This window comes from Micrococcus porci, assembly GCF_020097155.1.
Taxonomy (GTDB): domain Bacteria; phylum Actinomycetota; class Actinomycetes; order Actinomycetales; family Micrococcaceae; genus Micrococcus; species Micrococcus porci.
Window position 1 is genome coordinate 1,571,933 of sequence record NZ_CP083691.1, and the last position, 56,239, is coordinate 1,628,171.

The window sequence follows — 56,239 nt, forward strand, 5'->3', positions numbered from 1 at the left end:
CCTCCAGGAGAGGGTCGGGGGCGTCGTCGTGTGCGGCGGTCCGGGGAGGAGCGGCGCTCAGCCCTCCCCGGCCATGCGCCCGCCGAGGGCGGCCACCAGGTCCTCCGGGTGACGGGTGCTGGCGAGCCAGTAGGGGGTGGCGTCCCGCTCGTCCTCGATCTGGATGCGGACCACAGGCGAGATCCAGCCGCGCACGCACACGTACGCCAGGCCGTGCAGCAGGGGGCCGCGCTGTGCCCGGGCGGCCTCGCCGCGGTGCCCGGTGACGGCGCCGAGGTGACGGCGCTCGATCTGCGCGCGGCCCACCTGGAGGGTGCGCTCGCGCACCACGATCCGCGGCGTGGAGGCCAGGAGGACGACGGCCTCGACGACGAAGAACACCGCGGCCGCCAGGAAGCCGGCCCAGAGGGCCACCGGGGCGAGCACGAAGATGCACAGTCCGGCGAGCAGCAGGGCCACGAGCCACACGCCCACGGACGGGCTCAGCCGCTCCTCGTACTGCACCGGGTCGGCGCTCGCGGCGACGGTGCGGGGGGCGTGGTGGTCGGGGGTCGCGGAGGCGTCCTGCATGTCCTCCAGCTTCCCACATCCGTCCGGGCGGTAGAGTCGGGCCTCGTGAACGGACCCCGCGAGATCGACGTCCCCCTGCGCGCCCTGGACCCGCAGCTGCCGCCGCCGGAGTACGCCCGGCCCGACGACGCCGGGGCGGACCTGCGCGCCGCGGAGGACGTCACGCTGGCCCCCGGCGAGCGCGCCCTGGTGCCCACCGGCGTCGCGCTGGCCATCCCCGCCGGGTTCGCCGGCTTCGTCCACCCCCGCTCCGGGCTGGCCGTGCGCCACGGCCTGAGCGTGGTGAACGCCCCCGGGACCATCGACGCCGGCTACCGCGGCGAGATCAAGGTCCCGCTCATCAACCTCGATCCGACCGAGCCCGTCGTGCTGCGCCGCGGCGATCGGATCGCCCAGCTGGTGGTGCAGCCCGTGGTGCAGGCCCGCTTCATGGCCGTGGACCGGCTCGCGGACTCCGAGCGCGGCGAGGCCGGGTTCGGCTCCACGGGCGGGTTCACCCCGGCCGCCCACGACGACGCCCCCGGGAGGACGGCATGATCTTCGGACGCAACCGCAACGTGCGCCACGAGCAGGTGGCCGTGCCCGAGCAGCTCAAGGACGAGCGTGACCGGCTGGTCGAGGCCCGCCCCGCCCCGGCCGCCGAGGGAGACCGCGGCCCCTTCGACGTCGAGGCGGCCCCGTCCGGTCGGCCCTCCGTCGACCTCGGAGCGCTGCGCGTTCCCGCCGTCCAGGGCATGCAGCTCCGCCTGGACGTCGAGGACGCCACCCAGCGGATCGTCGCGGTCACCGTGACCCTGGAGCGCTCCGCCCTGCAGATCCAGGCGTTCTCCGCGCCCCGCGCCGCGGGTGTCTGGGACGACCTGCGCGCGGAGATCAAGGAGGCGCTGGTGGGCACCCCCGGGGCCCAGGTGCAGGAGCAGTCGGGCGGGTTCGGCCCGGAGGTGCTGACGCGCATCCCCGCCACCCTGCCCGACGGCTCCCCGGGCTGGAACGTCGCCCGCTTCGTGGGGGTCGACGGACCCCGCTGGTTCGTGCGCGGCGTGTTCCACGGCGAGGCCGCGTACCTCCCGGACGCCGCCCGCGCCCTCGAGGACGTCTTCGCCGGCGTCGTCGTGGTCCGGGGTGACGCGCCGCTGCCCCCGCGCGAGCTGCTCCCGCTGCGCCCGCCGGCCGACGCCCAGCCCGTGCGGCGGCGTCCGCGCCCGCATGCGGGCGGCGAGCCCGACGTCCACGCCCGCCGGCCCGACGACGCGCCGGAGACCGGCGCCGAGACCCTCCCCGAGCGCGGCCCGGAGATCACGGAGATCCGGTGAGGCGCGCCCGATGAGCCCCCGCAGGACGCCCGCCCCCGCGGGGGAGCGCCCGGCCGGGGAGCGGGTGGGCGTCGTGGTCGCAGTGACGTTCCCTGGGGCCGACGACGCCACCGTCTTCCGCGCCGCCCTGGCCGATGACCTGCCCGCGCCGGGCCGGCCTGAGCCGCAGGAGGTCCTGCACCTCGTGTGGCACGGTCGCCACCGGGTGGCCGGGGTCATGCCCGGCGCCTGGATGCGGGTCCTCGGGCACCCGGTGGCCGTGGCCGGCGAGCCGACCCTGTTCAACCCCGAGTTCCACCTGATCGACGACGAAGGCGGCCCCGCATGAGCGCCCACCCCCGGCCGGACCACGGCCCCGACGCCGCACCCTCCGCCGCGGAGGGGCTGCAGGCGCTCGGCGCGCGGACCCGCGTGGACGAGGACGGCCGGATCGACGCGCTGGCCACCGTCGGCGGCGTCCGGGGCATCGTCGAGGCGTCCCTGCCCACCCTCGTGTTCCTCGTCGTCTTCCTGCTCGCCGGCCAGGTCTGGACCGCCGGCGCGGCCGCCCTCGGCGTCGCCGCGGTCATGACCGCGGCGCGTCTCGCCCAGCGCCAGTCCGCCGCCCAGGCGCTCGCCGGGCTCCTTGTCGTCGGCGTGTCCGTGGTGCTGGCCCTGACGCGCGGCGAGGCGCGGGACTTCTACCTGTGGGGCTTCGTCACGAACATCGCCTACGGGCTGGCCCTGCCCCTGTCCGCCGCGTTGGGCTGGCCGCTGGCTGGCCTGCTGTTCGGGATGGTGCGCGGCGAGGGTCTGCACTGGCGTGCGGACCCCGCCCGCCGCAGGGCCTACGGGATCGCCACGCTGATCGTGGCCGCCGTGTCATGGCTCCGCCTGGCCGTGCAGGCACCGCTCTACCTGGCGGACGCGGCCACGGCCCTGGGCGTCGCCCGCGTGGTCATGGGACTGCCCCTCTACGCGCTCGGGCTCTGGCTCGCCTGGTCGGTGAGCACGCCCCGTCCCGGCGCCCCGCCGCTCCGGCGGGACCCCGCCGCGGGCTAGCCCACCAGGAGGCGGCGCAGGGCGCCCTCGGCCTCCGCGTCGGCCAGGAAGAACAGCTCGTCGGACTCCTCGAGGACCTCGTCCGGCGTCGACGAGCGCGGAGCGCCGTCGCGGACGATCGCCACCAGGGGGGCCGCCGCGGGCCAGGACACGGTGCCGACGCGGCGTCCGCGCAGCCAGTGGCCGCTCGGGATCCGGAACTCCGTCAGGGCGGCGCCCCCGGCCTCCAGGCGCAGCAGGCGCACGAGGTCGCCCGACTCGACGGCCTCCTCCACGAGCGCCGTCATGATGGACGGCGTGGACACGGCGACGTCCACGCCCCAGGACTCGTCGAACAGCCAGTCGTTCAAGGGGTTGTTCACCCGCGCCACCGTGCGCCCCACGCCGAACTCGCTGCGGGCGAGCAGGGAGGCCACCAGGTTCGCGCGGTCGTCACCCGTGGCGGCCACCAGCACGTCCGCGCCGAGCGCCCCCGCCCGGCCCAGCACGCCGAGGTCCGTGGCGTCCCCGAGGACGGTGCGGGCCCCGGCCAGGTCGGAGCGGGCGGCGGCGTCCGCACGCGACTCCACGACGGACACCTCGTGCCCATGCGCGTGCAGCTCCCTGGCGATCGACGACCCCACCGCTCCGGCTCCCGCGATCACGACCCTCATGCGTCCTCCTCCTGGTCCTCGTCCTCGCCCGCCCGCACGTCGCCGGCCTCGCCCTGCAGGGCCGCCTCCACGCGGTCACGACGGGCGGCGGGGTACGCCACGTGGAGCACGTCGCCCTCCTGGAGCACGCCGTCCGGGGAGGGCAGCACGCCCTCGCCGTAGCGGGTCAGGTAGGCGATCCGCGCGCCGACGGCGGCCTCCACGGCGTGCAGGGGACTGCCCCACCACGAGCGGTGGGGCATGTAGTCCCCCATGGCCAGCCGCCCGGAGGCGTCCCGGCGGGACGGCTCGGCGGTGCCGGCCGGGAGCAGCCGGTGCAGGACCTGGTCCGCGGTCCACTCGACGGAGGCGACCGTGGGGATGCCCAGGCGCTGGAACACCCGGGCCCGCTGGGCGTCGTAGATCCGCGCGACGACGTGCTGCACACCGAAGGTCTCCCGCGCCACGCGGGCGGCGATGACGTTGGTGGTGTCCTCCGTCGTCACGGCGGCCAGACCCTGCGCCTGTTCGATGCCGGCCCGCCGCAGCGCGTCGCGGTCGAAGCCGATGCCGGCGACGACCGTCCCGCCGAAGTCCGGGCCGAGGCCGGCGGTCAGCTCCGGAGAGCGCTCGATCACCGCCACGGAGTGGCCGGCGGTGTCCAGCGCCCCGGCCAAGCGGGTGCCGACGCGCCCGGCGCCGACGATCACGTAGTGCGCCACGGCGCTCCCTTCCACGGCGCGTCGGGTGCGCCGTCGTCCGCCCCATCCTCCCATCCGCGCGCCCCCCGGGCGGTACCGTGGAGCGGTGAGCACGCCCCCCTCGACCCTGCGCCGCCTGCTGCTCGGCCGTCCGGTGGCCTCGGGCGCCCGGCCCGCGCCCCGCCGGGGGCGCTGGCTCGCCCTGCCGGCCACCGCGTCCAACGCCCTGTCCTCGCTGGCCTACGCGCCGGACGAGGTCATCCTGACCCTCGTCGCCTCGGGGACCGGGGCGCTCGCGCTGGGGCCGCTGGTGGGGTGGGCCGTCGTCGCCGTGATGGTGCTGATCGTGCTGGCGTTCCGCGCGGCCGTGGTGGCCGTGCCCCGGGGCGGCATCTACCGCATGGCCCGCACCAAGCTCGGTCCGCGCTCCGGCGTGGTGGCCGCCGCGGCGCTCCTGCTCGACTTCGTCTTCACCGCCGCCGTGTCGGTCGCCGCGTTCGCCCACCACGCGTCGGCCCTCGTGCCCGCCCTGCGCGGCCACGTCGGGATCGTCTCGGCGGTCGCCCTGGTCCTGGTGCTGGTCTCCGCACTGCGCGGCGAGCGCGGCAGCGGGGCGCTCGTCACGGTCCTCGTGGCCGCGTTCGTGGGGCTGCTGGGCACCCTCGTGGCGGTGGGCCTGTGGCAGTCGGGCCAGGGGACGCTCGCTGCCGCGCCGAGCGCGGGGCTGCACGTCGACGGCGCCGGACTCGGCCCCGTGGGGGACGCCGCGACGGCCCTCCTGGCCCTGCGGGCGTTCAGCGCCGGGTCCGTGCTGCTCTCGGGCGTGGAGGTCCCCCTCTCGGCGACGGACCGCATGGCACGGCCCGCGGTCCGCACGGCCCGGTGGGTGCTCACCGTGCTGGCCGTCGTCGTGGGCACGCTCACCGTGGGCGTCATGCATCTGGCCCAGCGCACGGGCGTGGTCGTGGCCCTGCACCCGGACCGGCTGCGCACCGCGGACGGGGCGCCGTTGGCCCCGGACACGGCCCCGGCACCGGTGGTGGCGCAGCTCGCCGAGACGGTCTTCGGCGCGGGCTCGCCGGGCGCGGTCGCCACGGTCGCGGTGACCAGCCTGCTGTTGCTCGTGGCCGCCCGCGGCGCGTTCCGCTCCTTCCCGACGCTGACCGCCCGGCTGGCGGAGGACGGCTGGCTGCCGCGCCAGCTGCGCGTGCGGGGCGACCGCATGGTTCACACCGGCGGCACCTTGGCCCTGGCGACGGCGACGCTCCTGCTCCTCGTCCTGTTCCGGGGGCGCACCGCGCTCCTGGTGCAGCTCTACGTCATCGGCGTCCTGCTCGCCTTCGCGCTCGCGCTCGTCGGGATGCTCCGGCTGTGGCGGCTCAAGCTCGCCCACACCCCGGGCGCCCGGGCGCGTGCCTCCGTGCGGGTGAAGCTCGTGGTCACCGCGGTGGGCCTCGGGGCGACCGCGCTGGCCGGCGTCGTGGTGCTCGTGACCCGCTTCGCGCAGGGCGCCTGGGTGGCGCTCCTGGCGATCGGGGTGAGCGCCGTGGTCATGGGCCGGATCCGCCGCCACTACCGGGCGGTGGAGGCCGAGCTCGCCCCCGACCCCCAGGACGACGCGCGGGCCCTGCCCTCGCGGGTGCACGCGGTCGTGGTCGTGAGCACCCTGAACCGGCCCGCCCTGCGGGCCCTGGCCTACGCGCGGGCGACGCGGCCGGCCACGCTGGAGGCCGTCGTCGTGGACGCGGACCGGCGGCAGACCGAGCGCGTGGTGGAGGACTTCGCCCGCGCGGGACTGCCCGTGCCGCTCACGGTGATCGCCGCCCCCTACCGGGACACGGTGGTGCCGCTGGTGCGCCACGTGCGGGGCCGGCGGCTGCGGTCGCCGCGTGACCTGACCATGGTCTTCATCCCCGAGCACGTGGTCCGCGGGGGATGGCGGCGGCTGCTGCACAACCGCACGGCCTCGCGCCAGAAGGCCCGCCTCCAGCGTGAGGCCGGCGTGATGGTGGGCTCGGTGCCGTGGCAGATCCGGGAGGGGGACCCGCACCGGCCCGTCGAGGGCGGGATCGTGGCCTGCGCCGCACCCGGGGACGTCCCCGAAGGCGTGGAGTCGTCCTGACGTGGGCCGGATAGACTGGATCCGGCCGACGCCCGGGCGCAATGCCTGAGGCGCGCCGAGATGCGAGAGGGAGTCAGGATGACCGCCATGGACACCAGCACGGAGGTCGTCGCGCCGGGCGGCGTGATCGAGGTCGAGGCCGGCGCGATGGCCCACGGCGGCCACTGCGTGGCGCGCCATGAGGGGCGCGTCGTGTTCGTGCGGCACGCCATCCCCGGCGAGATCGTCCGGGTCGCCCTGACCGAGGCCGAGCCGGGCGCCCGCTTCTGGCGCGGGGACGTCGTCGAGGTGGTCCGCCCCTCCGAGTTCCGCCGGATCCACCAGTGGAAGCTCGCGGACTCCCTCCGCGCGCACGCCTCCGGGCGCCTGCCCGTCGGCGGAGCCGAGTACGGCCACATCGTGGTGCACCACCAGCGCCGTCTCAAGGCCCAGGTCTTCCGGGACACCGTGGCCCGCATCGCCGGTGTCACGATCGAGCCGGAGGCCCTCCATGCGGGCCACGAGGACGAGCCCACCGGCCAGCACTGGCGCACCCGCACGGCGTTCGCGGTGACGCCGCAGGGTCGGATCGCCATGCACGCCCATCGCTCGGCCGTGCTGCTGCCCGTGCGGAACATGCCGCTGGGCGTCCACGCCCTGGACGCGCTGGCCCTGTGGGACTGGGACTTCACGGGCGCGGCCCGCGTGGACGTCGCCACCCCCGCGGACGGCACCCAGCCGCTGGTGCTGGCCACCCCGACCCCGCAGACCCTCGCGGACGAGGCCCGCCTGGGCAAGCTGCGCACCCGCATCCGCCAGGCCGCCAACGCGTGCCCCGTGGACGTCTCCACCGGCTTCGCGGTCCCGGGTCCCAAGAAGTTCTCGCCCACGGGCATCCAGCGCATCACCGGACGCACCTGGGTGCACGAGACCGTGTCCTCCGAGCGCGGCGGCGAGCGGACGTTCCGCGTCACCGGCGACGGCTTCTGGCAGGTCCACCAGCACGCGCCCGCCACTCTGGTGGACGCCGTGCTCGAGGACGTGGACCCGCAGCCGGGGGAGGTCATCGCGGATCTGTACGCGGGAGCCGGCCTCTTCAGTGCCTTCCTCTCCGACGCGGTCGGCGAGGAGGGCCGCGTGTACTCGGTGGAGGCCTCCCGGCAGGCCTCCAAGGACGCCCGCCGCAACCTGCTGTCCCTGCCCCAGGCGGGCGTGCTCAACGGTCCGACGGACAAGGTCCTCGGCTCGTGGATCAAGGAGCCGGAGCGGACCACCCGCGACGGCGGCCTGGACGGCGACCGTCTCGACGCGGTCGTCCTGGACCCGCCGCGCGCCGGCGCCGGCCGCCGCGCGATCGAGCGCATCCTGGCCCTGGCCCCGGGGCGCATCTGCTACGTCTCCTGCGACCCGGCCTCCTTCGCCCGCGACCTCGCCTGGCTCCGCGAGGGCGGCTACGAGGTGGAGCGCGCCCGGGTGTTCGACCTCTACCCGGACACCCACCACCTGGAGTCGGTGACCCTGCTGCGCCCTGCGGGCGAGGTCGAGCAGACGACCCTCTGAGGGAGGGAGCCCCCGGGGCGCGCCGCGGCCGGGCGCGCCACGGAGGACGCAAAGCGGCGTCGCCGTCCGCCTCGGGGGTAGGCTGGGGGAGCGCGGCCCTGTGTGACCGAGCTGACATCCGATCCCCGCGGGACGGATGTGGGCGAGGTGCGGAGGCCGACCCCCGTCGGACCAGCGCCCGGACATCCCGGGCGGGAATGAGGAGTCCCTCAGATGACCACTGTCGACAGCTTCGGCTCCAAGGGCGTCCTGGACGTCAACGGCTCCGAGTACGAGATCTTCCGCCTGAACGCGGTCGAGGGCGCCCAGAAGCTGCCCTACGCCCTGAAGGTGCTGCTGGAGAACCTGCTCCGCACCGAGGACGGCGCGAACGTCACCGCCGAGCAGATCAAGGCCCTCGCCTCGTGGGACCCCACCGCGGAGCCGGACACGGAGATCCAGTTCACGCCGGCGCGCGTGATCATGCAGGACTTCACCGGCGTGCCCTGCATCGTGGACCTCGCCACCATGCGTGAGGCCATCGCGGACCTGGGCGGCGACCCCTCCCGCGTGAACCCGCTGTCCCCGGCCGAGCTGGTCATCGACCACTCCGTGCAGATCGACTCCTTCGGCAACGACGCCGCCGTCGAGCGCAACATGGACATCGAGTACCAGCGCAACGGCGAGCGCTACAAGTTCCTGCGCTGGGGCCAGACCGCCTTCGACGACTTCAAGGTCGTCCCCCCGGGCATGGGCATCGTCCACCAGGTGAACATCGAGAACCTGGCCCGCGCCGTCATGGTCCGCGACGTCGACGGCGTCAAGCGCGCCTACCCGGACTCCTGCGTCGGCACCGACTCCCACACCACCATGGTCAACGGCCTGGGCGTGCTGGGCTGGGGCGTGGGCGGCATCGAGGCCGAGGCCGCGATGCTCGGCCAGCCCGTGTCCATGCTGATCCCGCGCGTCGTGGGCTTCAAGCTGACCGGCCAGATCCCGGCGGGCGCCACCGCCACCGACGTGGTGCTGACCATCACGGAGCAGCTGCGCGAGCACGGCGTCGTCGGCAAGTTCGTGGAGTTCTACGGCGAGGGCGTCGGCGCGGTGCCGCTGGCCAACCGCGCCACCATCGGCAACATGTCCCCGGAGTTCGGCTCCACCGCCGCCATGTTCCCGATCGACGACGTCACCCTGGACTACCTGCGCCTGACCGGCCGCTCCGAGGAGCAGGTCGCCCTCGTGGAGGCCTACACCAAGGAGCAGGGCCTCTGGCATGACCCGTCCGCCGAGGTGCAGTACTCCGAGTACCTCGAGCTGGACCTGTCCACCGTGGTGCCCTCCATCTCCGGTCCGAAGCGTCCCCAGGACCGCATCGTGCTGTCCGACTCGAAGGATCAGTTCCGCAAGGACCTGCACAACTACGCCACCCAGGACGAGGCCGGCGAGGGCCGCCCGTCCAAGCTGGTGGACGTGCACATGGAGGACGGCCGCGAGTTCCAGCTGGACCACGGCGCCGTGTCGATCGCCTCGATCACCTCGTGCACCAACACCTCCAACCCGTCCGTGATGATGGCCGCCGGCGTGCTCGCCCGCAACGCCGTCGCCAAGGGCCTCACCGCCAAGCCGTGGGTGAAGACCTCCGTGGCCCCGGGCTCGCGCGTCGTCACCGACTACTACGAGAAGTCCGGCCTCAACGCCTCGCTGGACGCCCTCGGCTTCAACGTCGTGGGCTACGGCTGCACCACCTGCATCGGCAACTCCGGTCCGCTGGAGTCCGAGATCTCTGAGGCCATCCAGGAGAACGACCTGTCCGTGACCGCGGTGCTCTCCGGCAACCGCAACTTCGAGGGCCGCATCAACCCGGACGTGAAGATGAACTACCTGGCGTCCCCGCCCCTGGTGGTCGCCTACGCCCTGGCCGGAACCATGGACTGCGACTTCGAGAACGAGGCCCTGGGCACGGACCAGGACGGCAACGACGTCTTCCTGAAGGACATCTGGCCGGACCCGGCCGAGGTCCAGCGGATCATCGACGAGTCCATCGACACGGAGATGTTCACCTCCCAGTACGGCACCATCTTCGACGGCGACGAGCGCTGGCAGTCCCTGGAGACCCCCACCGGCAAGACCTTCGAGTGGGACGAGGCCTCCACCTACGTCCGCAAGCCCCCGTACTTCGAGGGCATGCCGGCGCAGCCGGAGCCGGTCCAGGACATCGCGGGCGCCCGCGTGCTCCTGAAGCTGGGCGACTCCGTCACCACGGACCACATCTCCCCGGCGGGCTCCTTCAAGTCCGACACCCCGGCCGGCCAGTACCTGCTGGCCAACGGCGTCGAGCGCAAGGACTTCAACTCCTACGGCTCCCGCCGCGGCAACCACGAGGTGATGATCCGCGGCACGTTCGCCAACATCCGCATCAAGAACCAGCTGCTGGACGGCGTCGAGGGCGGCTTCACCCGCGACTTCACCCAGGACGGCGCCCCCCAGGCGTACGTCTACGACGCGGCCCAGAACTACGCCGCCGCGGGCACCCCGCTGGTCGTGCTGGGCGGCAAGGAGTACGGCACCGGCTCGTCCCGCGACTGGGCCGCCAAGGGCACCGCGCTCCTGGGCGTCAAGGCTGTCATCACCGAGTCCTTCGAGCGCATCCACCGCTCGAACCTCATCGGCATGGGCGTGCTGCCGCTGCAGTTCCCCGCCGGCGAGTCCGCCGACTCCCTGGGCCTGACGGGCACGGAGACCTTCGCGATCTCCGGCATCGCCGAGCTCAACGAGGGCCGCACCCCGAAGACCGTGAAGGTCACCGCCACCGCCGAGGACGGCAAGGTCACCGAGTTCGACGCCGTCGTGCGCATCGACACCCCCGGTGAGGCCGACTACTACCGCAACGGCGGCATCCTGCAGTACGTCCTGCGCCAGATCGCGGCCAAGGCCTGATCCGCGCGCGGACCCGGGCGGGCGCCCCGTGCGTCCGCCCGGCCCCCGACGCCGGCCCGCACCCTCCTCGCGAGGGTGCGGGCCGGCGTCGTCTCCCGGGTCCGCCGTCCCCCCTCCGCGGGCCCCGGGCGAGTACCCTGGGACGACCATGTCTGACACCTCCCGTGCCCCCCTCGGCGCCCCGCTGCTCCCCGGGATCCACTCCCCGGAGGACCTCGCGCTCCTGAGCGACGCCCAGCTGCGCGCCCTCGCCGCGGAGATCCGCGCCTTCCTCATCCAGCACGTCTCCCAGACGGGCGGCCACCTGGGCCCGAACCTCGGGGTCGTGGAGCTGACCCTCGCGATCCACCGGGTGTTCGACTCACCGCGGGACGCGGTGGTGTTCGACACCGGGCACCAGTCCTACGTGCACAAGCTCCTGACCGGCCGCCAGGACTTCTCCCGCCTGCGCCAGCAGGGCGGGCTCTCCGGATACGGGGACCGCGCCGAGTCCGAGCACGACGTCGTGGAGTCGTCCCACGCCTCGTCCTCGCTGTCCTGGGCGGACGGGATCAGCCGGGCCTGGAAGCAGACGGGCCAGGGGGACCGCACCGTCGTCGCGGTGATCGGCGACGGCGCCCTCACCGGCGGCATGGCCTGGGAGGCCGTCAACAACATTGCGGCGGACCGGGATCGCCGTGTGGTGATCGTGGTCAACGACAACGGCCGCTCCTACGCGCCCACCGTCGGCGGCATCGCCGACCACTTGGGGGGCCTGCGCCGCGGGGTGCTGGACAAGGTGCGCATGCACCACCGGTACGAGCAGACCCTGGACTACCTCAAGCGCCGCCTGCAGGAGGCCGGCACCGCGGGGGAGATGGTGTACCGGCCCCTCCACGCCGCCAAGAAGGGCCTCAAGGACCTCTGGGCGCCCCAGGGGCTGTTCGAGGACCTGGGCATGAAGTACATCGGCCCCGTGGACGGCCACGACGAGCACGCCCTCGAGGAGGCCCTCGAGGACGCCAAGGCCTACGGCGGCCCGGTGATCGTGCACGCGATGACGGAGAAGGGCCACGGGTACGGCCCGGCCACGTCCCACGAGGACGACATGTTCCACGCGATCGGGCGGATCGACCCGGAGACGGGCCGGCCGATCTCCTCGCCCACGGCACAGTCCTGGACCTCGGTGTTCGGGGAGGAGATCCTGGACATCGCGCGGGAGCGGCCGGACGTCGTCGCCATCACCGCGGCCATGCAGAACCCGGTGGGCCTGGGGCCGATGGCCGCGGAGTTCCCCGACCGGGTGTTCGACGTCGGCATCGCCGAGCAGCACGCGGTCACCTCCGCCGCGGGCATGGCCTTCGGCGGCCTGCACCCGGTCGTCGCGGTCTATGCGACGTTCCTCAACCGCGCGTTCGACCAGGTGCTCATGGACGTGGGCCTGCACCGGGCCGGGGTCACCTTCGTCCTGGACCGCGCCGGCGTGACCGGTCCCGACGGGCCGAGCCACCACGGCATGTGGGACCTCGCGCTGCTGCAGTCCGTGCCGGGGCTGCGCATCGCCGCCCCGCGCGACGCCGACACCCTCCGGGAGGAGCTGCGCGAGGCCGTCGCCGTCGACGACGCCCCCACCGTGCTCCGCTTCGCCAAGGGCTCCGTGGGGGAGCCCGTGCGCGCCCTGGAGCGGCTGTCCGACGGCACGGATGTGCTGGCCCGCCTCGGGGCGCCCACCGGGGCGGACGGCGCCGAGCGCGACGTGCTGATCGTCGCCGTCGGCTCCTTCGCCGAGCTCGGCCTGGACGTGGCACGGCGCCTCGGCCAGCACGGGATCACCGCGACGGTCGTGGACCCCCGCTGGGTGCTGCCCGTGGCGCGGTCCGTGATCGAGCTGGCCGGTCGCCACCGGATCGTCGTGTGCCTCGAGGACGGCGTGCGTGCCGGCGGCGTCGGCTCCCGGATCCGCCAGGAGATGCGCGCCGCCGGCGTGGACACCGCGCTGAACGAGGTCGGCCTGCCGGTGGAGTTCCTGGCGCACGCCACACGGGACCAGGTGCTCGAGCGCGTGGGCCTGACCGCCCAGCGCATCACCCAGGACACGGTCGCCCAGGTCCTGGGCGCCAAGGTGCCCTACGCCCGCGCCCTGCCCCGGGACGCGGAGCACCCCGAGGCGTCGGCCCACCCGGCCGGCGCCCCCACGACGTCGGCCCAGGCCGCCCGACCAGAGGAGCAGGCATGAGCATCTCCCGGCTGTACCGCGACCGCACCGAGGAGGACGGCCGCCGCTCCTTCGAGTACCGGGAGGCCTGGATCGACCCCTCCGGCGAGCTGTTCACGGTCCACCACGGCCGCGTCGGCCACCCGGGGACGGTCGGCGACCAGCCGCTGACCTCGGAGGCCGAGGGCGCCGAGCTGATGGACGCGTTCCTCGCCCAGGGCGAGGCGGACGGGTTCGCCCCCGCGGACGAGGACGCCTTCGACGTCCTCGAGGTGGCCTACCGTCTGCGCGGGCGGGCGATCACGGAGATCGAGCGCCGCCACGGCCGGACCCTCCGCGAGGAGGTCACCCACCAGCTGGCCTGGCGCGGCCTCGGCGAGGTGACCGACGTCGTCGACGGCGACGGCGAGCTCGTCCTGGTGGTGCGCACCCCGCACGCCCCGAAGGCCGCCGCCGAGGTGCCCGCCGCCGCCAAGCGCGCCCACGGCATCCAGCCGAACAAGGTGGAGGTCCGCCGCGTCGACGCGCCCCGGACCCCGGCCGGGGCCGCCCCGGACGCCGACGGGGAGGGCTGAGCGTGCGCACCGTCCGCCTGGGCCGCTCCGGCCTGACCGTCTCCGTGGTCGGCCTCGGCTGCAACAACCTCGGCCGCCCCGGGACCGCCACCATGGAGCAGGAGGGCACCGACGCCGTCGTGCACGCCGCGCTCGACGCGGGGATCACGCTCTTCGACGTCGCGGACGTCTACGGCGCCCGCCCCGGCCTCTCCGAGGAGCGTCTCGGCCGCGCCCTGGGATCGCGCCGCGACGAGGTCGTCCTCGCCACGAAGTTCGGCATGGACATGGGGGGCGCGGCCGGCGCTGACGGCGGCGCGCGCGGCTCCCGCCGGTACATCGTGCGCGCGGTGGAGGACTCGCTGCGCCGGCTGGGCACGGACTGGATCGACCTGTACCAGTTCCACACCCCCGATCCGGCGACGCCGATCGAGGAGACCCTGCGCGCCCTGGACGACCTCGTCCGCTCCGGCAAGGTCCGCTACATCGGCCATTCGAACCGCACAGGCTGGCAGATCGCCCAGGCCGAGCACGCGGCTCGGGAGATCGGCGTCGAGCGGTTCGTCTCGGCGCAGAACCACTACAACCTGCTGGACCGCCGCGCCGAGCTCGAGGTGCTGCCCGCCTCCGCCGAGTACGGGCTCGGCGTCCTGCCCTACTTCCCGCTGGCCAACGGCCTGCTCACCGGCAAGTACTCCGACGGGACGGCCCCCGCGGGTTCGCGCCTGTCCCACGTGCGGCAGCACATGGTGGAGGAGGCCGACCGGGGCCAGCTGGCCGCGTTCGGCGCGTTCGCCCGGGAGCGGGGGATCACCGAGGTCCAGGCCGCCATCGGGTGGCTCGCCGCCCAGCGACCGGTCGCCTCGGTGATCGCCGGGGCCACCCGGCCCGGGCAGATCGCCGAGAACGCCCGCGCCGCCGACTGGGAGGCCACCCCCGCGGACCTCGCCGAGCTCGACGCGCTCTTCCCCGCCCCGCCCCCCGTGGCCCTGTTCTGACGGCGGAGGCACGTTGATGGAGCCGTGGCTGGGCTGGACCCTGTCCGCCGTCGTCGGGACGATCTGGGTCGCCGGGCTGGTGTCCCTCCTGCGCGGTCCGCTGGACGAGCGCCGTCGTCTGCCGTGGGCGCTGGCCATGGTGGTCCTGCCCGTGATCGGCGCCGGCGCCTGGTTCTGGTGGCGGCACCGCCACTACCCGGCGCGCAAGGCGGCGGAGCCGGGCTGGGACCCGAATCGGCGGGACCCGGTGGTCCTGCCCCCGGCCCGGTCCGGGCGGGCGGCCCCCACCGCCATCGGCCGGCCCGACCCGTGGGCCGGGCACGCCCCGCACCCGGACCGGCTGCCCACCCGGCGCTACGGCGCGCCGGAGGACTGAGGGCGCGGCCGTGGACCCGGCCTCGTGGGCCGCGGGGATCCGCGTCAGAGCTTGACGACGATCCGATCGCCCTCGATGGCGGCCTGGTAGTCGGTCAGGGGCGCCTTGGCGGGGCCGCCGAAGGGCTCGCCCGTGGCGACGTCGAAGTTGGATCCGTGGCACGGGCACGCGTAGGCGGTGCCCTCGGGGCGGTCGACCACCTGGACCAGGCAGCCCTGGTGGGTGCAGACGTTGGAGAACGCGGTGACGGTGGACTCGTCCGCGCGGTGGAGCAGCAGGGTGCGGCCCTGGACCTGCACGGACGTCGTGCCGCCCACGGGGAGCTCGGCCAGGGCCATGGCGTCCGTGGTCTCGGAGCCCACGTGGTGGTCTCCGGCGGCCGCCTCGTCCTTGAGCTGCTGGGTGCAGCCGGACAGGACCACGGAGCCCGCGCCGGCGAGGGCGACGAGCGAGCCGGCGCCGAGGACGGAGCGGCGGGAGGAGCCGGCGGGCTCGGCGGAGCAGCCGGAGCAGCACGGCGAGGCGGAGGTGTGCGGGGCGGGATCCTGCGAGGTCATCCCTCCAGTATGGCACCGCGGCCTGCCCGCCGATGGCAGGATCGGGGGTGACGACCGCCCCGACCGGGGCCGCCCGCCGAGCCGAAGGAGTCCGCCGTGTCCGCCCGCTACGACCTCACCCCGTTCGAGACCTGGGAGGCGGTCGCCCTGGACGGGGTGCACGCCGGATTCCTGCACCGCCGCCTCGCCGACGGGATCCTGACCACGCGCATGGCGTTCCAGCCCACCGGAGCCCAGCGCCGGGAGCGCGCCGACCTGCCGCAGCGCTACCTCGCACAGGCCCGCGTGAGGTTCTCCGCGGACGGATCCACCTGGGAGGTCTGCGACTTCGAGGACTCCCTCACCACGCAGAACGTGCGGATCGCGCGGGAGCGGGCCGGGCTGGGCGCGGAGGTCGTGCCGTCCTGGGCCGAGCACCTGCTGATCACCGCACAGCGCACCCCCGAGCACGACGGCGCCCCCTACCTCCGCCTCGAGGAGTCCTCCCCGCTGCAGGGTCCGGTCCGCATGCCCCCGGCGGTGCTGCGCATCGGCGCCCGCGAGGCTGTGCCGGCGGCGGGGCCCGCCGGCTCGGAGGCGGGGCAGGCGCGGCCCGAGGGGCTGCGGGTGGAGGTGGTCTCCGAGGGGCACGTCCTCGCGGTGCACTGGCTGGGCGAGCCCGCCACGGAGGGGCGCCGCCCGCTGGTCGCCTCCGACTGGGGCGGCGGGACGGTCTCGGTGCCGGTCGCCACGGCGGCGGAGGCCCTGGAGGGGCTGCCGGCGGACCTGCACACCTTCGCCCAGCTGCCCACGGACTGACCCCGGCCGGGCACGACGCCGGCCCCCGCAGAGCGCTCCGCGGGGGCCGGCGTCGTGTGGGGCGCCCGTCCGGGACGGGCGGTCCCGGGCGGGGAGGTCAGGCCTGGTGGAAGCGGGCGCCGCGCACGCGCTCGGAGGCCCCGCAGTCGTCCAGGTACGGGGTGATGCCGCCCAGGTGCAGGGGCCAGCCGGCGCCGAGGATCATGCACAGGTCCACGTCGTCGGGGGCGGCGACGACGCCCTCGTCCAGGAGCAGGCCGATCTCCTCGGCCAGTGCGTCCTCCACGCGGACGCGCAGCTCGTCGGCGGTCTGCGGGGTGTCGCCCTGCTCGATCAGCGCGGCGGTGTCGGCGGGGATGGTCTCGCCGGTGGCGCCGCCGGCCTCCTCGGGGGACTTGACGTCCTTGGCCCAGATCGCGGTCTTCTTCGCCTCGATCAGGCGCTGGAGGTTCTCGGAGACCGGGAACCGCTCGGCCCCGAACGCGGCCTGCAGCGACTCGGAGACATGCTGCGCGACAGGCAGGCCGACCATGGCCGCCAGGGTGAACGGGGTCATCGGGAACGCGAGCGGGTCCAGGGCGTGGTCCGCGGTGTGCGCGTCGGTGCCCTGGTCGAAGGAGTTCTGGATCTCGCCCATCATGCGCAGCAGGACGCGGTTGACCACGAACGCGGCGGCGTCGTTGACCAGGACGGCGGTCTTGCGCAGACGGCGGGCCAGCTCGAACGCGGTGGCCACCGCGGCGTCCGTCGTCTCTGCCACGCGCACGATCTCCACGAGCGGCATCTGGGCCACGGGGTTGAAGAAGTGGAAGCCGACCAGGCGCTCGGGGTGCTCCAGGACCTCCGCCATGCCGGCCACGGACAGGGACGACGTGTTGGTGGCGAGGATCGCGGTGGGGGAGACGACCTGCTCGAGCTGGCGGAACACGGTCCGCTTGACCTCGAGCTCCTCGAACACGGCCTCGATCACGAACTCGGCCTCGGCGTGCGCGGAGACGTCCGTGGCGCCGGTGATCAGGCCCGCGACGGCCTCGGCGTCCTCGGCCTTCATGCGGCCCTTGGTCACGGAGCGCTCCAGCTGGGAGCGGACGTAGGCCAGGCCGCGGTCCACGCGCTCCTGGTCCAGGTCCGTCATGACGACGGGCACGCGGAGGGCGGTGGCGAACAGCAGGGCGAGCTGGCCGGCCATCAGGCCGGCCCCGACCACGCCGACGCGGTGCACGGTGTGCGCCTGCTCGACGCCGGGGTCCCCGGCAGGTCGCTTGGCGCGGCCCTGGACGAGCCCCAGGAACGCGTACACGGTGCGGCGGAACTCGGCGGAGCCGATCAGGTCGGCGAGGGCGTCGGCCTCCGCCTCGGCGGACTCGGCGCGGGTGCGCGTGCGGGCGCCGGCGAAGAGCTCCTCGAGGTGGCGGCGGGCCGGCAGGTCACGGCCGGGGCGGGCGGACTGCGCGGCGCCGAAGGCCTGCAGGGCGCGGTCCCAGGCGGCGTCGGAGACGTCCGCGGTGCGCTGCACGGTCCGGCCGGCGACGGCGTCCGCGGCCGCGGTGAGCCCGGCGGCCAGGAGGTCGCCCTCGGCGAGGGAGTCCATCAGGCCCAGGCGCACAGCGTCGGCGGCGCCGATCATGCGCCCGTTGTCGAGGGGATTGGTGAGCAGCAGGGCGACGGCGGCCTCGGGGCCGACCAGGTGGGGCGCGCGCCAGACGCCGGACCAGCCGGGGATCAGGCCCAGGCGGACCTCCGGGAGGCCGAGGGCCTTCACCTCGGGGGCGATCACGCGGCGGTCGCAGGCCAGGGCCAGCTCGAGCCCGCCGCCGAGGGCGGTGCCGTTGACGAGGGCGACGGTGGGGACGGGGAACGCGTCGATGCGGTCGTAGACGGCGTGGCCCAGGCGGCCCAGCGCTCGGCCCGTCTCGGCGTCGGCCGGCAGGGAGGCCACCAGGGCCAGGTCCGCCCCGGCCGCGAACACGCCCTCGACCCCCGTGATGCCGAGGGCCTGGATCTCGCCGGCGGAGGCGCGAGCGGCCTGCTCGTCCACCGCGCGGGCCAGCTCCAGCAGCGACGCCGAGCCCAGCGTGGCGGGGCGGCGTGGGCCCTGGCCGTTGTCCAGTGTGATGAGGGCGAGGGTGCCGGCGCCGTCAGGCAGCGCGTGGTCGGTGGCTGTCGCGCGCGTGAGGATCTCATCCGGGGCGATGGTGCTCAGGTGCTCGAACTGGTCGAGGGGGGCCGGGGTGTGGCTCATGGTGCTCCTCTGTCGGAGGCGGGTGGTCTGTGATGCTGCTCTCACCATACCGGCGACCGCGCGTACCCGCTACCGGCCGTCCCGGCTTCCGTTCCGTGCCCCGCCGCGGGTCAGCGGTCTCGGGCGGGGTCCGGGTCCAGCAGGGCGACGGTGATGATCGCAGAGGTCTGCTCCACCTGCCAGGGCCGGGCACCGCGCTCGGCGAGGGCGGCGGCCACGGTCTCGGGCGTGATGGTCTCGGGCGGCGTCCAGCAGACCCGGCGCAGGGTGTCCGGGGTGAGCAGGTTCTCCGGGGGCATGCCCAGGGCCTCCGCGGCGCGCGCGATCCGGGGCTTGGCGGTGGTCAGCCGGCGGTCCGCGAGGGGGTCGCGGTCCCGCCACGCGCGGGGCGGCGGCGGGGCGTCGGAGCCCGGGCCGTGCCTGGGCGGGGCCTGCCCGGCGGCGGCGTCCTCGATCCCCGCCCGGATGGCGGTGATCCAGCGCGGTGCCTCGCGGGCGGCGGAGCGGCCGTGGAAGCCGCGGGTGGCGCGCAGCTCGGGCACCGTCCGCGGGAGGGTGGAGGCGGCGGCCACCAACGCCGAGTCGGGCAGGAGCCGGCCCGGGGCCAGGTCCCGGTGCTGGGCGAGGTCCTCGCGCGCCTGCCAGAGACGGCGCAGCACGGCCAGCTGGACGGGGCGCTTCAGGGCCGCCATCCCTGACGTGCGGCGCCACGGGTCCTGTCGCGGCGCCGCGGGCGGGGTGGTGCGCACGTGTTCGAACTCCTGCTCGGCCCAGGCGAGCTTGCCCTGCTCCTCGAGGAGCACGGCCAGGGCGTCGCGCAGCTCCACGAGCAGCTCGACGTCGAGGGCCGCGTAGTTCAGCCAGTCGACGGGCAGCGGACGGGTGGACCAGTCCGCCATCGAGTGCTCCTTGGCCAAGGTCAGGCCGAGCTGGGACTCCAGCACGGCGGCCAGCCCGACGCGCGGCAGTCCCGCCAGGCGCGCGGCGAGCTCCGTGTCGAACAGCAGGTCGGGGCGCATGCCGCAGTCGGCCAGGCACGGCAGGTCCTGGCTGGCCGCGTGGAGCACCCACTCCACGCCGCGCAGGGCTTCGTCCAGCGGGGCCAGGTCCTCGAACGCCTCGGGATCCACCAGCCAGATGCCCGCGCCCGCACGCTTGAGCTGCACCAGGAAAGCCCGCTGGCCGTACCGGATGCCGGAGGCGCGCTCGGCGTCGACCGCCACCGGGCCGGTGCCGGCGGCGAGCGCGGCGGCGCAGGCGGCGAGGCCTGCCGGGGTGTCCGTGACCACGGGCACCCCGCCGGCCGGCTCGGCGACGAGCGTGGGCGCCGCCTGTTCCCCGCCGGGACGGTCCGAGGGGTCCGGGGAGGTCGCGACGGCGGGGGAGGTGGGGGAGGTCATGTGCTTCCTGGGTCGGGGCGGGGTGTCGGGGTCGGAGCGTCAGGGGCGGAGCGGGACGGCGGCGGGGACGTCGTCGTCGGCGAGCGGGGGCAGGCCGGCGAAGGCGCAGATCATGTCCGACCACGCCTCGAGGTGGGCGCCGAGGTCGCGGGGGCCGGGGGTCCACGAGGCGCGCAGCTCGATGTCCGTCCAGCCGGGCTCCAGTGCGAGCGTGCCGAAGTGCTCGGCGAGCTGCCGGGTGGCGGTGCCGCCGGCCTCCGTGTGCGCGGCGTGGCGCCGTTCGAGGGCCTCGGCGAGCCAGTCCCAGGCGACGGCACCGGCCAGATGGTCGGTGGCGACGTCCGGCTCGAGGCTCGCCCGGATGTAGGTGACCACCCGGAAGTCGCCCCGCCACACGGGGGAGCCGGCCGGGTCGTGGAGGAGCACGAACCGCCCCGTCGCCAGGGGGTCGGCCTCCGCGCCGTGGGGGTCCAGGACGTCGGCGGCCAGGGTCACCGCGAACGGGGCGAGGCCGGGAGGGTCGGGGATCGGACGCAGGCGCACCTCAGGCCGGGGGTGGGCCGCGCGCAGGTCCGCGAGCGCGTCCGCGAACGCGCCGGAGGCGCCTCCGGCGGCGGGGGCCGGCGCCCGGGGTCCCGACTCGGTCATGGCGTCCAGCCTAGGACCGGCCGGCCCCTCACCGGGGGCGACGCGCCCGGAGGGCGGCGGCGAGGGCATCCACGAACGACTCGACGTCCGCGTCCGTCGTGTCCCAGGAGGTCATCCAGCGCACCTCGTGGGCGGCCGCGTCCCAGTCGTAGAACGGGTGGCGGAGGCGGACCTCGGCGGCGACATCCGGGTCCAGCCGGGCGAACACCGCGTTGGCCTCCGGGGCGCGGGCGAGCTCGACGTCGTCCAGCCCGGCGACCGCGTCGGCGAGCACGCGGGCCATGCGGTTGGCCTGTGCGGCCAGGGCGATGCCGAGGTCGTCCGTGAGCAGCGCCAGCAGCTGGGCCGCGAGGTAGCGGTGCTTGGATGCCAGCTGCATGTCCTGCTTGCGCAGGTAGCCGAGGGCGGCGCGGGCCCGGTCCCGCGCGTCGGCGGCGTCCCCGCCCGGCACGTCGGCGGGCCCGACCATCCGTGCCGCGACGACGGCCTCCGGATTCAGCACGATCACGGCCTCCGCCCCGAGGCCTCCGTTCTTCGTGCCGCCATAGGAGACGACGTCCACCCCGGCGTCGGTGGTGAACGCGCGCAGCGGCAGGTCGAGCGCTGCGGCGGCGTTGGACAGGCGCGCCCCGTCCATGTAGAGCGCGGCACCGGCGGCGTGCGCGGCGTCGGCCACCTCCCGCACCTGGGCGGCGGAGTACACCGTGCCGAGCTCCGTGGCCTGCGCGATCTCGACGACGGCGGGCTGGCTGGCGTGCACGAAGCCGTCCCGGCGCACGTGGGCCGCCGCGAGCTCTCCGGTGAGCCGACCGTCCGGGGTCGGCACGGGGACGAGCGGGGTCCGACCCAGGCGCTCGGGCGCGCCGCCCTCGTCGTGGATGAGGTGGGAGGAGGCGGCGGTGACCACGGAGCCCCACGGCGGGGTCAGCGCCTGGAGGGCGAGGACGTTCGCGGCCGTCCCGGTGAACACGGGCACGGCGAACGCCCGCTCGCCGAACACCTCCCGCACCTTCTCCTGCAGGGCGGCGCTGGTGGGGTCCTCGCCGTAGGACACGGCGTGATCCGCGTCCGCGTCGGCCATCGCGGCCCACACGTCCGGGTGCACGCCCGCGTAGTTGTCCGAGGCGAACGCCCGCAGCCCCGCGGGGCGGGCTGCGCTCACGCCCGGTCCCCGGCGGGGTCCGCCTCCGTGCCGATCGCCGCGACGTCCGCGGGGGTGAGGCGCAGCGAGATCGAGTTGATGCAGTACCGCAGGTCCGTGGGGGTGTCGTACCCCTCGCCGGCGAACACGTGGCCCATGTGGGACCCGCACGCCGCGCAGCGCACCTCGATGCGCTCCATGCCGAGCGTGGCGTCCTTGACGTAGACCACCCGGTCCTCGGCCAGCGGGGCGAAGAAGGAGGGCCAGCCGCAGTGCGAGTCGAACTTCTCCTCCGAGCGGAACAGCTCGACGCCGCACGCGCGGCACGCGTAGACGCCCTGCACGCGGGAGTCCCAGTACTCGCCGGTGTAGGGGCGCTCCGTGCCGGCCCGGCGCAGCACGTGGAACTCCTCCGGGGTCAGGCGGCGCGCCCACTCCTCGTCGGTGAGGGCGGCGGGGCGGGCGGCGTCGTCGGCGCCGGAAGGAACGGTGGCGTGGTTCTGGCTCATGCCCGTGCCAACCCGGGGCGCCCGCGGGATGTTCCCGGCCGGGTGGTCCACAATGGCCCCATGGCCTGCCCCCGACGTCACAGCCCGCGCCTCCGGGCCCGCCCGGACCTCCGCGACGCGCTCCTCGGCTCACTCCGCGGCTCGGCCGCCGTGGCCCGCCCCGCGGCCCGGCTGGCCCCCGCCGCCGCGTCCGTCGCGGCGTCCGCGGCCTTCGTCCTGGCCGGCGCCTCCGCGGGGCTGGCCGGCGTGTTCGCCCGCACCGTGGTCACCCCGGTACGCTCGCGGCCCGAGCACACGGCCGTCCTCGCGGTCCTGGACACCGGGGACGGGATGGACGTCATCCTCCCGGCCGACGAGCACACCACCGTGCCCGGCACGTACTCGCTGACGTTCCACGGCGGGGAGGGGTGTGCCCGCATCGGCGCGATCCGCTCCTACGACCCCCGCGACGGGACCGTGCAGCGGGTCGTGGAGGAGGTCTACTCCGGGGACCTGCGCTCGGCCGTCCGGGGCCGGTTCACCGCGTTCATCTGGCCCGGTCCCGCCGAGGCCGGCCTCGAGGCCGCGGACGTGGAGGTCCCCGTCCCCGGCGGCGCCGCCCCCGCCTGGCGCATCGACCCCCCGCCGGCCGAGGACGGCGAGGAGCGGGCCGGCGAGGGGATGTGGGCCGTGATGGTGCACGGCCGCGGCGCCGTCCGCAACGAGGGCCTGCGCGCCGTGCCCACCGCCGCCCGCCTCGGCATGACCTCGCTGCTGGTGTCCTACCGCAACGACGGCGACGCCCCCGACGCCGAGGACGCCCGCTACGGGCTGGGCACCACCGAGTGGGAGGACGTGGAGGCCGCCGTCCGCTACGCCCTCGACCACGGCGCCCGCGACGTCGTCCTGTTCGGCTGGTCCATGGGCGGCGCCGTCGTCCTGCAGACCGCCGACCGGTCCGACCTCACCTCCCGCGTGCGGGGGATCGTGCTCACGGGGCCGGTCGTCGACTGGATGGACGTGCTCCGCCATCAGGCCCGCCTCAACCGCATCCCCGAGGGGATCGGCCTGCTCGGCCAGTGGCTGCTCTCCAACCGGGCCGGCCGCCTCGTCACCGGGCTCGCCGCCCCGGTGGACCTCAAGGCCCTGGACTGGGTGACGCGTGCCGACCACGTCCGCGTGCCCACCCTGATCCTGCACTCCGAGGACGACGAGTACGTGCCGGTCGGCCCCTCGCAGGACCTGGCGGAGCGCAACCCCGCGCTCGTGCGGTTCGTGCGCTTCCACCAGGCCCGCCACACACGCGAGCAGAACGTGGACCCCGTGAAGTGGGACCGCAGCGTCCGCGGGTTCCTCCGGGCGGTGCTCACGGCGCCGCGGCCGGGCGCCGTGAGCCCGCCCGGGGCGCCTCAGGCGCCCTCCGGCAGCAGCCCCCGACGCCGCAGCAGCGGCTCCAGCTCCGCGTCCCGTCCCCGGAACGCCCGGTAGGACTCCAGCACGTCCCGCGTGTCGCCCCGGGAGAGCAGCTCCTCCGCGAACCGGCGCCCGTTCTCCCGGGTCAGACCGCCGTGCTCCCGGAACCACTCCACGGCGTCCGCGTCCAGCACCTCCGCCCAGATGTACGAGTAGTACCCGGCCGCGTAGTCGTTGCCGAACACGTGCTTGAAGTAGCCCGTCCCGTAACGCGGCGGCACCAGGTCGACGTCGATCCCCGCCTCCGTCAGCACCCGCCGCTCGAATCCGGCAGGGTCCGCGGTCGCCGCGTCCACGGTGTCCTCCGTGAGGGTGTGCCACGCCCAGTCGAGCAGCGTCGCCCCGAGGTACTCCACGGTCCGGTAGCCCTCGCCCCACAGGTCCGCCGCCTCCAGCCGCTCCAGCGTCCCCGTCGGCAGCTCCGCGCCCGTCTCCACATGCCGGGCGTAGTCCGCCAGCAGGGACGGCTCCCGCAGCCACACCTCGTTCACCTGCGACGGGAACTCCACCGTGTCCCGCGGCACCGCCGTGCCCGTCAGCGACGGGTACTCGCCCTCCGCCAGCAGCCCGTGCAACACGTGCCCGAACTCGTGGAACAGCGTCGTCGCCTCGTCCAGCGTCAGGAGCGCCGGGCGCCCCTCCGCCGGAGCCGGCACGTTCATCGTGCAGAACACCACGGGGCGGGTGCCCAGCGCCGCCGAGGCGTCGACCACGTTGTGCATCCACGCCCCGCCGGACTTCGTCGGACGCGCGAAGAAGTCGCCCACGAACAGACCCACCCCGCGGCCGTCCTCGTCCGTCACCTCCCACACCCGGATCGCCGGCCGGTACAGGTGCCCCGCCAGATCCTCCCGCTCCGCGAACCGCAGCCCGTAGAGCGCCGTCGCCGCCGCGAACACGCCCCGGGTCAGGACCCGGTCCAGCTCGAACCACGGCCGCAGCGCCCCCGCGTCCACGTCGAACGCCTCCCGCGCGTGCGCCGCCGAGAGGAACGGCCAGTCCCACGGCACCACCGGCGCGTCCCCCTCCGCCACCGCCTCGGCGTCCCGGCGCGCGTTGGCCATCGCCGGCCCCGTCAGGGAGCCCAGCAGCCCCTCCACCGCCGCCACCGACGGCGCCGCCCGGTCCCGCAGCGCATGCTCCGCCCACGACGCCGCCCCCAGCAGCCGCGCCTTCTCCAGTCGCAGACGCACGATCCGCATCGCCGTCGTCAGCGTCTCGTGCTCTCCGGAGGACCCCCGGCCCACCGACGCCTCGAACACCTCCCGCCGCAGCCCAGCGTCCTCCAGGTCCGCCAGCCACGGCTGCGACGTGAACAGCGACAGCGTCAGCAGCCACGGCCCCGCACCCTCCGCCGCGTCCGCCCTGCGGTGCCCCGCCTCCGCGGCTGCGCGCTCCGCCGCCGCCGCCAGGTCGTCCGCCCTCAGCCCGGCCAGGCGCTCGCGGTCCGTCACCAGGACCGCGCGGGCGGCGGTGTCGGCCACGAGCCGTCGGGTGTAGGCGGCGGAGAGGGTCGCCAGCTCGCCGTTGAGGCGGGCGAGCTCGGCGCGGCCGGCCTCGTCCAGGCCCGCGCCGGCGATCTCCAGGCGGGTGCGCGTGCGCTCCAGCAGGCGGGCGTCCTCACCTGCGAGGCCGGCGTCGTCGACCGCGGCCACGCGCGCCGACAGGCGCGGGTCCAGGAGGATCGCGTCCTCGTGCGCGGCGAGCTCGGGGGAGAGCTCCTCGGCCAGGGCCTGCCGGGCGTCCGTGCCGTCCGAGCCCACGAGGGTGGAGAACATCGGGGCCACGCGGCGCAGCAGGGCACCCGAGAGCTCGAGTGCCCGCACGGTGTTCTCGAAGGTCGGCGCCTCGGGGGAGGACAGGATCTCCTCCACCTCGGCGCGCTGCTCCGCCATGCCCTGCCGCATCCCCGTGGCGAGGTCGGCGTCGCTCACGGCGGCGAAGTCCGGCAGCCCGTGGGGCAGCGGGGAGGGGGAGAGGAGCGGGTGGCCTGCGGGGAGGCGGTGGGTGATCTGCGTCATGCCGCCCAGCCTAGGTCGGGGACGTCCGGCGCTACACTGGGCGGTCGAGCACGCGCCGCCCCGCGCGCGTCGTTGCAGCATCCCGACGAGCAGAAGGAGACAGCGGATGTCCGGTCACTCCAAATGGGCCACCACCAAGCACAAGAAGGCCGTGATCGACCAGCGTCGCGCCAAGGCGTTCGCCAAGTACATCAAGGGCATCGAGGTGGCCGCCCGCGCCGGCGGCGCCGACCTCTCCGGCAACCCCGCGCTGGACCTGGCCGTCTCCAAGGCCAAGAAGAACTCGGTCCCCAACGACAACATCGACCGCGCCATCAAGCGCGGCGCGGGCCTCACCGGCGAGGTCATCGACTACACCGAGATCATGTACGAGGTCCGCGGCCCCCAGGGCTCCGCGCTGCTCGTCGAGTGCCTCACCGACAACAAGAACCGCGCCGCCGCCGACGTGCGCGCCGCGGTCACCCGCAACGGCGGCACCATGGCCGACTCCGGCTCCGTCTCCTTCCTGTTCCACCGCAAGGGCGTCGTCCGCCTGCCCGCCGCGGGCAACACCGAGGACTCCCTCCTCGAGGCCGTGCTCGAGGGCGGCGCGGACGCCGAGGAGGTCGTGCTCTCCGGCGACGACTTCGAGATCGTCTCCGAGCCCGGCGACCTGCGCGCCGTGGCCGAGGCCCTCGACGCCGCGGGCATCGACTACGAGACCGACGAGATGGAGCACCTGCCCACCATGAAGGTGGAGCTGGACGCCAAGGGCGCCCGCACCTTCCTGAAGCTGGCCGACGCCCTCGAGGACCTCGACGACGTGCAGAACGTGTTCTCCAACGTGGACATCGCCCCCGAGGTGATGGACGAGCTCGAGCAGGACTGAGCGCATCGTGACGGACCGGCCCGCCGGCGTCGTCCGCGTGCTCGGGGTGGACCCCGGGCTGACCCGCTGCGGCATCGCCGTGGTGGACGTGGACGCGCGCAGGCGGGCCGAGCTCGTCCACGTCGAGGTCGCCGGCACGGCGCCGGAGGAGTCCCTCGACGCCCGCCTGCTCTGCATCGACCGGGCCGTGAGCGCTGTGCTCGTGCGCTTCCGGCCGGAGCGGGCGGCCGTCGAGCGGATGTTCGCCAACAACAACACGCCCACGGTCCTGGGCACCGCCCAGGCGGCGGGCGTGGCGATCGCCGCCGCGGCCCGCGCGGGCGTCCCGGTGGGCCTGCACACCCCGTCGGAGGTGAAGGCGGCCGTCACCGGCAACGGCGACGCCGGCAAGGAGCAGGTGACCACCATGGTCACCCGGATCCTCCGCCTGGACGCGCCCCCGCGCCCGGCCGACGCCGCCGACGCCCTCGCGCTGGCCATCGCCCACGCCTGGCGGGGCACGGCCCTCGGGCGGGCCGCCGGGCACACCGGCCTGGACACGTCGGGACTGGCCAGCCGCACCGGAGCCTCGCGGGGCGCGGCCGGCGCGCGCGTGCGCCGCGCCCCGAAGGCCGCCCTGACGCCCGCGCAGCAGGCGTGGCTCGCCGCGGAGCGTTCCGCCGGCGCCCGTCCCGGTCGCCGCAGCGCGGGCTGACCGGGAGGCGGGGCACGGGCGGCCGACGACGGCGCGCGGCGCGCCCTCTCCCGCCGCGCCGTCGCCGGCGGCGTTCGATGATATGTTCGAATCCCGTCCGCCGACCGACCCCCTGGAGGCCCCCGATGATCGCGTCCCTCTCCGGCACCGTGGAGCACGTGGGCCTGGACCACGCGGTGATCGCCGTCGGCGGCGTGGGCCTGAGCTTCTCCGCCACGCCCCAGACCCTGTCGCACCTGCATGAAGGACGCGACGGCGCCGTCCAGACGCACCTCGTGGTCAAGGAGGACTCCCTCACCCTGTTCGGGTTCGCCGACCGCGCGGAGCGCGAGGTGTTCGAGGTCCTGCTGGGCGCCAACGGGGTCGGCCCGCGCCTGGCGCTGGCCATCCTCGCGGTGCACCGCCCCGAGGCCGTGCGGCGGGCCGTCACGGACGAGGACGAGAAGGCCCTCACCCTCGTGCCGGGGATCGGCCCCAAGATGGCGCGCAAGATCATCGTCGACCTCGCGGGCCGGCTGGCCCCCACGGGCGAGGTCGAGCCGGAGGCGGCCGTCGTGGAGCCCGAGGCCGCGGCCGACGCCTGGCACGCGGACGTCGTGCAGGCCATGACCGGTCTGGGCTGGTCGGAGAAGGAGGCCGCCAAGGCGGTCGCCGCCACCGTCGCCACGCACCCGGACGTGGACGCCTCCGGCGACGTCGCCGCGCTGCTGCGCGCCACCCTGCGGGACGTCGGCGCCGCCGCGGCCGTGCGCGGGGGCCGCCGCGCATGAGCGAGCGCCCCGTCACCGCGTTCGAGGCCGACGCGGAGGAGCGCCGCCTCGAGGCCGCGCTGCGCCCGAAGCACCTCGACGAGTTCGTGGGCCAGGCCCGCGTCCGCGAGCAGCTGGACCTCATGCTCGCCTCGGCCCGGCTGCGCGACCGCGCGGCGGACCACGTGCTGCTCTCCGGTCCGCCCGGCCTCGGCAAGACCACCCTCGCCATGATCGTGGCGCAGGAGATGAACGCGCCGCTGCGCCTGTCCTCCGGCCCGGCGATCCAGAACGCCGGCGACCTCGCGGCGATCCTCTCCTCGCTGACGGAGGGGGAGGTGCTCTTCCTCGACGAGATCCACCGCATGTCCCGGCCGGCCGAGGAGATGCTCTACATGGCCATGGAGGACTTCCGCGTGGACATCGTGGTGGGCAAGGGCGCCGGCGCCACATCCATTCCGCTGGAGCTGCCCCCGTTCACCCTCGTCGGGGCGACCACGCGCGCCGGGCTGCTGCCCGGGCCGCTGCGGGACCGGTTCGGCTTCACCGGCCACCTCGAGTTCTACGCGATCGAGGAGCTCGAGCGGGTGCTGCGCCGCTCGTCCGCCCTGCTGGACATGCGCGTCGAGACGGACGGCTACCGGCAGATCGCCTCGCGCTCCCGGGGCACGCCGCGCATCGCCAACCGGCTGCTGCGCCGCGTGCGGGACTGGGCCCTGGTGAAGGGCCTGGACACCGTGGACGCCGAGGCCGCCTCCGCCGCGCTGACCATGTACGAGGTGGACGCCCGCGGCCTGGACCGCCTGGACCGCTCCGTGCTGACCGCCCTGTGCACCACGTTCGGGGGCGGCCCCGTGGGCCTGACCACCCTGGCCACCGCCGTGGGGGAGGAGGCCGAGACCGTGGAGACCGTCGCCGAGCCCTTCCTCATCCGGGAGGGCATGATGGCGCGCACCCCGCGCGGCCGCGTGGCCCTGCCCGGCGCGTGGGACCACCTGGGCATGACCCCGCCGGAGGCTCCGCTCGGCTGAGCGCCCTACACTGGCACGGATCCCCGCAGTCGACTCGACCTGGAGTGTGCCCCGTGCCGCTGACCCCCCTCGCCCCCGTCCTCGCCGACGACGCCGCCGGCGGCGGCAACGTCCTCGTGCTGGCCATGTTCGCGGCCCTGGCCGTGATGCTGTTCCTCTCCTTCCGGCGGGGCAAGAAGGCCCAGGCGGAGGCCGCGGACATGCGGGCACGCCTGACCCCCGGTCAGGAGGTCATGACCGGCGCGGGCATCTTCGGCCGCGTCGTGGCGGTGGACGCCGCCGCCCAGCGCGTGACCTTGGAGACCGCGCCCGGCACCCGCATGGACGTGCACCTGCAGGGCATCGTGAAGATCGAGGAGCCGGATGTCGCGCCCGCGGCGGACACCGCCCCCGCCGTCGGCGGTGCGCACGCTGCGGAGACGGCCCCCGCGGCCGACGACACCGACCGCGCCTGAGCCCCGGACCCGCAGCACCCCTCCCCGGCGGCCGGGCACGCACCCGGACCGCCCGCAGCGAAAGCAGCACGCATGGCGAAGACCTCACCCACCCGCGCCGCCGGGCGCACCCTGGCCTGGCTGGCCGCGCTGATCGTGGCGCTCACTGCGATCCTCGGGCTCGGCGTGGCCTCGGGCCAGGCCTCCTGGGCCCCCAAGCTCGCGCTGGACCTCGAGGGCGGCACCCAGATGGTGCTCGCCCCCACGACGGCCAGCGGAGAGCAGGCCACCCCCGAGCAGCTCCAGCAGGCCGTGGAGATCATCCGCCAGCGCGTGGACGGCTCCGGAGTGGCCGAGGCCGTCGTCGCCACCCAGGGCGACCAGAACGTCGTCGTCTCCATGCCGGGCGTGCCCGACGAGGAGACCCGCCGCCTGATCCAGGCCTCCGCGGACATGCAGTTCCGTCCCGTGCTGCAGGCCGTCCCCGGCGGCCAGCCGACGCCCCAGGACCAGCTGGTCCCGAAGGACCAGTTCCCGACGCCCTCGGCCGAGCCGACGGACGCCTACGACCCGAACTGGATCACCCCGGAGCTGGCCGACGAGTTCCAGCGCACCGACTGCACCCTGCCGCGCGACCCGAACGCCGCCCCGCCGGCCACGGACCGGGCGGTCGTGGTGTGCGAGCCGCAGCAGGAGACCCCCGCGGGCACGATGCCGGCGACGAAGTACATCGTCGGCCCGGTGGTGATCCCCGGCACCATGATCGAGAAGGCGAGCAACGCCACCGCCCAGTCGCAGACCGGCGTGACCACCAACGAGTGGGTCGTGAACATCGACTTCGATGGAGAGGGCACCAAGCGCTTCACCGAGGTCACCCAGAAGCTGACCCCCTTCGCCGAGGGCGACCCGCGCAAGCAGTTCGCCATCATGCTCGACGGGCAGGTGATCGCCGCGCCGCAGTCGAACGTGGTGATCACGGGCGGCCAGGCGCAGATCTCCGGCCCGGGCTTCACGGAGGAGTCCACCGCCCAGCTCGCCGAGCAGCTCAACTACGGCTCCCTGCCGATCTCCTTCACGATCGAGTCGGAGCAGCAGATCTCCGCGACCCTCGGCCGCGACCAGCTGTTCTGGGGCCTCATCGCGGGCCTCATCGGCCTCGCGCTCGTCGCCGTCTACCAGTTCTTCCAGTACCGGGCGCTGGGCCTGCTGACGTTCGCCTCGATCGTCGTGGCCGGCGCCCTCACGTACCTGGCCATCGCGATCCTCGGCTGGACGGACAACTACCGCCTGTCCCTGGCGGGCATCGCCGGCCTGATCGTGGCCATCGGCCTCACGGCGGACTCGTTCATCGTCTACTTCGAGCGCATCAAGGACGAGCTGCGCTCGGGCCACACCCTGGACGCGGCCCTCCATGAGGGCTGGAAGCGCGCCAAGCGGACCATCACGGCCTCCAAGGCCGTGAACCTGCTGGCGGCCGTCGTGCTGTACTTCGTGGCCGTGGGCAATGTGCGCGGCTTCGCGTTCACGCTCGGTCTGACGGCGATCGCGGACCTCCTCGTCGTGTTCATGTTCACGCACCCGCTGATGGTGCTGCTCTCCCGCACGGACTTCGTGGGCGGCGGGCATCCGATGTCCGGCCTGGACCCACGGGTCCTCGGCGTCGAGCCCGCCCTGTACCAGGGCGCCGGCCGCTTCCGGGAGCCGGCCGCCGCCCGTGCCGCGCGGGGAGGCTCCCACGCCGCGGACGACGACGACGCCGGGTCGTCCGCCGCGCGCCGGGGTCGCCGGAGCGAGCAGCCCATGACCATCGCCGAGCGCCGGAGGGCCGAGCGGGCCGGCGCCGCCCAGACCCCCGCCGCCCAGACCCCCGCCGGCTCCGCCCCGGCCGCCGACACCGAGGAGGACGCGCTGTGAACCGCTTCGCCGACTGGGGCAACGCCCTCTACTCCGGCCGCATCTCCTACCCCTTCGTCCGCAAGTGGAAGACGTGGTTCCTGATCGCCGCCGCCCTGCTGGCCGTGGCGTTCGGGCTGACCGCGCTGCGCGGCGGCTTCAACCTGGGCATCGACTTCAGGGGCGGCTCGGAGTTCACCGTCTCCGACGCCGCGTCCTCCGAGCTGGATCCGGGCCGGGCCGCGGTGACCGACGTCGTCGCCGGCGCCGAGCCCACCGTCACCCAGGTGGCCCCGGGCACCATGCGCGTGCAGACCGAGCAGCTGGACGACGCACAGACCCGCCAGGTCGCCCAGAACCTCCAGCAGGCCTACGGCGTGACCGGCGACCACGTGACCTCCACGTTCGTCGGCCCGACCTGGGGGCAGGCGGTGTCGCAACAGGCGGTCATCGGCCTCGTGATCTTCGTGGTGCTCGTGACGCTGTTCATGGCGCTGTACTTCCGCACCTGGAAGATGTCCCTGGCCGCCGTCGTCGGGATGCTCTACGTGGTGGCGCTGACCGCCGGCATCTACGGAGCCACCGGCTTCGAGATCACGCCGTCGGCGATCATCGGCTTCCTGACGATCCTCTCCTACGCGCTCTACGACACCGTGGTCGTCTTCGACAAGATCCGCGAGAACACGCGCGGCGTCGAGGAGGACCCGGACCGCACCTTCGACGGCAGCGTCAACCTGGCCGTGAACCAGACCCTGGTGCGGTCGATCACGACGTCGATCGTCGGCCTGCTGCCCGTGGGCTCGATCCTGTTCATCGGGGCCGGCCTGCTCGGTGCGGGCACGCTGCGGGACATCTCCCTGGCGATCTTCGTGGGCATCATCGTCGGCACCCTCTCCACCCTGTTCATCCAGGCCCCGCTCTACGCGCTGCTCCGCCGCGGGGACGCGGACGTCGTCGCGCACGACGCGCGGGTGGGTGCCGACCACGACGAGCGGGAGCAGGAGGAGGACCTCGCCGACGCGCGGGGCGCCGTCCTCTGAGGGCGGGCGAGCCCCCGCCCGCCACGCGGCCCCGCACGTCGTCCGTGCGGGGCCGCCGCGGGCTAGACTGCCCCATCATCCCCGGGCCGGCAGCGGCCAGAAGGAGGCACCGTGACCGAGCAGGACCGCCGCCCCGCCGCCCCGCCCCGCCGCGGGCGGATCGCCCGCCTGACCGGACGGCGCGCCACCGAGTACTCGCCGCTGCTGGAGCCGCTGATGCGCACGGTGCGCCAGAGCGCCACGCACGCCGAGCAGGAGGACATCGTCCGGGCCTTCGAGGTGGCCGAGCGCGCCCATCGCGGCCAGATGCGCCGTTCCGGCGACCCGTACATCACGCACCCGGTGGCCGTGGCCACCATCCTGGCCGAGCTCGGCGTCACCGGGCCGACGCTGCTGGCGGCCCTCCTGCACGACACCGTGGAGGACACCGACTACTCGCTGGAGCAGCTCACCGCCGACTTCGGCCCCCAGGTGGCGCTGCTGGTGGACGGCGTCACCAAGCTGGACAAGGTCACCTACGGGGCGGCGGCGCAGGCGGAGACGGTCCGCAAGATGGTCATCGCCATGGCCCAGGACGTGAACGTCCTGCTGATCAAGCTCGCCGACCGGCTCCACAACGCCCGCACGTGGCGCTACGTCTCCCCGGAGTCCAGCGCGAAGAAGGCCCGCGAGACCCTGGACATCTATGCGCCCCTGGCGCATCGGCTCGGCATGAACACGGTGAAGTGGGAGCTCGAGGACCTCTCCTTCGCGGCCCTGCAGCCCAAGGTCTACGCGGAGATCGTCCGCCTGGTGGGGGAGCGCAACCCCGAGCGGGAGAAGCAGCTGGCGGCGCTGCGCGGCGTGCTGGAGGAGCAGCTGCGGGAGCAGCGCGTGCGGGCCACGGTCACGGGCCGCCCGAAGCACTACTACTCCGTGTACCAGAAGATGGTCACGCAGAAGAAGGACTTCGCGCAGATCTACGACCTCACGGGCATCCGCGTCCTCGTGGACTCGGTGCAGGACTGCTACGCGGTGCTCGGCGTGGTCCACGCCCGCTGGAACCCCGTCCCCGGCCGGTTCAAGGACTACATCGCCGTCCCCAAGCTGAACATGTACCGGTCCCTGCACACCACGGTCATGGGGCCGGAGGGCAAGCCGGTGGAGATCCAGATCCGCACCTGGGAGATGCACCGGCAGGCGGAGTACGGCGTCGCCGCCCACTGGCGGTACAAGGCCGGCGCCCGCGGCGAGCTGGAGGCGGGGCGCTCCCAGCAGACGCCGGGGTGGCTGCGCTCGGTCATGGACTGGCAGGAGGACACCCGCGACCCCGACGAGTTCCTCGCCGCCCTGCGCACGCAGATCGGTGCGGACGAGGTCTACGTGTTCACGCCCAAGGGGGAGATCCGCTCCCTGCCCGCCGACTCCACGCCGGTGGACTTCGCCTACGCCATCCACACCGACGTCGGCCACCGCACCGTGGGCGCCCGCGTGAACGGCCGGCTCGTGCCGCTGTCCACCGTGCTGCGGCACGGGGACACCGTGGAGGTCTTCACGTCCAAGGCGGAGGACGCCGGGCCGAGCCGCGACTGGCTGAACTTCGTGGTCTCGCCACGCGCCAAGTCGAAGATCCGCCACCACTTCGCCACCCGCCGCCGGGACGAGCAGATCGAGCGCGGCCGCGAGGCGTTCACCCGCCAGCTGCGCAAGGCCGGCCTGTCGGTGCAGCGCGTCCTCGGCGGCGAAGACCTGGGCGTCGTCGCCGGGGAGCTCGGCTATCACGATCCGGACACGCTGTTCGCGGCCATGGCGGACGGACACGTCTCGCCGCAGGCCGTCACGGAGCGGCTCGAGGCCCGCCTGGCGCCGCCGCCCGCCCCCACCGCCCCGGACGCGGAGCTGCGCGTCGGCGAGGTGGACCTCGCGGGGCTCGTCCCGGAGAAGGCCCGGCGTGCCCCCACGCGCTCGACGAACGAGGCCGGCGTCCTCGTGAACGGCGACGGCGGGGTTCTGGCCAAGCTCGCGCGGTGCTGCAACCCCGTGCCCCCGGACGAGGTCGTCGGGTTCGTCACCCGCGGCTCCGGGGTGTCCGTCCACCGCGGGGACTGCCGCAATCTCGCGACGATGCTCGAGAACGAGCCGGAGCGCCGCGTGGACGTGGCCTGGGCACCCTCCCGGGACGCCGTGTACCTGGTGGAGATCCAGGTGCAGGCGCTCGACCGCACCTCGCTGCTCTCGGACGTCACCCGGGTGCTCTCGGAGAACCACGTGAACATCCTCTCCGCCTCCGTGAACACCACGCGGGACCGGGTGGCCATGAGCCGCTTCGTCTTCGAGATGGGCGACCCCAAGTTCCTCGAGCACGTGGTCAACGCGGTGCGCCGCATCGACGGCGTCTTCGACGTGCGCCGCACCTGAGCTGACCGGATCCGCTCCGCCCGCCCGGCGTCGCTGTCAGCCGTCCGCGCCGAGCGCGTCCAGCAGCATCCGCAGCCGGCGGCGTGCTCCGACGGAGCCGGGCCGGCGGGAGGGGCGGTCCAGCCGGTCCCGGAGCCCCTCCGCTCCGTGGGCGGCGATCACCCGGGCGGCGCGCCGGGCGTCGTCCGGGTCGCCCGTGAGCAGGAGGTCCTCCACGGTCCGGGCGGGCACCGTCACCCGGACGCCCTCCAGGACCTGCACGTCCTCCTCCGCCGGGGCCGCCCCCGTTGGACCCGCCGCGACGTCGGACTGCACCAGCCGCCAGGCCGGTGCCGCCCCGCCGGCGGGGAGCCGGTGGAAGTGGGGCACGGCCGCGTGGAGCCGATGCGGCGCGGGACCGCCCACGTGCACCCAGGCCGCCGATGGGCCGACGGCGGTCCATCCGGAGGCGAGGACCGGACCGCCCAGCAGGCCCAGGGCCGCGGCCCGGCCTGCCGGTTCGGAGGGCACGTCCACGGGTCGGTACACGCCCGGCAGCACCGCCTCCAGCGTCCCTCGGGCCGCGAGCAGGCGCAGCTCCGGCTCCGTGAACGTCATGCCCGCCAGCTCCCACGCCGCCCCGCCGCGGCTCCCGTGCCCCTGATGCATGCGCTACAGCCTGGCAGAGACGGAGCGACCCCCGGTCCCGCCTGTGGACAGGCGGGGCCGGGGGCCGTCGTCGTGCCGCGCGGGCGGCGGGGGTCAGCGCAGCTCGGAGGCGGAGGCCTCCAGGGCCTGCTTCCACTGGAGGCGGGCGTCCAGGGCCTCCTGAGCCGTGGCGATCCTCTTCTGGTCGCCGGCCGCCTGGGCCTCGGCCAGGTCGGCCTCGAGCCCGGCGATGGTCTCCTCGAGCTGGGTCAGTGCGGAGTTCGTGCGCGCCTTGGTCTCGGGGTCGGTGCGGCGCCAGTGCTCGTTCTCGGCCTGCTTGAGGGCGTCCTCGAGCTTGCGGAAGCCGTCCTCCATGCGGCGGATGTCCCCGCGCGGGACCTTGCCGGCGTCCTCCCAGCGGCCGCGCAGCTCGTTGAGCGCCTTCCGGCCGGCCTTGAGGTCGGTGAACGGCAGGAGCTTCTGGCCGTCCGCCAGGATCTGCTCCTTGACCTTGAGGTTCTCCCCGAACTCGCGGTCCACGGCGGCGTTCTCCGCCTTGCGGGCGGCGAAGAAGACGTCCTGGGCGGCGCGGAAGCGGGCCCAGAGGGCGTCGTCCTCCTTGCGGGAGGCGCGGGGGGCGCGCTTCCACTCGTCCATGAGGTCGCGGTACTTGCCCGCGGTGACGCCCCAGTCGGTGGAGGAGGAGAGCTCCTCGGCGCGGGCGATGAGGCGCTCCTTGACCTGCTTGGCCTCCGCCGACCTGGCGTCGAGCTGGGAGAAGTGGGCGCGGCGGGTCTTGTCGAACTGGGTGCGGGCGCCGCGGAAGCGCTTCCACAGCCCGTCCTCCACCGACTTGGAGAGGCGGGGGCCGGCCTTCTGGGCGGTCTTCCACTCGTCGAAGAGCTCGGTCATGCGGGCCGAGGCCTGCTTCCACGGCATGCGCTCGGCGGGGGTCGCGGCGAACTTCTCGGCCTCGGTGACGATGGCCTCGCGGGTGGCCAGCTGCTCTGCCTGGGCGGCCTGACGGCGCTCCGCCTCCGCGGCGCGGTAGTCGCCCAGGAGGGTCTCGAGGGCGGCGAGGCGGGTGCGCAGGGCGGGCATGTCGCCGACCATGTGGCGCTCGGTGACGGCGGCGGTCATCTGCCCGAGCGCCTTGCCGAGCTCGGAGGACGGGGCGCCGGCGGCGATGCGCTGCTCGAACAGGGCCATCTGGGCGCGCACGTCGTCGTACTTGCGGACGAAGTACGCCAGGGCGTCCTGCTCGGTGGCGTCAGGGACCTGGCCCACGGCCACCTCGTCCGCGCCGTCCAGCAGGGTCACGTGGCCGTCCTCGGAGACGCGGGCGAACGCGGCGGCCTCCCCCAGCGGGGTCGGCTCCACGGAGGGGGCCGGGGCGACGGGCACCGCGGCCGTGGCGGGGCGGGGCGCGGCGGAGCGGGGCGCGGCGGAGCGCTTCAGGGCGGCCGGGGACGGCGCGGCGGGGACGGCCGGGGACGGCGCGGCCTCGGGGGTCTTCTCGGCGTCGGTCTCCGCGGCGTCGGCCGGCTCCTCGCCCTGGGCGGGGGCCGGGGCCTCCACGGACTCGATGGAGCCGAGGGCGTCGGCGAGGTCGGCCTGGGCGGCCGGGGTCTGGTCCTGCACGACCTGCTCCGGCGCGTCCTGCGCGGGGGAGGTCTGCTGGGGGGCGGCAGCCGGCGTCGCCTGCTCGGCGTCGGGGGTCTGCTGGTCGTCGGACTGAGGCTGGTGGGTCACCGCTGGAACTCTCCCTGACTGTGCCGCCGCGCCGGGGTGCGCGGCGGTGGGGATGGACACGAACGCCCCCAGAGTACCGGCCGGGGCGCGGCCGCGCCCCTAGAATCGCACCAGCGCCGGGTCCGCGACGTCGTGCCCGGCCGGCCGACGTGCTCCCCGCGCCGGCCCCGCCCGCCCCTCCCCGAAGGAGACCCATGTCCCGCAAGCAGTCGCTGTCCGGCTTCCACGAGTGGCTCCCCGCCGAGCGCATCGTGGAGCAGCACGTGCTGGACACCCTGCGGCGGACCTTCGAGCTGCACGGGTTCGCCGGCATCGAGACCCGCGCCGTGGAGACCCTGGGCCAGCTGCTGCGCAAGGGCGAGGTGGACAAGGAGGTCTACGCGGTCTCCCGCCTCGCCGAGGACCAGGAGGTCGCCGAGGGGGTCCGCGAGGCCAAGGACCCCTCGGACCCCAAGCGCCTGGCCCTGCACTTCGACCTCACCGTGCCCTTCGCCCGGTACGTCACCGAGAACGCCGGCCACCTGGCCTTCCCGTTCCGCCGCCACCAGATCCAGAAGGTCTGGCGCGGCGAGCGCCCCCAGGAGGGTCGCGCCCGCGAGTTCACCCAGGCGGACATCGACGTCGTCGGCGACGGCGAGCTCTCGCCTCGCTATGACGCGGACGTGGCCCTGGTGATGGCGGAGGCGCTCGGCGCCCTGCCGATCGGCGACTTCCGGATCCGCGTGAACAACCGCAAGCTCGCCGAGGGCTTCTACCGCGGCATCGGCCTGGAGGACGCGGCCGGTGTGCTGCGCAGCATCGACAAGCTGGAGAAGGTCGGCGCCGAGGAGGTCGCCCGCCTGCTGCAGGAGGAGGTCGGCGCCACCGCCGAGCAGGCCGCCCAGGCCCTGAAGCTGGCGGAGATCCGCACCCCGGACACGGCCTTCGTGGAGCAGGTGCGCGCCCTCGGCGTCGAGGACCCGCTGCTGGAGGAGGGCCTGGCGGAGCTGGCCGACGTCGTCGCGACCCTGCACCGGCGCGCCCCGGGCCGCGCCGTGGCGGACCTGTCGATCGCGCGCGGCCTCGACTACTACACGGGCACGGTCTACGAGACCGTCCTGGTGGGCCACGAACAGCTCGGCTCGATCTGCTCCGGCGGCCGCTACGACGCCCTCGCCACCAAGGGGAACCGCGCGTTCCCGGGCGTGGGCCTGTCCATCGGCGTGACCCGCCTGGTGATGCGCATGCTCTCCCAGGAGATGGCCGTCGCCTCCCGCGCGGTGCCCACCGTGGTCTACGTGGCCCTCACGCACGACGACGACTGGTCCCGCGCCCAGGACGTCGCCGCCGGCCTGCGCGGCCGGGGGATCGCCGCCGAGGTCGCCGTCTCCGCGGAGAAGTTCGGCAAGCAGATCAAGTACGCCGACCGCCGCGGCATCCCCTTCGTCTGGTTCCTCGGCGCCGAGGGCGCGTCGGACGAGGTGAAGGACATCCGCTCCGGCGAGCAGGTCCCGGCTGACGCGGCCACCTGGGCCCCGCCGGCGGAGGACCTCGTCCCGCAGGTCACCGAGTCGCCCCGCGCAGAGGACTAAGGGCGGGCCGTGGGCGCGGAGGGGGCCGGCCGCCCGACACGCCGTCCTTCGGGGCGTCCCTGGCGTCGCCGGGTCATGGACAGCGACGACGGCCGCCTGTGGCTCGCGACGCTGCCCGCCCTGGCGGCGGGCGCGTCGGGAGTGCTGATCGGCCGCGAGGCGGCGGCCGAGTTCCCCTCCGCCGACTGGAGGGTCATGTTCTACGGGACCCTGGGCGTCACGCAGGTCGTCATGTACGTCGTGTACCTGTGGCTCACACTGCGGCGGTTCCACGGGCTGGACGCCCGCACCCTGGAGCGCGACCTGCGCACGGTCAGCCGCGGCCCGCGACCAGGCTCCTGGGCGGTGCGCATGGGCCTGCCCTACGGCTCCACCCTGGGCTGGATGACCTCCGTGTCCGTGGTGGCGCTGGTGATCGTGGTGGTCGTGATGCTGGACCCGGCGACGGCGGGGCAGCCGCTGCTCCGGGTGCTGTGCGCGCTCGTCGTCGTCTCCTCCTGGGCGGTCCTGTGGGTCAGCCAGGCCCTGGCGTACGCGCGGATGGCCGCCCAGCACGGAGGCATCGAGTTCACGGGGGAGGAGCCGCCGGTGTTCGAGGACTACCTGACGCTCTCCGCGTTCGTGTCGGCCCTGTTCGGCACGGGGGACGTTACGCTGACCGGTCGCCGCACCCGCCGGGCCATGCGCTCGCACGTCATGGTCGCCTTCGGATTCAACTCGATGCTGGTCGCGTCCCTCGCGACCCTGCTGCTGTCCCGGGGGTGACCCGGAGTCGCCGTTGACCCGGAGTCGCCGTCGGGACAGACTGCGGCCATGACCCAGGCTCCGCTCATCCTGCTTGCCGACGACGGCGCGAACCCCCTGGTCCCCGCCGGTGCGGAGCTGCTCGCCGGCGCCGTGGGTGCGGTGTGCACCGTCCTGGTCGTGACAGCCGTGCTCCTGCTGGCCGTCACCCGGATGGACGCGTACCGGCGCCTGCTGTGGCTGGCGGTCGCCGTGCTCGTCCCGTTCCTCGGGGCGATCGCCTCGATCGTGATCGCCCTGCGCCAGCGGCGTCGCCCCGAGGCCGCCTGAGGCGTTCGGCTCAGCCGATCCGGTCCGGGCGGCGGGACCGCACGAACCAGCGCCCGCCCAGCCCGATCAGGAACACGCCCACCATCGCCGCGACGGACGCGGGCGGCAGCGTGAACGCGATGACGAGGCAGAGCCCCAGGCCCAGCACGTTCACGGCCCGCGGCACGCGCAGCGTCCGCTGCTCCGGACGCAGCGTGAGCGCGGAGAGGTTGGCCACGGCGTAGTACACGAGCACGCCGAAGGAGCTGAACCCCACCACGGTGAGCACATCCGTGGTGAGCACCAGCAGGATCACGGCGACGGCCACCGTCACCTGCCCGGCCCACGGGACCGCGGTGCGTTCGTCCACTCGGGCGAGGGGGCGGGGCAGGTCGCCCTCGCGGGCCATCGCCATGCCCGTCCGGGAGATCCCGGCGAGCAGGTTGAGCATGGCCCCCGCGCAGGCGAGCACCGCACCGACGACGGCGGCCCAGCCCCATCCGGCCCCGAGGCTCGCCTCGAGTGTCGCCCGCACCGGAGCCTCCGACGCCGCGAGCCCCGTGCCGCCGAGCGCGGCGACCAGCGCCGCGGCCAGCAGCGCGTAGAGCACCACGGTGAACGCCAGCGCGCCCAGCACCGCCCGGGGGATCGTGCGCCGCGGGTCCTCCACCTCCTCGCCCATCGTCGCCACGCGGGCGTACCCGGCGAACGCGAAGAACAGCACACCGGCGGCCGCGAGGACGCCCGCCGGGTCCGCGGCCGAGACGGGCGTGTCCGCCGCGGCGCGTCCGCCCGCCAGCCCGGCGACGATCGTCAGCCCCAGCACCGCGAGCACGGGAACGAGGATCGCCACCGTCGCCTGTGCCGTGCGGGTGATCCCGCGCAGCGCCACCGCGGTGAGGATCACCACCGCGGCAGCCCCGGCCAGGCGCGCCGCCAGGGGGGAGTCCGGGAAGAGGTACAGGCCCGCCGTCGTCGCCATGGCGGCCACGGAGGCCGTCTTGCCGGTGACGAAGCCCCAGCCGGCCACGAACCCGGCCGTGGGGCCGATCTGGCGCCGGCCGTAGACGTAGGTGCCGCCGGAGGCGGGGTGGACGGCGGCCAGCTGGGCCGTCGAGAGCGCGTTGCACGTGGCCACGGCGACGGCCAGCCCCAGAGCCGCCGCGAGGGCGCCGACGTGGCCTCCGGTCAGCAGCGCGGCCAGGCCCAGCGAGGTGAACGCGCCCGCGCCCACCATGGAGCCGACCCCGATGGCGAGGGCGCCGCGCAGGGGCAGGCCGCGCGGGGCGGGGGAAGTGGCGGTCACGGAGGTTCCTCTCGACGGGCGGCGCGGGGCCCTAGACTGGTGCGGACGAGTCCGCCCCGCCCGTACGGGTATCACACACGGCGGACCAGGAAATGAACCCCGCACATCGTCCGTGACCCGGACGGAGAGGAAGCCTCGTGCTGCGCACCCACCATCTCGGCGAGCTCAACGCCTCGCTCATCGGCCAGACCGTCACCGTGACCGGGTGGGTGGCCAAGCGCCGCGACCACGGCGGCGTGGCGTTCGTGGACCTGCGCGACGCCTCCGGCCGCGCTCAGGTGGTCGTCCGCGACGAGGCCGACTTCGACCCGCTGCGCAACGAGTGGGTCCTCCAGGTCACCGGCACGGTCGAGCGCCGCCCCGAGGGCAACGAGAACCCGAACCTGCCCACCGGCGAGGTCGAGCTGATCGCGGACGACGTCGTGGTCCTCAACACCGCCGCCGCCCTGCCGTTCCAGATCGACGAGCACGTGGAGGTCGGCGAGGAGGCGCGCCTGCGCCACCGCTACCTGGACCTGCGCCGCCCGCAGCCGGCCCGCATCATGCGCCTGCGCTCCGAGGCCAACCGCGTGGCCCGCGAGCTGCTGAACGAGCAGGGCTTCGTCGAGGTCGAGACCCCCACCCTGACCCGCTCCACCCCGGAGGGCGCGCGCGACTTCCTGGTGCCGGCCCGCCTGGCGCCGGGTTCCTGGTACGCCCTGCCGCAGTCCCCGCAGCTGTTCAAGCAGCTGCTGCAGGTCGGCGGGCTGGAGAAGTACTACCAGATCGCCCGCTGCTACCGCGACGAGGACTTCCGCGCCGACCGCCAGCCCGAGTTCACCCAGCTGGACATCGAGGCGTCCTTCGTGGAGCAGGACGACGTCATCGCCCTCGGCGAGCAGATCGTGAAGGCCCTCTGGGGCCTGGTGGGTGTCGAGGTGCAGACCCCGATCCGCCGCATGACCTACGCCGAGGCCATGGAGAAGTACGGCTCGGACAAGCCGGACCTGCGCTTCGGCCTCGAGCTGACGGACCTCACCGAGTACTTCAAGGACACCCCGTTCCGCGTGTTCCAGAACGAGTACGTCGGCGCCGTCGTCATGCCGGGCGGCGCGTCCCAGCCGCGTCGCACCCTGGACGCCTGGCAGGAGTGGGCCAAGCAGCGCGGCGCCAAGGGTCTCGCCCACGTCCTCATCCAGGAGGACGGCACGCTCACCGGCCCGGTCTCCAAGAACATCACCGACGAGGAGAAGGCCGGCCTGGCCGCCGCCGTCGGCGCGAACCCGGGCGACTGCGTGTTCTTCGCCGCCGGCAAGGCCAAGGAGTCCCGCGCCCTGCTGGGCGCCGCCCGCGTGGAGATCGGCCGCCGCTGCGAGCTGTTCACGGACGCCGGCGACGGCGTCGAGGCCAAGGACGCCGACTGGGCGTTCGTGTGGGTCGTGGACGCGCCCCTGTTCGAGCCGGCCGCGGACGCCGTGGCCTCCGGCGACGTCGCCGTGGGCGCCGGCCAGTGGACCGCCGTGCACCACGCGTTCACCTCGCCCAAGCCCGAGTTCATGGACACCTTCGACACCGATCCGGGCTCGGCCCTGGCCTACGCCTACGACATCGTGTGCAACGGCAACGAGATCGGCGGCGGCTCCATCCGCATCCATCGCCAGGACGTCCAGAAGCGCGTGTTCTCCGTGATGGGCCTGTCCGAGGAGGACGCGAACGAGAAGTTCGGCTTCCTGCTCGAGGGCTTCAAGTACGGCGCCCCGCCGCACGGCGGCATCGCCTTCGGCTGGGACCGCGTGGTGGCGCTGCTGGCCGGCACCGAGTCCATCCGCGAGGTCATCGCGTTCCCGAAGACCGGCGGCGGCTACGACCCGCTGACCGCCGCCCCGGCCCCGATCACGCCGCAGCAGCGCAAGGAGGCCGGCGTCGACGCGAAGCCGGAGGCCAAGAAGGCCGAGGGCGCGGCGTCCGAGGGCGCCGAGGCCCAGGCGAAGGCCAACGACGAGAAGACCGCGGCCGACGAGGCGCAGCTGCGCTGACCCCCTGAGCCGGGTCGGCGACGCACACGGGTCCGGCCCGGCTCAGCCGCGGCGCGGGCCGGCCAGGTCCGCGGTGTCCACGACCAGGGTGAATGGCCCGGCGTTGGTGAGGGCCACGTCCATGTCCGCGCGGAACACGCCGCGCTCCACGCGCACCCCCGCCGTCCCCAGCTCGCCGGCGAAGCACTCATACAGGGGCTCGGCCTGATCGCCGCGCGCGGCCGCAGACCAGGACGGACGCCGCCCCTTGCGCACATCCCCGTAGAGGGTGAACTGGCTGATCACGAGGGCCGGGGCGCTGGCTTCGACGAGAGACCGCTCGCCGTCGAGGATCCGCAGCCCAGCCACCTTGGCGGCCAGCTGGACGGCCTCCGCCTCGGTGTCCTCGGTCGAGACTCCCAGGAGGATCACCAGGCCCTCGCCGTCGAAGGCGCCCACCACCTCCCCGTCGACCGTGACGGACGCGGACCGGGCACGCTGCAGCACTGCTCTCATGCCCCCATCATGCCGGGCGGCCCGCCACGCGGCGGCCAGGAATCTCCCAGTCGGCGGACATTCACCCGCGCCGGGGGTGGGGGTGGCCTCCAGGCCGAGGCCGGGCCGTGGGAGCCCGACGACGACGGCGGGCGTGGGCCGCCCGCGGAAGGAGCCGCACCGATGACCGATCAGCACAGCACCGAGACCCGCACCGTCAGCACTCGCGAGGAGCTCACCGAGGCCGTGTCCGACGGCGTCGCCCACCTCGTGGTCGACGGCACCATCGCCGGCATCACCCGCGTGTCCGTCCCGGCCGGGGGCAGCCTGCGCGGCGCCCCCGGCGGTGGCCGCCTGGAGGCCAACGCGGTGGCCGTGCGCCTCGGCCCGGACGCCACCGTCGAGGACATCGAGCCCGTGCGCGGCTCGGGCCTGTTCCTGGCCGGCCACGGTGATGAGGACGGCCTCGCCGACGGCGGCCGCCTCACCGCGGAGAGCGTCGTCGCCGGCGAGATCCACACGGACGGCGGCATCCCCGAGGTGACCCCGCACCTGATCTCCGGCGGCGTGTTCGTCCTGTCCGGCGCCGAGGTGGAGGAGGTCCGCAACGAGGGCCCCGTCACCACCTACGGGCAGAACGACATGGTCCTGGACAACTGGGGCAAGGTCCGCACCTGGACCGCGACATCGCCACCGAGGGCGGGACGCCATGAGCCTCGTCAAGGGCGCGCAGATGAAGCTGAAGGCCGTGGGCGTGTCGGTGAAGCCCGGCGGCGAGGTCGAGGAGCTCGTCATCGGCGGCACGGTCAGCACCCGCGGCGAGGGCATCGACGCCGTGGAGATCGACGGCGTGGTGAAGCAGGCCCGCGTGGGCGGCGTGGAGGCCCACGGCGCCGACGCCCGCCGCGTGCGCGTCGGCGACGACGCCACGTGCCCGGCCGGCCTGGAGGCCTTCCGCGACTGAGGCACTCAGGACGGCCGACGCCCCGTCGCCGCCCCACGCGGGGCCGGCGACGGGGCGTCGTCGAGTCCGGGGTCAGCGACGGACCGGGTTGACCTCGTAGACGGTGGTGGAGCCGGAGACCTCGTTGGCCACCACGAGCAGGGCGGTGCCGGAGGGGGACTCGTTCGCCGGGACGAAGGTGAGGCCCTCGGCGCCCATGTCTCCCAGGCCGGCGGCTGCGTCGTCGCCCTCGGCGTCCCAGTTGCGCTCGTTGACGTAGTCCACGTACGTGGCCTTCGTGGGGTCGGTGATGTCGAAGACCATGACGCCGCCGATGCGCTCGAGGCCGACGAAGGCGTAGGTGCGGCCCTGGACCCGTCCCACGACGACGGCCTCCGGCTCGGGGCCCTTGTCGTCGGAGCGCGAGTCGAAGGACGGGGTCTCGTCGTTGTTCGCGTTGAACGCGGACTCGGGCAGCTCGCCGTCCGCGATGAGCTGCGCGATCTGCTCCTCGATCATGCCGGCGGAGTCGAACAGGCGGGTGCCGTCGGCGGTGTAGATCGAGAAGGAGCGGCCGCCGAAGGCGTGCAGCTGGGAGAAGCAGTCGCGGTCCGCGTCGTAGCCCAGGTCGGTGACGACGTTGAGGCGGCCGAGGGCGGGCTTCTTCTGCAGGGCCTTGGCGTCCGGGTACTCGGCCGTGCACAGCTCGAGGTCCTTCACGCGCGCGGCGTCCACGAAGTCGCCCCACTCGCGGGAGTCGCCCTCGTTGGCGGTGACCACGAGGTCCTGACCCCGGTACCGGTAGGTGTCCACGCCGTCGGGCATGGGCACGCCCAGGACGGGCTGGTTCCGGAGGGTGATCGCCTTGTCCTCGTTGGAGGCGTCGAGCACGCCCTCCTTCGACCAGTCGGTGAGCTGCAGGGCCCAGAAGTCCTTCAGGGTCGCGGACTTCAGGTCCACGGCGACGACCGCGTTCGCCTCCTGCACGGACACGTAGGCGGTGCGGCCGGTGTCGTCGATCGTGACGTACTCGGGCTCGAGGTTGCGGGCGATGCGCCCGGCCGGCTCCTGGCCCTCGGGAACCTGCACGTCCGGGCCGAAGACGCGGACGCCTTCGGGCAGCGCGGTGCCGGCGTCGTAGGCGCGGAAGTCGACGGTGCGCACGGCGGCCTGGGTCAGGCGCGCGAACTGGCGGACGTTCTTCGGCACGGAGATGACCGAGATGGTGCCCTCCGGATCGGCGGAGAAGTCGTCGGCCGGCTCGCCCTCGTTGGCCACCACGGCGTAGGCGCCGTCGGGGGAGAAGGCGATCGAGTCCGGCAGGGCGCCCACGCGCACGCCGCCCAGGTAGGAGAGGGTCGTCGTGTCGAAGAAGGCGACCCAGCCGAGGCCGGTCTTGTCGGCGGCCTCGACGGCCACGGCGAGCACGCCGCCGGACACGGCGACGGAGTTCACGGTGGCGCCCCCGTCGGTGACGGAGCCGTCGGCGGTGCGCAGGCCCTCGGCGGAGAGGACGGTCTCGGCGGCCGGGGCGCCGTCGGCGCCGACGCGCAGCACGTCCACGGCGCCCTTCTCGGCGTTCACGACGAAGAGGCGGCCGGTGGCGGCGTCGAAGGCGGGGATCTCGGCGGCGGACTCGCCGAACACGCCGGTCTCGTGGGTGCCGGCGAGGGAGAGCTCGACGGTCTTGCCGGACGGGTTCGCGGCGGCGGCCGTGGCGGTCACGGGGGCGGAGACGGCGGACGGGGCGACGACGGCGGCGGAGAGTGCGAGGGCGCCGGCGGCGGCGCCCAGGCGGGTGAGACGGACGATGCGGGACATGCAGGTGCTCCTGTGCGAGGGGACGACGGTGCCGACCAGTCCAGCCGAGTCGGGTGAACCCCCGGTGACGTCCGGGCCAGTCCCCGGTGTCCTGCAGGTCAGCGCGAGGTGGCCGCACCAGCGTCCGGCGCTGCCCCTGCGTCCTCAGGCCATGCCGGCGAGCACGCGCACGGTGGCCAGGTTGCGGGCCGTGCCGGTCACCCCGAGGGCCTTCTCCAGCCGGGCGGGCGTCAGCGGGGAGTCCGAGATCCGCCCGGGGCTCCGGATCCACAGGAACCGGCCCTCCAGCGCGGAGCGGTCCGGGCCCGCGGCGCGGCCCGACCCGTGGTCGAGGCCGGCCAGGGCCTCCGCGGCCCCGTCCCGAGGCGACTCGGCCAGCACCGTGAGCTGGGTGAGCTTCGCCTCGCCGCCAGACCACGGGAGCCGGTCGTGCATCGCGAGCGCGCCCCGGAGCTCGGCGGGCGTCGTGAGGATCAGCGGCACGTCCGGGCCGTCGTCGGCGAGGGCGGCATCCCGGAAGGCCCGCAGGAAGGCGGGACCGGCGTCGTCGTCGGCGTCCGGGAGGCGGAACAGCACGTTGCCGCTGGCCAGGTGGGTGGTCACGTCCCGTGCCCTGGCCGCCTCCGCCCAGGCCGCCAGGCGAGCGTTGGACACCCGGTTCGACCGGCCCACGTTGATCCCGCGCAGCAGCAGCACGTGGGTGTGGTCGGTGCGGGGCGCGGCACGGCTCATGGGGACATGCTCGCACGCCGGGCCTAGGCTGGATCCGCCATGGACGACCTCTTCAGCGCAGCGCACGCCGACCCCGACGACGACGCCCCGGTCACCGCGTCCGGGCGGGCCCGCGCGTCGGCCCCGCTGGCGGTCCGCATGCGCCCGCGCAGCCTGGACGAGGTGCTGGGCCAGGCCCACCTGAAGCAGCCGGGCTCCCCGCTGCGCAAGCTGGCCGAGCCCGCCGCCTCCGCCCAGGCCGCCGGGCCGAGCTCGGTGATCCTCTACGGCCCGCCCGGGATCGGCAAGACCACCCTCGCGCACGTGATCGCCCGCGCGCCGGGGCGCACGTTCACCGAGCTGTCCGCCATCACGGCGGGCGTCAAGGACGTCCGCCAGGTGATGGAGCAGGCGCGGCGCGAACGAGAGATGTACGACCGGACCACGGTGCTGTTCCTGGACGAGATCCACCGCTTCTCCAAGGCCCAGCAGGATGCGCTCCTGCCCGGCGTGGAGAACCGCTGGGTGGTGCTGGTGGCGGCCACCACGGAGAACCCGTCCTTCTCCGTGATCGCGCCGCTGCTCTCCCGATCGCTGCTCCTCACGCTGCGACCCCTCGACGACACCGACCTCGCCGCCCTCGTCGACCGCGCCGTCGCCGACGAGCGGGGCCTGAACGGCACCGTCGAGCCCACCCCGAACGCGCGCGACTACGTGGTGCGCATGGCCGGCGGCGACGCGCGCCGGGCGCTCACCGTCCTGGAGGCGGCTGCCGGCGTCGCCCTGGACCGCGCCGAGGCCCGGGGCGAGACGACGGGCCCGGGGAGTGCGCCCGTGGAGGTGACGGAGGAGGACGCCGCCCAGGCGATGGACGCGCAGGTCCAGCGGTACGACAAGGACGGGGACCAGCACTACGACGTGATCAGCGCGTTCATCAAGTCGATCCGCGGCTCCGACGTGGACGCGGCGATGCACTGGCTCGCCCGCATGCTGGAGGCGGGGGAGGACCCGAGGTTCATCGCCCGGCGGCTGATCATCTCGGCATCCGAGGACGTGGGCATGGCGGACCCCACCGCCCTGCAGACCGCGGTGGCCGCCGCGCAGGCGGTGCAGCTGATCGGCATGCCGGAGGGGCGGATCGTGCTCGGCCAGGCCGTGACGCACCTGGCCACCGCGCCCAAGTCCAACGCGTCCTACACCGCGGTCAACGAGGCGATCGCCGACGTGCGGGCCGGGGGAACGGGTGTGGTCCCCGCTCATCTGCGGGACTCGCACTACCCGGGGGCGAAGGCCCTCGGCCACGGCCAGGGGTACGTCTACAGCCACGACGAGCCGCACGCCGTCGCGCGACAGCAGTACGCCCCGGACCCGCTGGTGGGCCGCGACTACTACCGGCCCAAGCCGATCGGCCACGAGCGGCAGCTGGGCCCACAGGTGGACGCGCTGCGCCGGATCATCCGGGGGGACTGAGCGGAATGTCCGCGTCCGCCGCCCACTACGCCGTCCTGTCCACCGTTCCCGACTACGCGCATGCCCAGTCGACGGTGGACCGGCTCTCCGACTCCGGGTTCCCGGTGGAGCACGTGCGGGTCGCGGGCACGGGGCTGCGCTCGGTGGAGCAGGTGACCGGCCGACTGACCACGGGGGCCGTCGGCGTCTGCTAGACTTGCCCGCTGTCTGGCAGGCGCTGCGCCACCGGACGGATCCCCCCGCCTCACCCGCAGGTCTCCTGCGCGGGCACACGCGTGCCCGGCGAGGGCGGGGAGCGCAGCGCATCAGTGGATGACGGGCGGCGGCACGCCCCTCAGCTCTCCGAGGAACCGCGGAGGCCAGGTTCCGACGCCCTGAGCCGCGCCCCGTGCGCGGCGCTCGACCGGCGGCGGAGACAAACCCGAACAGTGCCGCACGTCGAAATAGGAAGCGAGATCGCCATGTCCGGCAACCTCCGCACGCGCCGCACGGTGCGCCACTCCCGTGCTCTGGGCATCGCCCTGACCCCCAAGGCCGAGAAGTACATGGAGCGCCGTCCGTACGGCCCCGGTCAGCACGGCCGCGCCCGCCGCAAGCAGGACTCCGACTACGCGGTGCGCCTGAAGGAGAAGCAGCGTCTGCGCGCCCAGTACAACATCCGCGAGGCGCAGATGCGCCGCTACTTCGAGGAGGCCAAGCGCACCGCCGGCCTGACCGGTGAGAACCTGGTCGAGCTCCTCGAGATGCGCCTGGACGCCCTCGTGCTGCGCGCCGGCTTCGCCCGCACCATCCAGCAGGCCCGCCAGCTCGTCGTGCACCGCCACATCATGGTGGACGGCAAGCGCGTGGACATCCCCTCGTTCCGCGTGAAGGAGGGCCAGATGATCCACGTGCACGAGCGCTCCGAGAAGATGGTGCCGTTCCAGCTGGCCGCCGCCGGCGCCCACCAGCAGGTCCTGCCCGCCACCCCGGGCTACCTGACCGTGGAGATCGAGAAGCTCCGCGCCACCCTCACCCGTCGCCCGAAGCGCTCCGAGGTCCCCGTGACCTGCGAGGAGCAGCTCGTGGTCGAGTACTACGCGCGCTGATCCGTCCCCCCGGGGCTCGCCCCGGACGACGACGCCGCGCGCGTCCCGGAGGCCCGGTCACCCGTCGAGGGGGCCGGGCCTCCGGCGTGTGACGACGGAGGGCCTCGGGCTCGGCGGCACGCTCGCCGCAGCCGGGGCGGCGCTCGCCGGACGGTAAGGTGGGGCGGGTATCCGCCCGTCGTGAAGGAGGCACCGCCATGTCCCGGATCACCTCGCTGCTGCTGGTCGGCGCCGGCACCGCCGCGGGCTGGATCGCGCACCGCGCGGTCGAGTCCGGCCGCCGCGCCGTGGACCAGGAGGCGGGCCGCCGCCTGCAGGAGACCCTGGACCCCACCCGTCTGGGCCGCTCCGCCGGCCAGGCCGTCGGCGACGCCGCCGCCGAAGCGCTCGCCCAGAGCGCGCAGGCGTTCACGGAGCGCCTGCGCGCCGACGCCCCGCCGTGGGTGAGCCAGCTGATCGGCCCGCCGCGGGACACGATCGAGGGCGAGGCCCTCGACACCCCCGACACGACCGCCACCCCCTCCTCCGCCCGGAAGGATCCGCACGCATGAAGTCCCACGAGATCGCCCGCCGCTGGACGGCCTACTTCGAGAAGCAGGGCCATCTGGTCGTGCCCTCGGCCTCCCTGGTCTCGCCGGACCCGTCGCTGCTGTTCACCGTGGCCGGCATGGTGCCGTTCATCCCGTACTTCCTGGGCGAGCAGACCCCGCCGTCGCCGCGCGCCACCAGCGTGCAGAAGTGCATCCGCACCGCGGACATCGAGGAGGTCGGCAAGACCGTCCGCCACGGCACCTTCTTCCAGATGTGCGGCAACTTCTCCTTCGGCGACTACTTCAAGGAGAAGGCCATCCCCATGGCCTGGGAACTGCTGACCACGTCCGTGGAGGACGGCGGCTACGGCCTGGACCCGGAGCGCCTCTGGGTCACCGTGTACGAGGAGGACGACGAGGCCGCGCGCATCTGGCGCGAGGACGTCGGCGTGCGCCCGGAGCGCATCCAGCGCATGGGCAAGGCGGACAACTACTGGAACACCGGCCAGCCCGGCCCCGGCGGCCCCTGCTCGGAGATCTTCTACGACCGGGGCCCCGAGTACGGCGTCGAGGGCGGCCCGGAGGCGGACGACACCCGCTACATCGAGATCTGGAACCTCGTGTTCATGCAGTACCGCCTCTCCCAGGTGCGCTCGAAGTACGACTTCGACGTCGCCGGCGAGCTCGAGCACAAGAACATCGACACGGGCCTCGGCCTGGAGCGCCTGGCCATGATCCTCCAGGGCGTGGAGAACATGTACGAGACGGACCAGGTCCGCCCCGTGCTCGACCGCGCCGCAGAGCTGGCCGGCAAGTCCTACACCTCCACCGAGGACCCGGCCGACCCGCACTACGACGACGACGTCCGCCTGCGCATGGTGGCCGACCATGTGCGCTCGGCCCTGATGCTGATCAGCGACGGCGTGCGTCCCGGCAACGAGGGCCGCGGCTATGTGCTGCGCCGCCTGATCCGCCGCGTCGTCCGCGCCCTGCGCCTGATGGGCGTCACCGAGCCCGTGTTCCCCGAGCTGCTGCCGGTCTCCCGGGACGCGATGAAGGGCACCTACCCGGTCGTCGCGGACGAGTTCGAGCGCATCTCCCGGATCGCCTACGCCGAGGAGAAGGCGTTCCTGCGCACCATCGCCGCGGGCACCGCGCGCCTCGACGCCGCGGTGGGCCAGGCACGCTCGGCGGGCGGCGGCATCGCGGGCCCGGACGCGTTCGAGCTGCACGACACCTACGGCTTCCCGATCGAGCTGACGCTGGAGATCGCGGAGGAGGCCGGCGTCGCCGTGGACGAGGCCGGGTTCCACGCCCTCATGGCCGAGCAGCGCGACCGCGCCCGTGCGGACGCCAAGGCCAAGAAGTCCGGCCACACGGACACCGCCGTGTACCAGCGCCTGCGCGCCGAGGGCCAGACCCACTTCACCGGCTACACCGAGCACACCACCGAGTCCGTGGTGCGCGGCCTGCTGCAGAACGGCGAGGAGGTCGCGTCCGCGGGCGCCGGGACGGAGCTCGAGCTCGTCCTGGACGCCACGCCGTTCTACGCGGAGTCCGGCGGCCAGGCCGCGGACACCGGCGTCATCACCGGCGACGGCTTCTCCCTCGAGGTCCTCGACGTCCAGGCGCCCGTGAAGGGCCTGTCCGTGCACCGCGTGAAGGTGCTCGACGGCGAGGTGCCCGTGGGCGCCGAGGCCGTGGGCCGCATCGACCTGCAGCGTCGCCTGGACGGCGAGAAGGCCCACTCCGGCACCCACCTGGTGCACGCCGCCCTCCACCAGATCCTCGGCCCGGAGGCCACGCAGTCCGGCTCCTTCAACAAGGAGGGCTACCTGCGCTTCGACTTCCGCTGGGCGGAGGCCGTCTCCGCGATGGCGCGCTCCGAGATCGAGGACGTCGTCAACATCGCGATCCGCGACGACCACCAGGTCCTGACCCAGGAGATGTCCCTGGACGAGGCCCGCGCGATGGGCGCCATGAGCCTGTTCGGCGAGAAGTACGGCGACCGTGTGCGCGTCGTGGAGATCAACGGGGCGTGGTCCCGCGAGCTGTGCGGCGGCACCCACGTGGGCCGAACCGCCCAGATCGGCTCCCTGACGCTGCTCGGCGAGCAGTCCGTCGGCTCGGGCAACCGCCGCGTGGAGGCCCTCGTCGGCCTGGACTCGTTCCGCCATCTGGCCGCCGAGCGCACCCTGGTCTCCGACCTCTCGGAGATGTTCAAGGCGCCGGCCGACCAGCTCAAGGACCGCATCACCGCCACCATGGACCGGCTCAAGGCGGCCGAGAAGCAGGTGGCCGACCTCCAGGCCAAGGCCCTTCAGGCCCAGGCCGGCACCCTCGCCGCGCAGGCCCAGGACGTCACGACGACGTCCGGCGCGTCCGTCAAGGTGCTCGCCCACCACGCGGGCGAGGTCGCCGGCGACCAGCTGCGCTCCCTCGTGCTGGGCCTGCGCTCGCGCATCGAGTCCGCCGGAGGCAACGCGGCGGGCACGCCGGTGCTCGTCGCCCTGACGGGCGAGGCCAAGGGGCGGCCGCTGGTCGTCGTCGCGACCAACGAGGCCGCCCGCGGCGCCGGGCTCAAGGCCGGGGCCATGGTCAAGCTCGCCACGGCCGCCCTCGGCGGCGGGGGCGGCGGCAAGGACGACGTCGCACAGGGCGGCGGGCAGGACGTCACCGCGGTCGCCGCGGCGCTCGACGCCGTGCTCGACGCCGTGCGGGACGCGTGAGCGCGCAGGCCGCCGTGCGGGGGCGGGTCCTGGGGGTCGACGTGGGCAGGGCCCGCGTCGGCCTGGCCGCGTCCGACCCCGACGGCCTGATCGCCACGCCCGTGGAGACGCTGCGGCGTGACGCGCGGCAGCGGCGGGACCACGCCGAGCTGCTCGACCGCGCGCGCGAGCTGGACGCGGTGGCCGTCTACGTGGGGCTGCCGCGCAACCTGCGCGGGGAGCACACCCCGTCGACGCAGGACGCGGTGGAGTACGCGGCGGCGATCGAGGCGCTGGTGGCCGAGGCCGGCACGCCGATCCCGGTGCGGCTCGTGGACGAGCGGCTGAGCACCGTCAGCGCGCAGGCGGCGCTCCACCGCGCCGGCCGCACGGTGAAGGACAGCCGCGGCGTGATCGACCAGGCCGCCGCCGTCGAGCTCCTCCAGGACGCCCTCGAGGTCCAGCGCCGCCGCGGCGCCTGGGCCGGGATCACCGTCGCGGAGGCCCGCGCATGAGCGCGCCCCCGCCGCCCCCCTGGCGCGAGGACGAGACCGACGACGACCTCGACGTCTTCGGGTTGGTGGACCACGGCGAGGACGAGCCCGAGCCCGAGCCCGAACGAGTCGAGCGGCAGCCGGCTCCGCCGCGCCCCGTGGGGCGCGCGCGGCGCCCGAGGGTCCGGACCGGGGGCTCGCACCGGCTGCGCGCGATCGGCCGGAACCTGGCGGTCGAACGTCCGCGGGGGGCCGTGGTCCTCGCCGTGGCGGCGCTGGCCGTGGTGCTGGTCGCCGCCCTCCTGGTGGTTCTGTTCTCCCGCCCGGCCGATCGCCAGGCCGTCTCCGGCGACCGGGTCACCTTCACGGTCGAGCCGGGGGAGGACCTCGCATCCGTGGCCGCCCGCCTGGACGAGCGCGGCATCGTGGCCTCCGACCGGGCCGTGCTCGACGCGGCCGAGGACTCGGGGCAGACCTCGATCGGCGCGGGCGAGTACGTCCTGCGGGAGCAGATGCCCGCGGCGGACGCCCTGGCCGTGCTGCAGGGCCGTGCGGAGGGCGCCTCCCACTACGTGGTCGTCGGCCGAGGCCGGTGGCTGAGCGAGGTGCTGGACGGGCTCGCCCAGTCCACCGGGCTGCCGCGCGCCGACTTCGAGGCGGCGGCCGAGGATCCGACGCGCTACGGCGTGCCGGAGCAGGCCCCCTCCCTCGAGGGGTGGCTGGATCCGGGGGAGTACTACCCGCCGGTCGGCGCCGACGCCGAGCAGGTCCTCGCCGAGCTCGTGAAGCCCCGACTCGCCCACCTGCGCGCCCAGGGCGTCACGGACCCGGCGGAGCAGCAGCGGATCGTCACGATCGCCTCCATCCTCGAGGCGGAGGCGCTGCCGAAGGACTATCCGCGCGTGGCCGGCGTCATCGACAACCGGCTCAACGACCCTGACGCCGAGACCCGCGGTCTGCTCCAGGTCGACTCCACCGTGAACTACGGCCTGGGCCGGCGCAACCTCCAGTTCAGCGCCGCGCAGCGCGCGGACGAGTCGAACACGTACAACACCTACCAGCACACCGGACTCCCCCCGGGACCGATCGGCATGCCCTCGGACGCCGCGATCGAGGGGGCCGTCCACCCGGAGCCGTCGGAGGACCTGTACTGGGTCACCACGGACATCGCCACCGGCCACACGGAGTTCTCCCGGACCTACGAGGAGCACAGCGTGCATCAGGAGGAGTTCCGCCGGTACTGCGCGCAGAACCCGGGGGTGTGCTGATGGCCGGTGCGACGTTCAGGGCGGCCGTCCTGGGCCGTCCGATCGCCCATTCGCTCTCTCCCGTGCTGCATGCGGCCGCCTACCGGGCGCTGGGCCTGGACGTGGACTACGGCCGCGCGGACCTCGGGGAGGAGGAGGTCGGCCCGTGGCTGGCGGCCCGGCTGGGCGCCCCGGGCTCCGCGGCGAGGCCCGCCGGGCCCTCGGGCGGCGACTGGCTGGGCGTGTCCGTCACCATGCCTCTCAAGCCCGCCGTCGTCCCTCTGGCGGACGAGCTCTCCGCGCGCGTGCGGGAGCTCGGCGTGGCCAACACCCTGGTGAGGGACCACCCCGACCATCCGGGCAGCCTCCTGGCGCACAACACGGACGTGGACGGGATCGTCCGGGCCCTGGCGGAGCGGGGCCTCGACGCGGGGGCCGGCGGCGGGGCCGTGGGGATCCTCGGCAACGGCGGGACGGCCACGGCCGCGGTGGCGGCCGCGTCCCTGCTGCGCGCCGAGACGGTGGTGCTCGGGGTGCGCGACGCCGGCCGGGCCCGGGACGTCGTCGCCCTCGCCGACCGCCTGGGCCTCGGGGTGCGCGTGGAGGCGCAGGACGCACTGGTGCGGCAGGCCGCGGACCTGCGCGCCGTGGTGGCCACGCTGCCGCCGCGCGCCGCCGACCCGCTCGCCGACAAGGTCCCCGCCGGTGTGCTGCCCCCGCTGCTCGACGCGGCCTACGACCCGTGGCCGTCGGCGATCGCCCGCGCCTGGTCGGCCGCCGGGGGAGGGGTGGCCTCCGGGCTGTCGATGCTCCTCCACCAGGGGGTCGAACAGGTGCGCCTGTTCACCGAGCGCCCGCGCCGGGCCGCGGGCGGGGTGGAGCCGGACTGGGCGGAGGTCACCGCCGCCGCGTCCCGGGCGCTAGGGCTGCCCGGCCGCTGACCGCCGGCGCGGGTCACATGCCGGCTCCGCCGGCGCCGCCCGTGAGAGACTGCACGCCATGGTGCGCTGGTTGACAGCGGGCGAGTCTCACGGCCCCGCGCTCACAGGAATCGTCGAAGGACTGCCGGCCGGGATCCCGGTCACGACGCAGGAGATCCAGGACGCGCTCGCGCGCCGTCGCCTGGGCTACGGGCGAGGCGCCCGGATGAAGTTCGAGCAGGACGCGGTGACGGTGCTCGGCGGCATCCGCCACGGGCTCACCCTCGGCTCGCCCGTGGCCATCCAGGTGGGCAACACCGAGTGGCCCAAGTGGGAGCAGGTCATGGCCGCGGATCCCGTGCCCGAAGAGGAGCTGGCGGGCCTGGCCCGCAACGCGAGGCTCACCCGCCCGCGGCCCGGCCACGCCGACCTCACCGGCATGCAGAAGTACGGCTTCGACGAGGCCCGCCCGCTGCTCGAGCGCGCGTCCGCCCGGGAGACCGCCGCACGCGTGGCCCTCGGCACGGTCGCCCGCGCGTTCCTCGCGGAGCTGGGCGTGCGGATCGTCTCTCACACCGTCGCCTTCGGCGAGGCCGCCCTGCCCGAGCCCCACGCGTTCCCCGTGCCGGAGGACCAGGACCGGCTCGACGCCGACCCGGTGCGCTGCATCGACCCGGAG

Annotated in this window: 51 protein-coding genes (1 of these 51 only partly in view); 35 read left to right on the top strand and 16 right to left on the bottom strand. The window is 74.7% G+C overall.

Annotated features, from left to right (window positions below; genetic code table 11):
• Positions 1-57: 57 nt before the first annotated feature.
• The gene (locus tag KW076_RS07465) at positions 58-570 is read right to left on the bottom strand and encodes a DUF3093 domain-containing protein (RefSeq protein WP_224354721.1); all 513 of its coding nucleotides are present in this window, start codon (positions 568-570) and stop codon (positions 58-60) included.
• A gap of 45 nt (positions 571-615) precedes the next feature.
• On the opposite strand from KW076_RS07465, the gene dut reads away from it, so the two are divergent.
• From dut to KW076_RS07485, 4 genes are read left to right on the top strand one after another with little or no spacing between them, the layout of a single operon-like run.
• On the top strand, positions 616-1,107 hold the full coding sequence (gene dut, locus KW076_RS07470) for a dUTP diphosphatase (RefSeq protein WP_224354722.1): 492 nt from the start codon (positions 616-618) through the stop codon (positions 1,105-1,107).
• Entirely contained in the window at positions 1,104-1,883 is a 780-nt protein-coding gene (locus KW076_RS07475; protein WP_224354723.1) for a DUF3710 domain-containing protein, read from the top strand. Before dut ends, KW076_RS07475 begins: the two co-directional genes overlap by 4 nt.
• A gap of 10 nt (positions 1,884-1,893) precedes the next feature.
• A complete protein-coding gene (locus KW076_RS07480; protein ID WP_224354724.1) occupies positions 1,894-2,211 on the top strand; it encodes a hypothetical protein in 318 nt (105 codons plus the stop codon).
• Positions 2,208-2,924 (top strand): DUF3159 domain-containing protein, encoded by a 717-nt coding sequence (locus tag KW076_RS07485; protein ID WP_224354725.1) that lies wholly within the window; start codon positions 2,208-2,210, stop codon positions 2,922-2,924. Before KW076_RS07480 ends, KW076_RS07485 begins: the two co-directional genes overlap by 4 nt.
• Here KW076_RS07485 and KW076_RS07490 read toward each other — a convergent pair.
• Positions 2,921-3,577: a potassium channel family protein gene (locus KW076_RS07490; protein ID WP_224354726.1), complete on the bottom strand. Its 657-nt coding sequence runs from the start codon at positions 3,575-3,577 to the stop codon at positions 2,921-2,923. The genes KW076_RS07485 and KW076_RS07490 overlap by 4 nt on opposite strands.
• Positions 3,574-4,278 carry a potassium channel family protein gene (locus tag KW076_RS07495; protein WP_224354727.1) on the bottom strand — a complete coding sequence of 235 codons (705 nt, stop codon included), beginning with the start codon at positions 4,276-4,278 and terminating at the stop codon, positions 3,574-3,576. The genes KW076_RS07490 and KW076_RS07495 overlap by 4 nt, the downstream gene beginning before the upstream one ends.
• An 85-nt stretch (positions 4,279-4,363) precedes the next feature.
• Between KW076_RS07495 and KW076_RS07500 the strand changes: the two genes are divergently transcribed.
• The 7 genes from KW076_RS07500 (at position 4,364) to KW076_RS07530 (ending at position 14,956) form a co-directional block, all read left to right on the top strand.
• The gene (locus KW076_RS07500) at positions 4,364-6,379 is read left to right on the top strand and encodes an APC family permease (RefSeq protein ID WP_224354728.1); all 2,016 of its coding nucleotides are present in this window, start codon (positions 4,364-4,366) and stop codon (positions 6,377-6,379) included.
• A 78-nt stretch (positions 6,380-6,457) separates the two neighbouring features.
• On the top strand, positions 6,458-7,918 hold the full coding sequence (locus KW076_RS07505; RefSeq protein ID WP_224354729.1) for a class I SAM-dependent RNA methyltransferase: 1,461 nt from the start codon (positions 6,458-6,460) through the stop codon (positions 7,916-7,918).
• Positions 7,919-8,131: 213 nt separating this feature from the next.
• Positions 8,132-10,834 carry an aconitate hydratase AcnA gene (gene acnA / locus KW076_RS07510; RefSeq protein WP_224354731.1) on the top strand — a complete coding sequence of 901 codons (2,703 nt, stop codon included), beginning with the start codon at positions 8,132-8,134 and terminating at the stop codon, positions 10,832-10,834.
• Between the two features lie 148 nt (positions 10,835-10,982).
• A complete protein-coding gene (dxs, locus tag KW076_RS07515) occupies positions 10,983-13,049 on the top strand; it encodes a 1-deoxy-D-xylulose-5-phosphate synthase (RefSeq protein ID WP_224354732.1) in 2,067 nt (688 codons plus the stop codon).
• Positions 13,046-13,603 (top strand): hypothetical protein, encoded by a 558-nt coding sequence (locus tag KW076_RS07520; RefSeq protein ID WP_224354734.1) that lies wholly within the window; start codon positions 13,046-13,048, stop codon positions 13,601-13,603. The genes dxs and KW076_RS07520 overlap by 4 nt, the downstream gene beginning before the upstream one ends.
• A 2-nt stretch (positions 13,604-13,605) precedes the next feature.
• Positions 13,606-14,580 (top strand): aldo/keto reductase, encoded by a 975-nt coding sequence (locus KW076_RS07525; RefSeq protein WP_224354735.1) that lies wholly within the window; start codon positions 13,606-13,608, stop codon positions 14,578-14,580.
• Positions 14,581-14,596: 16 nt separating this feature from the next.
• Positions 14,597-14,956 (top strand): PLD nuclease N-terminal domain-containing protein, encoded by a 360-nt coding sequence (locus tag KW076_RS07530; RefSeq protein ID WP_224354737.1) that lies wholly within the window; start codon positions 14,597-14,599, stop codon positions 14,954-14,956.
• 44 nt (positions 14,957-15,000) lie between these two features.
• Here the strand turns inward: KW076_RS07530 and KW076_RS07535 are convergent, their stop codons facing one another.
• Positions 15,001-15,513 carry a Rieske (2Fe-2S) protein gene (locus KW076_RS07535; RefSeq protein WP_224354738.1) on the bottom strand — a complete coding sequence of 171 codons (513 nt, stop codon included), beginning with the start codon at positions 15,511-15,513 and terminating at the stop codon, positions 15,001-15,003.
• Positions 15,514-15,609: 96 nt separating this feature from the next.
• On the opposite strand from KW076_RS07535, the gene KW076_RS07540 reads away from it, so the two are divergent.
• Positions 15,610-16,311, top strand: coding sequence for a hypothetical protein (locus KW076_RS07540; protein WP_224354740.1), 702 nt, complete (start codon positions 15,610-15,612; stop codon positions 16,309-16,311).
• Positions 16,312-16,408: 97 nt separating this feature from the next.
• Here KW076_RS07540 and KW076_RS07545 read toward each other — a convergent pair whose 3' ends face one another.
• The 5 genes from KW076_RS07545 to msrB all read right to left on the bottom strand — a co-directional run bounded on the left by KW076_RS07545 (position 16,409) and on the right by msrB (position 22,251).
• Positions 16,409-18,553, bottom strand: a complete 2,145-nt coding sequence (locus tag KW076_RS07545; RefSeq protein ID WP_224354741.1) for a 3-hydroxyacyl-CoA dehydrogenase NAD-binding domain-containing protein — start codon at positions 18,551-18,553, stop codon at positions 16,409-16,411.
• A gap of 110 nt (positions 18,554-18,663) precedes the next feature.
• Positions 18,664-19,953, bottom strand: a complete 1,290-nt coding sequence (locus KW076_RS07550) for an HRDC domain-containing protein (RefSeq protein ID WP_224354743.1) — start codon at positions 19,951-19,953, stop codon at positions 18,664-18,666.
• A 39-nt stretch (positions 19,954-19,992) separates the two neighbouring features.
• Positions 19,993-20,601: a DUF3000 domain-containing protein gene (locus tag KW076_RS07555; protein ID WP_224354744.1), complete on the bottom strand. Its 609-nt coding sequence runs from the start codon at positions 20,599-20,601 to the stop codon at positions 19,993-19,995.
• 28 nt (positions 20,602-20,629) lie between these two features.
• Complete coding sequence (locus KW076_RS07560; protein ID WP_224354745.1) at positions 20,630-21,763, bottom strand: threonine aldolase family protein; 1,134 nt, start codon at positions 21,761-21,763, stop codon at positions 20,630-20,632.
• Positions 21,760-22,251, bottom strand: a complete 492-nt coding sequence (msrB, locus tag KW076_RS07565) for a peptide-methionine (R)-S-oxide reductase MsrB (RefSeq protein ID WP_224354747.1) — start codon at positions 22,249-22,251, stop codon at positions 21,760-21,762. Before msrB ends, KW076_RS07560 begins: the two co-directional genes overlap by 4 nt.
• 60 nt (positions 22,252-22,311) lie before the next feature.
• Between msrB and KW076_RS07570 the strand changes: the two genes are divergently transcribed.
• On the top strand, positions 22,312-23,718 hold the full coding sequence (locus KW076_RS07570; protein WP_224354748.1) for an alpha/beta hydrolase family protein: 1,407 nt from the start codon (positions 22,312-22,314) through the stop codon (positions 23,716-23,718).
• Here KW076_RS07570 and KW076_RS07575 read toward each other — a convergent pair.
• Positions 23,640-25,724, bottom strand: a complete 2,085-nt coding sequence (locus KW076_RS07575) for a M3 family metallopeptidase (RefSeq protein WP_224354749.1) — start codon at positions 25,722-25,724, stop codon at positions 23,640-23,642. The genes KW076_RS07570 and KW076_RS07575 overlap by 79 nt on opposite strands.
• Before the next feature lie 106 nt (positions 25,725-25,830).
• Between KW076_RS07575 and KW076_RS07580 the strand changes: the two genes are divergently transcribed.
• The 8 genes from KW076_RS07580 to KW076_RS07615 all read left to right on the top strand — a co-directional run bounded on the left by KW076_RS07580 (position 25,831) and on the right by KW076_RS07615 (position 34,830).
• A complete protein-coding gene (locus KW076_RS07580) occupies positions 25,831-26,592 on the top strand; it encodes a YebC/PmpR family DNA-binding transcriptional regulator (protein ID WP_224354750.1) in 762 nt (253 codons plus the stop codon).
• Between the two features lie 7 nt (positions 26,593-26,599).
• Positions 26,600-27,286, top strand: coding sequence for a crossover junction endodeoxyribonuclease RuvC (ruvC, locus tag KW076_RS07585; protein ID WP_224354752.1), 687 nt, complete (start codon positions 26,600-26,602; stop codon positions 27,284-27,286).
• A 125-nt stretch (positions 27,287-27,411) separates the two neighbouring features.
• A complete protein-coding gene (gene ruvA / locus KW076_RS07590; protein ID WP_224354753.1) occupies positions 27,412-28,056 on the top strand; it encodes a Holliday junction branch migration protein RuvA in 645 nt (214 codons plus the stop codon).
• A complete protein-coding gene (gene ruvB, locus KW076_RS07595; RefSeq protein ID WP_224354754.1) occupies positions 28,053-29,066 on the top strand; it encodes a Holliday junction branch migration DNA helicase RuvB in 1,014 nt (337 codons plus the stop codon). The genes ruvA and ruvB overlap by 4 nt, the downstream gene beginning before the upstream one ends.
• A 53-nt stretch (positions 29,067-29,119) precedes the next feature.
• Positions 29,120-29,521 (top strand): preprotein translocase subunit YajC, encoded by a 402-nt coding sequence (locus tag KW076_RS07600; RefSeq protein WP_224354756.1) that lies wholly within the window; start codon positions 29,120-29,122, stop codon positions 29,519-29,521.
• A 72-nt stretch (positions 29,522-29,593) separates the two neighbouring features.
• Positions 29,594-31,414, top strand: coding sequence for a protein translocase subunit SecD (gene secD / locus KW076_RS07605; RefSeq protein ID WP_224354757.1), 1,821 nt, complete (start codon positions 29,594-29,596; stop codon positions 31,412-31,414).
• The gene (gene secF, locus KW076_RS07610) at positions 31,411-32,433 is read left to right on the top strand and encodes a protein translocase subunit SecF (protein ID WP_224354758.1); all 1,023 of its coding nucleotides are present in this window, start codon (positions 31,411-31,413) and stop codon (positions 32,431-32,433) included. Before secD ends, secF begins: the two co-directional genes overlap by 4 nt.
• 111 nt (positions 32,434-32,544) lie before the next feature.
• Positions 32,545-34,830, top strand: coding sequence for a RelA/SpoT family protein (locus KW076_RS07615; protein WP_224354759.1), 2,286 nt, complete (start codon positions 32,545-32,547; stop codon positions 34,828-34,830).
• Positions 34,831-34,866: 36 nt separating this feature from the next.
• Here the strand turns inward: KW076_RS07615 and KW076_RS07620 are convergent, their stop codons facing one another.
• Positions 34,867-35,478, bottom strand: coding sequence for a hypothetical protein (locus KW076_RS07620; RefSeq protein ID WP_224354760.1), 612 nt, complete (start codon positions 35,476-35,478; stop codon positions 34,867-34,869).
• Between the two features lie 93 nt (positions 35,479-35,571).
• A complete protein-coding gene (locus KW076_RS07625) occupies positions 35,572-37,209 on the bottom strand; it encodes a DUF349 domain-containing protein (protein WP_224354762.1) in 1,638 nt (545 codons plus the stop codon).
• Between the two features lie 194 nt (positions 37,210-37,403).
• Between KW076_RS07625 and hisS the strand changes: the two genes are divergently transcribed.
• From hisS to KW076_RS07640, 3 genes are all read left to right on the top strand, one after another.
• A complete protein-coding gene (hisS, locus tag KW076_RS07630) occupies positions 37,404-38,780 on the top strand; it encodes a histidine--tRNA ligase (protein ID WP_224354763.1) in 1,377 nt (458 codons plus the stop codon).
• A 75-nt stretch (positions 38,781-38,855) separates the two neighbouring features.
• Positions 38,856-39,545, top strand: a complete 690-nt coding sequence (locus tag KW076_RS07635) for a DUF1345 domain-containing protein (protein WP_224354764.1) — start codon at positions 38,856-38,858, stop codon at positions 39,543-39,545.
• 48 nt (positions 39,546-39,593) lie between these two features.
• Positions 39,594-39,854 (top strand): PLDc N-terminal domain-containing protein, encoded by a 261-nt coding sequence (locus KW076_RS07640; RefSeq protein WP_224354765.1) that lies wholly within the window; start codon positions 39,594-39,596, stop codon positions 39,852-39,854.
• 10 nt (positions 39,855-39,864) lie between these two features.
• On the opposite strand, the gene KW076_RS07645 is transcribed toward KW076_RS07640, so the two are convergent.
• Complete coding sequence (locus tag KW076_RS07645; protein ID WP_224354767.1) at positions 39,865-41,139, bottom strand: APC family permease; 1,275 nt, start codon at positions 41,137-41,139, stop codon at positions 39,865-39,867.
• Positions 41,140-41,276: 137 nt separating this feature from the next.
• Here KW076_RS07645 and aspS point away from each other — a divergent pair, with 137 nt between their 5' ends.
• Complete coding sequence (gene aspS / locus KW076_RS07650; RefSeq protein ID WP_224354769.1) at positions 41,277-43,154, top strand: aspartate--tRNA ligase; 1,878 nt, start codon at positions 41,277-41,279, stop codon at positions 43,152-43,154.
• Between the two features lie 42 nt (positions 43,155-43,196).
• Here aspS and dtd read toward each other — a convergent pair whose 3' ends face one another.
• A complete protein-coding gene (gene dtd / locus KW076_RS07655; protein ID WP_224354771.1) occupies positions 43,197-43,649 on the bottom strand; it encodes a D-aminoacyl-tRNA deacylase in 453 nt (150 codons plus the stop codon).
• A 688-nt stretch (positions 43,650-44,337) separates the two neighbouring features.
• Here dtd and KW076_RS07660 point away from each other — a divergent pair.
• Positions 44,338-44,592, top strand: a complete 255-nt coding sequence (locus tag KW076_RS07660) for a hypothetical protein (protein ID WP_224354772.1) — start codon at positions 44,338-44,340, stop codon at positions 44,590-44,592.
• Positions 44,593-44,664: 72 nt separating this feature from the next.
• On the opposite strand, the gene KW076_RS07665 is transcribed toward KW076_RS07660, so the two are convergent.
• The gene (locus KW076_RS07665; protein ID WP_224354773.1) at positions 44,665-46,392 is read right to left on the bottom strand and encodes a choice-of-anchor I family protein; all 1,728 of its coding nucleotides are present in this window, start codon (positions 46,390-46,392) and stop codon (positions 44,665-44,667) included.
• 144 nt (positions 46,393-46,536) lie between these two features.
• Positions 46,537-47,124 carry a DUF1697 domain-containing protein gene (locus KW076_RS07670; RefSeq protein ID WP_224354775.1) on the bottom strand — a complete coding sequence of 196 codons (588 nt, stop codon included), beginning with the start codon at positions 47,122-47,124 and terminating at the stop codon, positions 46,537-46,539.
• A gap of 39 nt (positions 47,125-47,163) precedes the next feature.
• On the opposite strand from KW076_RS07670, the gene KW076_RS07675 reads away from it, so the two are divergent.
• The 9 genes from KW076_RS07675 to aroC form a co-directional block, all read left to right on the top strand.
• Entirely contained in the window at positions 47,164-48,573 is a 1,410-nt protein-coding gene (locus tag KW076_RS07675) for a replication-associated recombination protein A (protein WP_224354776.1), read from the top strand.
• Positions 48,574-48,578: 5 nt separating this feature from the next.
• Positions 48,579-48,767, top strand: coding sequence for a general stress protein (locus tag KW076_RS07680; protein WP_224354778.1), 189 nt, complete (start codon positions 48,579-48,581; stop codon positions 48,765-48,767).
• 267 nt (positions 48,768-49,034) lie between these two features.
• Positions 49,035-49,661: a 30S ribosomal protein S4 gene (rpsD, locus tag KW076_RS07685; protein WP_135030285.1), complete on the top strand. Its 627-nt coding sequence runs from the start codon at positions 49,035-49,037 to the stop codon at positions 49,659-49,661.
• A 197-nt stretch (positions 49,662-49,858) separates the two neighbouring features.
• Positions 49,859-50,212 carry a hypothetical protein gene (locus tag KW076_RS07690; RefSeq protein ID WP_224354779.1) on the top strand — a complete coding sequence of 118 codons (354 nt, stop codon included), beginning with the start codon at positions 49,859-49,861 and terminating at the stop codon, positions 50,210-50,212.
• Complete coding sequence (gene alaS / locus KW076_RS07695; RefSeq protein WP_224354781.1) at positions 50,209-52,920, top strand: alanine--tRNA ligase; 2,712 nt, start codon at positions 50,209-50,211, stop codon at positions 52,918-52,920. The genes KW076_RS07690 and alaS overlap by 4 nt, the downstream gene beginning before the upstream one ends.
• Positions 52,917-53,414, top strand: coding sequence for a Holliday junction resolvase RuvX (gene ruvX, locus KW076_RS07700; protein WP_224354783.1), 498 nt, complete (start codon positions 52,917-52,919; stop codon positions 53,412-53,414). The genes alaS and ruvX overlap by 4 nt, the downstream gene beginning before the upstream one ends.
• Positions 53,411-54,661: an endolytic transglycosylase MltG gene (gene mltG, locus KW076_RS07705; protein WP_224354785.1), complete on the top strand. Its 1,251-nt coding sequence runs from the start codon at positions 53,411-53,413 to the stop codon at positions 54,659-54,661. The genes ruvX and mltG overlap by 4 nt, the downstream gene beginning before the upstream one ends.
• On the top strand, positions 54,661-55,581 hold the full coding sequence (locus KW076_RS07710; protein ID WP_224354787.1) for a shikimate dehydrogenase family protein: 921 nt from the start codon (positions 54,661-54,663) through the stop codon (positions 55,579-55,581). Before mltG ends, KW076_RS07710 begins: the two co-directional genes overlap by 1 nt.
• Positions 55,582-55,639: 58 nt before the next feature.
• On the top strand, positions 55,640-56,239 hold the start of the coding sequence (gene aroC, locus KW076_RS07715) for a chorismate synthase (protein WP_224354789.1). 636 nt of this gene lie beyond the right edge of the window; 600 of the gene's 1,236 nt are visible here — the first part of the coding sequence; the start codon lies at positions 55,640-55,642; its stop codon lies off the right edge, out of view.

What these genes read in the sequence shown, in the direction of transcription:
- KW076_RS07465 (WP_224354721.1), bottom strand. Translation starts at nt 570, where the DNA reads ATGCAGGACGCCTCCGCGACCCCCGACCACCACGCCCCCCGCACCGTC.
- KW076_RS07475 (WP_224354723.1), top strand. Translation starts at nt 1,104, where the DNA reads ATGATCTTCGGACGCAACCGCAACGTGCGCCACGAGCAGGTGGCCGTG.
- KW076_RS07480 (WP_224354724.1), top strand. Translation starts at nt 1,894, where the DNA reads ATGAGCCCCCGCAGGACGCCCGCCCCCGCGGGGGAGCGCCCGGCCGGG.
- KW076_RS07485 (WP_224354725.1), top strand. Translation starts at nt 2,208, where the DNA reads ATGAGCGCCCACCCCCGGCCGGACCACGGCCCCGACGCCGCACCCTCC.
- KW076_RS07490 (WP_224354726.1), bottom strand. Translation starts at nt 3,577, where the DNA reads ATGAGGGTCGTGATCGCGGGAGCCGGAGCGGTGGGGTCGTCGATCGCC.
- KW076_RS07505 (WP_224354729.1), top strand. Translation starts at nt 6,458, where the DNA reads ATGACCGCCATGGACACCAGCACGGAGGTCGTCGCGCCGGGCGGCGTG.
- acnA (WP_224354731.1), top strand. Translation starts at nt 8,132, where the DNA reads ATGACCACTGTCGACAGCTTCGGCTCCAAGGGCGTCCTGGACGTCAAC.
- dxs (WP_224354732.1), top strand. Translation starts at nt 10,983, where the DNA reads ATGTCTGACACCTCCCGTGCCCCCCTCGGCGCCCCGCTGCTCCCCGGG.
- KW076_RS07520 (WP_224354734.1), top strand. Translation starts at nt 13,046, where the DNA reads ATGAGCATCTCCCGGCTGTACCGCGACCGCACCGAGGAGGACGGCCGC.
- KW076_RS07530 (WP_224354737.1), top strand. Translation starts at nt 14,597, where the DNA reads ATGGAGCCGTGGCTGGGCTGGACCCTGTCCGCCGTCGTCGGGACGATC.
- KW076_RS07535 (WP_224354738.1), bottom strand. Translation starts at nt 15,513, where the DNA reads ATGACCTCGCAGGATCCCGCCCCGCACACCTCCGCCTCGCCGTGCTGC.
- KW076_RS07545 (WP_224354741.1), bottom strand. Translation starts at nt 18,553, where the DNA reads ATGAGCCACACCCCGGCCCCCCTCGACCAGTTCGAGCACCTGAGCACC.
- KW076_RS07550 (WP_224354743.1), bottom strand. Translation starts at nt 19,953, where the DNA reads ATGACCTCCCCCACCTCCCCCGCCGTCGCGACCTCCCCGGACCCCTCG.
- KW076_RS07555 (WP_224354744.1), bottom strand. Translation starts at nt 20,601, where the DNA reads ATGACCGAGTCGGGACCCCGGGCGCCGGCCCCCGCCGCCGGAGGCGCC.
- msrB (WP_224354747.1), bottom strand. Translation starts at nt 22,251, where the DNA reads ATGAGCCAGAACCACGCCACCGTTCCTTCCGGCGCCGACGACGCCGCC.
- KW076_RS07570 (WP_224354748.1), top strand. Translation starts at nt 22,312, where the DNA reads ATGGCCTGCCCCCGACGTCACAGCCCGCGCCTCCGGGCCCGCCCGGAC.
- KW076_RS07575 (WP_224354749.1), bottom strand. Translation starts at nt 25,724, where the DNA reads ATGACGCAGATCACCCACCGCCTCCCCGCAGGCCACCCGCTCCTCTCC.
- KW076_RS07580 (WP_224354750.1), top strand. Translation starts at nt 25,831, where the DNA reads ATGTCCGGTCACTCCAAATGGGCCACCACCAAGCACAAGAAGGCCGTG.
- ruvA (WP_224354753.1), top strand. Translation starts at nt 27,412, where the DNA reads ATGATCGCGTCCCTCTCCGGCACCGTGGAGCACGTGGGCCTGGACCAC.
- ruvB (WP_224354754.1), top strand. Translation starts at nt 28,053, where the DNA reads ATGAGCGAGCGCCCCGTCACCGCGTTCGAGGCCGACGCGGAGGAGCGC.
- secD (WP_224354757.1), top strand. Translation starts at nt 29,594, where the DNA reads ATGGCGAAGACCTCACCCACCCGCGCCGCCGGGCGCACCCTGGCCTGG.
- KW076_RS07620 (WP_224354760.1), bottom strand. Translation starts at nt 35,478, where the DNA reads ATGCATCAGGGGCACGGGAGCCGCGGCGGGGCGGCGTGGGAGCTGGCG.
- hisS (WP_224354763.1), top strand. Translation starts at nt 37,404, where the DNA reads ATGTCCCGCAAGCAGTCGCTGTCCGGCTTCCACGAGTGGCTCCCCGCC.
- KW076_RS07635 (WP_224354764.1), top strand. Translation starts at nt 38,856, where the DNA reads ATGGACAGCGACGACGGCCGCCTGTGGCTCGCGACGCTGCCCGCCCTG.
- KW076_RS07640 (WP_224354765.1), top strand. Translation starts at nt 39,594, where the DNA reads ATGACCCAGGCTCCGCTCATCCTGCTTGCCGACGACGGCGCGAACCCC.
- dtd (WP_224354771.1), bottom strand. Translation starts at nt 43,649, where the DNA reads ATGAGAGCAGTGCTGCAGCGTGCCCGGTCCGCGTCCGTCACGGTCGAC.
- KW076_RS07660 (WP_224354772.1), top strand. Translation starts at nt 44,338, where the DNA reads ATGAGCCTCGTCAAGGGCGCGCAGATGAAGCTGAAGGCCGTGGGCGTG.
- KW076_RS07665 (WP_224354773.1), bottom strand. Translation starts at nt 46,392, where the DNA reads ATGTCCCGCATCGTCCGTCTCACCCGCCTGGGCGCCGCCGCCGGCGCC.
- KW076_RS07670 (WP_224354775.1), bottom strand. Translation starts at nt 47,124, where the DNA reads ATGAGCCGTGCCGCGCCCCGCACCGACCACACCCACGTGCTGCTGCTG.
- KW076_RS07675 (WP_224354776.1), top strand. Translation starts at nt 47,164, where the DNA reads ATGGACGACCTCTTCAGCGCAGCGCACGCCGACCCCGACGACGACGCC.
- KW076_RS07680 (WP_224354778.1), top strand. Translation starts at nt 48,579, where the DNA reads ATGTCCGCGTCCGCCGCCCACTACGCCGTCCTGTCCACCGTTCCCGAC.
- rpsD (WP_135030285.1), top strand. Translation starts at nt 49,035, where the DNA reads ATGTCCGGCAACCTCCGCACGCGCCGCACGGTGCGCCACTCCCGTGCT.
- KW076_RS07690 (WP_224354779.1), top strand. Translation starts at nt 49,859, where the DNA reads ATGTCCCGGATCACCTCGCTGCTGCTGGTCGGCGCCGGCACCGCCGCG.
- alaS (WP_224354781.1), top strand. Translation starts at nt 50,209, where the DNA reads ATGAAGTCCCACGAGATCGCCCGCCGCTGGACGGCCTACTTCGAGAAG.
- mltG (WP_224354785.1), top strand. Translation starts at nt 53,411, where the DNA reads ATGAGCGCGCCCCCGCCGCCCCCCTGGCGCGAGGACGAGACCGACGAC.
- KW076_RS07710 (WP_224354787.1), top strand. Translation starts at nt 54,661, where the DNA reads ATGGCCGGTGCGACGTTCAGGGCGGCCGTCCTGGGCCGTCCGATCGCC.